General features: G+C 69.9%; 55 protein-coding genes and 1 pseudogene (2 of these 56 running past the window's edge). 29 read left to right on the top strand and 27 right to left on the bottom strand.

What is annotated here, in order from left to right:
- A protein-coding gene (locus EXW95_RS13950; RefSeq protein ID WP_174367954.1) for a catalase family protein crosses the window boundary here: on the bottom strand, window positions 1-871 show its 5' portion. 230 nt of this gene lie to the left of the window's left edge; only the first 871 of its 1,101 coding nucleotides appear in the window; it begins with the start codon at window positions 869-871; its stop codon lies beyond the left edge, outside the window.
- Window positions 872-1,119: 248 nt separating this feature from the next.
- Window positions 1,120-2,793, bottom strand: a complete 1,674-nt coding sequence (locus EXW95_RS13945; RefSeq protein ID WP_174367953.1) for an HRDC domain-containing protein — start codon at window positions 2,791-2,793, stop codon at window positions 1,120-1,122.
- Between the two features lie 127 nt (window positions 2,794-2,920).
- Between EXW95_RS13945 and EXW95_RS13940 the strand changes: the two genes are divergently transcribed.
- From EXW95_RS13940 to EXW95_RS13930, 3 genes are all read left to right on the top strand, one after another.
- The gene (locus tag EXW95_RS13940; protein ID WP_174367952.1) at window positions 2,921-3,880 is read left to right on the top strand and encodes a hypothetical protein; all 960 of its coding nucleotides are present in this window, start codon (window positions 2,921-2,923) and stop codon (window positions 3,878-3,880) included.
- Between the two features lie 126 nt (window positions 3,881-4,006).
- Window positions 4,007-5,212, top strand: a complete 1,206-nt coding sequence (locus tag EXW95_RS13935) for a VWA domain-containing protein (RefSeq protein WP_174367951.1) — start codon at window positions 4,007-4,009, stop codon at window positions 5,210-5,212.
- 223 nt (window positions 5,213-5,435) lie between these two features.
- Window positions 5,436-5,963: a DinB family protein gene (locus tag EXW95_RS13930; protein ID WP_174367950.1), complete on the top strand. Its 528-nt coding sequence runs from the start codon at window positions 5,436-5,438 to the stop codon at window positions 5,961-5,963.
- Window positions 5,964-5,984: 21 nt separating this feature from the next.
- On the opposite strand, the gene EXW95_RS13925 is transcribed toward EXW95_RS13930, so the two are convergent.
- The 7 genes from EXW95_RS13925 to EXW95_RS13895 all read right to left on the bottom strand — a co-directional run bounded on the left by EXW95_RS13925 (window position 5,985) and on the right by EXW95_RS13895 (window position 12,457).
- Window positions 5,985-6,872 (bottom strand): cobalamin-binding protein, encoded by an 888-nt coding sequence (locus tag EXW95_RS13925; RefSeq protein WP_174367949.1) that lies wholly within the window; start codon window positions 6,870-6,872, stop codon window positions 5,985-5,987.
- Between the two features lie 224 nt (window positions 6,873-7,096).
- Window positions 7,097-7,495 carry a hypothetical protein gene (locus tag EXW95_RS13920; protein WP_174367948.1) on the bottom strand — a complete coding sequence of 133 codons (399 nt, stop codon included), beginning with the start codon at window positions 7,493-7,495 and terminating at the stop codon, window positions 7,097-7,099.
- Window positions 7,496-7,798: 303 nt separating this feature from the next.
- The gene (locus tag EXW95_RS13915; protein ID WP_174367947.1) at window positions 7,799-8,575 is read right to left on the bottom strand and encodes a type III pantothenate kinase; all 777 of its coding nucleotides are present in this window, start codon (window positions 8,573-8,575) and stop codon (window positions 7,799-7,801) included.
- 262 nt (window positions 8,576-8,837) lie between these two features.
- On the bottom strand, window positions 8,838-9,533 hold the full coding sequence (locus tag EXW95_RS13910) for a hypothetical protein (RefSeq protein ID WP_174367946.1): 696 nt from the start codon (window positions 9,531-9,533) through the stop codon (window positions 8,838-8,840).
- Window positions 9,534-9,549: 16 nt separating this feature from the next.
- Window positions 9,550-11,343 carry a hypothetical protein gene (locus tag EXW95_RS13905; protein WP_174367945.1) on the bottom strand — a complete coding sequence of 598 codons (1,794 nt, stop codon included), beginning with the start codon at window positions 11,341-11,343 and terminating at the stop codon, window positions 9,550-9,552.
- Window positions 11,340-11,774 carry an ExbD/TolR family protein gene (locus EXW95_RS13900; protein ID WP_371810073.1) on the bottom strand — a complete coding sequence of 145 codons (435 nt, stop codon included), beginning with the start codon at window positions 11,772-11,774 and terminating at the stop codon, window positions 11,340-11,342. Before EXW95_RS13900 ends, EXW95_RS13905 begins: the two co-directional genes overlap by 4 nt.
- Window positions 11,771-12,457 carry a MotA/TolQ/ExbB proton channel family protein gene (locus EXW95_RS13895; protein WP_174367944.1) on the bottom strand — a complete coding sequence of 229 codons (687 nt, stop codon included), beginning with the start codon at window positions 12,455-12,457 and terminating at the stop codon, window positions 11,771-11,773. Before EXW95_RS13895 ends, EXW95_RS13900 begins: the two co-directional genes overlap by 4 nt.
- Window positions 12,458-12,820: 363 nt before the next feature.
- On the opposite strand from EXW95_RS13895, the gene sufC reads away from it, so the two are divergent.
- From sufC to sufD, 5 genes are all read left to right on the top strand, one after another.
- Window positions 12,821-13,576 (top strand): Fe-S cluster assembly ATPase SufC, encoded by a 756-nt coding sequence (gene sufC / locus EXW95_RS13890; protein WP_174367943.1) that lies wholly within the window; start codon window positions 12,821-12,823, stop codon window positions 13,574-13,576.
- 15 nt (window positions 13,577-13,591) lie between these two features.
- A complete protein-coding gene (locus EXW95_RS13885; RefSeq protein WP_174367942.1) occupies window positions 13,592-14,215 on the top strand; it encodes a hypothetical protein in 624 nt (207 codons plus the stop codon).
- Between the two features lie 33 nt (window positions 14,216-14,248).
- Complete coding sequence (gene sufB, locus EXW95_RS13880; RefSeq protein ID WP_174367941.1) at window positions 14,249-15,655, top strand: Fe-S cluster assembly protein SufB; 1,407 nt, start codon at window positions 14,249-14,251, stop codon at window positions 15,653-15,655.
- Window positions 15,656-15,830: 175 nt separating this feature from the next.
- Window positions 15,831-16,148, top strand: a complete 318-nt coding sequence (locus EXW95_RS13875) for a hypothetical protein (protein WP_174367940.1) — start codon at window positions 15,831-15,833, stop codon at window positions 16,146-16,148.
- On the top strand, window positions 16,145-17,497 hold the full coding sequence (gene sufD / locus EXW95_RS13870; RefSeq protein WP_174367939.1) for a Fe-S cluster assembly protein SufD: 1,353 nt from the start codon (window positions 16,145-16,147) through the stop codon (window positions 17,495-17,497). The genes EXW95_RS13875 and sufD overlap by 4 nt, the downstream gene beginning before the upstream one ends.
- 112 nt (window positions 17,498-17,609) lie before the next feature.
- Here the strand turns inward: sufD and EXW95_RS13865 are convergent, their stop codons facing one another.
- The gene (locus EXW95_RS13865) at window positions 17,610-21,095 is read right to left on the bottom strand and encodes a PxKF domain-containing protein (protein ID WP_174367938.1); all 3,486 of its coding nucleotides are present in this window, start codon (window positions 21,093-21,095) and stop codon (window positions 17,610-17,612) included.
- A 323-nt stretch (window positions 21,096-21,418) separates the two neighbouring features.
- On the opposite strand from EXW95_RS13865, the gene EXW95_RS13860 reads away from it, so the two are divergent.
- On the top strand, window positions 21,419-22,219 hold the full coding sequence (locus tag EXW95_RS13860) for an ATP-grasp domain-containing protein (RefSeq protein WP_217449199.1): 801 nt from the start codon (window positions 21,419-21,421) through the stop codon (window positions 22,217-22,219).
- On the opposite strand, the gene EXW95_RS13855 is transcribed toward EXW95_RS13860, so the two are convergent.
- The gene (locus EXW95_RS13855) at window positions 22,220-22,636 is read right to left on the bottom strand and encodes a pyridoxamine 5'-phosphate oxidase family protein (protein WP_058975224.1); all 417 of its coding nucleotides are present in this window, start codon (window positions 22,634-22,636) and stop codon (window positions 22,220-22,222) included.
- Window positions 22,637-22,766: 130 nt separating this feature from the next.
- Here EXW95_RS13855 and EXW95_RS13850 point away from each other — a divergent pair, with 130 nt between their 5' ends.
- The 3 genes from EXW95_RS13850 to EXW95_RS13840 all read left to right on the top strand — a co-directional run bounded on the left by EXW95_RS13850 (window position 22,767) and on the right by EXW95_RS13840 (window position 25,975).
- The gene (locus EXW95_RS13850) at window positions 22,767-23,690 is read left to right on the top strand and encodes an aldo/keto reductase family oxidoreductase (RefSeq protein WP_174367937.1); all 924 of its coding nucleotides are present in this window, start codon (window positions 22,767-22,769) and stop codon (window positions 23,688-23,690) included.
- 39 nt (window positions 23,691-23,729) lie between these two features.
- On the top strand, window positions 23,730-24,833 hold the full coding sequence (locus tag EXW95_RS13845; protein WP_174367936.1) for an aminopeptidase: 1,104 nt from the start codon (window positions 23,730-23,732) through the stop codon (window positions 24,831-24,833).
- A 305-nt stretch (window positions 24,834-25,138) separates the two neighbouring features.
- Complete coding sequence (locus EXW95_RS13840; protein ID WP_174367935.1) at window positions 25,139-25,975, top strand: hypothetical protein; 837 nt, start codon at window positions 25,139-25,141, stop codon at window positions 25,973-25,975.
- A 407-nt stretch (window positions 25,976-26,382) separates the two neighbouring features.
- Here the strand turns inward: EXW95_RS13840 and EXW95_RS13835 are convergent, their stop codons facing one another.
- Complete coding sequence (locus EXW95_RS13835) at window positions 26,383-27,093, bottom strand: 50S ribosomal protein L25/general stress protein Ctc (protein ID WP_174367934.1); 711 nt, start codon at window positions 27,091-27,093, stop codon at window positions 26,383-26,385.
- Window positions 27,094-27,316: 223 nt separating this feature from the next.
- On the opposite strand from EXW95_RS13835, the gene efp reads away from it, so the two are divergent.
- The 6 genes from efp to EXW95_RS13810 all read left to right on the top strand — a co-directional run bounded on the left by efp (window position 27,317) and on the right by EXW95_RS13810 (window position 31,278).
- Entirely contained in the window at window positions 27,317-27,874 is a 558-nt protein-coding gene (gene efp, locus EXW95_RS13830) for an elongation factor P (protein WP_119673192.1), read from the top strand.
- Between the two features lie 235 nt (window positions 27,875-28,109).
- Window positions 28,110-28,655: an acetyl-CoA carboxylase biotin carboxyl carrier protein gene (gene accB, locus EXW95_RS13825; RefSeq protein WP_174367933.1), complete on the top strand. Its 546-nt coding sequence runs from the start codon at window positions 28,110-28,112 to the stop codon at window positions 28,653-28,655.
- A 183-nt stretch (window positions 28,656-28,838) separates the two neighbouring features.
- Window positions 28,839-30,176, top strand: a complete 1,338-nt coding sequence (gene accC, locus EXW95_RS13820) for an acetyl-CoA carboxylase biotin carboxylase subunit (RefSeq protein ID WP_174367932.1) — start codon at window positions 28,839-28,841, stop codon at window positions 30,174-30,176.
- Between the two features lie 241 nt (window positions 30,177-30,417).
- Window positions 30,418-30,798 (top strand): class I SAM-dependent methyltransferase, encoded by a 381-nt coding sequence (locus EXW95_RS20710; RefSeq protein ID WP_371810071.1) that lies wholly within the window; start codon window positions 30,418-30,420, stop codon window positions 30,796-30,798.
- 14 nt (window positions 30,799-30,812) lie between these two features.
- A complete protein-coding gene (locus EXW95_RS21075) occupies window positions 30,813-30,938 on the top strand; it encodes a hypothetical protein (RefSeq protein ID WP_256435014.1) in 126 nt (41 codons plus the stop codon).
- Between the two features lie 70 nt (window positions 30,939-31,008).
- Entirely contained in the window at window positions 31,009-31,278 is a 270-nt protein-coding gene (locus EXW95_RS13810) for a hypothetical protein (protein WP_174367931.1), read from the top strand.
- A gap of 57 nt (window positions 31,279-31,335) precedes the next feature.
- Here EXW95_RS13810 and acs read toward each other — a convergent pair whose 3' ends face one another.
- The gene (gene acs / locus EXW95_RS13805; RefSeq protein WP_174367930.1) at window positions 31,336-33,309 is read right to left on the bottom strand and encodes an acetate--CoA ligase; all 1,974 of its coding nucleotides are present in this window, start codon (window positions 33,307-33,309) and stop codon (window positions 31,336-31,338) included.
- A 202-nt stretch (window positions 33,310-33,511) separates the two neighbouring features.
- Here acs and EXW95_RS13800 point away from each other — a divergent pair, with 202 nt between their 5' ends.
- The 3 genes from EXW95_RS13800 (at window position 33,512) to EXW95_RS13790 (ending at window position 36,531) form a co-directional block, all read left to right on the top strand.
- The gene (locus EXW95_RS13800; RefSeq protein WP_174367929.1) at window positions 33,512-34,126 is read left to right on the top strand and encodes an XRE family transcriptional regulator; all 615 of its coding nucleotides are present in this window, start codon (window positions 33,512-33,514) and stop codon (window positions 34,124-34,126) included.
- 4 nt (window positions 34,127-34,130) lie between these two features.
- Entirely contained in the window at window positions 34,131-34,649 is a 519-nt protein-coding gene (locus EXW95_RS13795) for an N-acetyltransferase (protein WP_174367928.1), read from the top strand.
- 70 nt (window positions 34,650-34,719) lie between these two features.
- The gene (locus EXW95_RS13790; protein WP_174367927.1) at window positions 34,720-36,531 is read left to right on the top strand and encodes a tetratricopeptide repeat protein; all 1,812 of its coding nucleotides are present in this window, start codon (window positions 34,720-34,722) and stop codon (window positions 36,529-36,531) included.
- Here the strand turns inward: EXW95_RS13790 and EXW95_RS13785 are convergent.
- From EXW95_RS13785 to EXW95_RS13775, 3 genes are all read right to left on the bottom strand, one after another.
- Window positions 36,528-37,721: an MFS transporter gene (locus EXW95_RS13785; RefSeq protein WP_371810070.1), complete on the bottom strand. Its 1,194-nt coding sequence runs from the start codon at window positions 37,719-37,721 to the stop codon at window positions 36,528-36,530. The genes EXW95_RS13790 and EXW95_RS13785 overlap by 4 nt on opposite strands.
- A gap of 247 nt (window positions 37,722-37,968) precedes the next feature.
- Window positions 37,969-39,561, bottom strand: coding sequence for a cation acetate symporter (locus tag EXW95_RS13780; protein ID WP_174367925.1), 1,593 nt, complete (start codon window positions 39,559-39,561; stop codon window positions 37,969-37,971).
- Window positions 39,558-39,848, bottom strand: coding sequence for a DUF485 domain-containing protein (locus EXW95_RS13775; RefSeq protein WP_174367924.1), 291 nt, complete (start codon window positions 39,846-39,848; stop codon window positions 39,558-39,560). The genes EXW95_RS13780 and EXW95_RS13775 overlap by 4 nt, the downstream gene beginning before the upstream one ends.
- A 349-nt stretch (window positions 39,849-40,197) precedes the next feature.
- On the opposite strand from EXW95_RS13775, the gene moaA reads away from it, so the two are divergent.
- The 5 genes and pseudogenes from moaA (at window position 40,198) to EXW95_RS13750 (ending at window position 43,387) form a co-directional block, all read left to right on the top strand.
- Window positions 40,198-41,202: a GTP 3',8-cyclase MoaA gene (moaA, locus tag EXW95_RS13770; protein ID WP_174367923.1), complete on the top strand. Its 1,005-nt coding sequence runs from the start codon at window positions 40,198-40,200 to the stop codon at window positions 41,200-41,202.
- A gap of 152 nt (window positions 41,203-41,354) precedes the next feature.
- Window positions 41,355-42,046: pseudogene (locus EXW95_RS13765) on the top strand (GntR family transcriptional regulator).
- A 542-nt stretch (window positions 42,047-42,588) separates the two neighbouring features.
- The gene (locus EXW95_RS13760; protein WP_174367922.1) at window positions 42,589-42,789 is read left to right on the top strand and encodes a hypothetical protein; all 201 of its coding nucleotides are present in this window, start codon (window positions 42,589-42,591) and stop codon (window positions 42,787-42,789) included.
- Window positions 42,786-43,187, top strand: a complete 402-nt coding sequence (locus EXW95_RS13755) for a hypothetical protein (protein WP_174367921.1) — start codon at window positions 42,786-42,788, stop codon at window positions 43,185-43,187. Before EXW95_RS13760 ends, EXW95_RS13755 begins: the two co-directional genes overlap by 4 nt.
- The gene (locus EXW95_RS13750) at window positions 43,184-43,387 is read left to right on the top strand and encodes a helix-turn-helix transcriptional regulator (RefSeq protein WP_174367920.1); all 204 of its coding nucleotides are present in this window, start codon (window positions 43,184-43,186) and stop codon (window positions 43,385-43,387) included. Before EXW95_RS13755 ends, EXW95_RS13750 begins: the two co-directional genes overlap by 4 nt.
- Before the next feature lie 59 nt (window positions 43,388-43,446).
- Here EXW95_RS13750 and rplT read toward each other — a convergent pair whose 3' ends face one another.
- The 4 genes from rplT to EXW95_RS13730 all read right to left on the bottom strand — a co-directional run bounded on the left by rplT (window position 43,447) and on the right by EXW95_RS13730 (window position 46,216).
- Window positions 43,447-43,800 (bottom strand): 50S ribosomal protein L20, encoded by a 354-nt coding sequence (gene rplT / locus EXW95_RS13745; RefSeq protein ID WP_174367919.1) that lies wholly within the window; start codon window positions 43,798-43,800, stop codon window positions 43,447-43,449.
- Between the two features lie 5 nt (window positions 43,801-43,805).
- Entirely contained in the window at window positions 43,806-44,006 is a 201-nt protein-coding gene (rpmI, locus tag EXW95_RS13740; protein ID WP_046843284.1) for a 50S ribosomal protein L35, read from the bottom strand.
- A 154-nt stretch (window positions 44,007-44,160) separates the two neighbouring features.
- Window positions 44,161-44,967 (bottom strand): GNAT family N-acetyltransferase, encoded by an 807-nt coding sequence (locus EXW95_RS21405; protein WP_174367918.1) that lies wholly within the window; start codon window positions 44,965-44,967, stop codon window positions 44,161-44,163.
- A 385-nt stretch (window positions 44,968-45,352) separates the two neighbouring features.
- Window positions 45,353-46,216, bottom strand: a complete 864-nt coding sequence (locus EXW95_RS13730; protein ID WP_174367917.1) for a sulfurtransferase — start codon at window positions 46,214-46,216, stop codon at window positions 45,353-45,355.
- 135 nt (window positions 46,217-46,351) lie between these two features.
- Here EXW95_RS13730 and EXW95_RS13725 point away from each other — a divergent pair, with 135 nt between their 5' ends.
- Window positions 46,352-46,798, top strand: a complete 447-nt coding sequence (locus EXW95_RS13725) for a SufE family protein (protein WP_174367916.1) — start codon at window positions 46,352-46,354, stop codon at window positions 46,796-46,798.
- Between the two features lie 236 nt (window positions 46,799-47,034).
- On the opposite strand, the gene EXW95_RS13720 is transcribed toward EXW95_RS13725, so the two are convergent.
- The 7 genes from EXW95_RS13720 to EXW95_RS13690 form a co-directional block, all read right to left on the bottom strand.
- Window positions 47,035-47,577 (bottom strand): hypothetical protein, encoded by a 543-nt coding sequence (locus tag EXW95_RS13720; RefSeq protein ID WP_174367915.1) that lies wholly within the window; start codon window positions 47,575-47,577, stop codon window positions 47,035-47,037.
- Between the two features lie 141 nt (window positions 47,578-47,718).
- Entirely contained in the window at window positions 47,719-48,318 is a 600-nt protein-coding gene (gene rdgB / locus EXW95_RS13715; RefSeq protein ID WP_174368988.1) for an RdgB/HAM1 family non-canonical purine NTP pyrophosphatase, read from the bottom strand.
- A gap of 110 nt (window positions 48,319-48,428) precedes the next feature.
- The gene (locus tag EXW95_RS13710; RefSeq protein WP_174367914.1) at window positions 48,429-49,814 is read right to left on the bottom strand and encodes a D-alanyl-D-alanine carboxypeptidase/D-alanyl-D-alanine-endopeptidase; all 1,386 of its coding nucleotides are present in this window, start codon (window positions 49,812-49,814) and stop codon (window positions 48,429-48,431) included.
- Between the two features lie 43 nt (window positions 49,815-49,857).
- Window positions 49,858-50,592 (bottom strand): metallophosphoesterase, encoded by a 735-nt coding sequence (locus tag EXW95_RS13705; protein WP_174367913.1) that lies wholly within the window; start codon window positions 50,590-50,592, stop codon window positions 49,858-49,860.
- 71 nt (window positions 50,593-50,663) lie between these two features.
- On the bottom strand, window positions 50,664-50,936 hold the full coding sequence (locus EXW95_RS13700) for a hypothetical protein (RefSeq protein ID WP_174367912.1): 273 nt from the start codon (window positions 50,934-50,936) through the stop codon (window positions 50,664-50,666).
- Between the two features lie 46 nt (window positions 50,937-50,982).
- Window positions 50,983-51,459 (bottom strand): flavin reductase family protein, encoded by a 477-nt coding sequence (locus EXW95_RS13695; RefSeq protein WP_174367911.1) that lies wholly within the window; start codon window positions 51,457-51,459, stop codon window positions 50,983-50,985.
- A gap of 58 nt (window positions 51,460-51,517) precedes the next feature.
- On the bottom strand, window positions 51,518-53,143 hold the full coding sequence (locus tag EXW95_RS13690) for a glycoside hydrolase family 10 protein (RefSeq protein ID WP_174367910.1): 1,626 nt from the start codon (window positions 53,141-53,143) through the stop codon (window positions 51,518-51,520).
- Window positions 53,144-53,259: 116 nt separating this feature from the next.
- Here EXW95_RS13690 and gnd point away from each other — a divergent pair, with 116 nt between their 5' ends.
- Window positions 53,260-54,726 (top strand): decarboxylating NADP(+)-dependent phosphogluconate dehydrogenase, encoded by a 1,467-nt coding sequence (gnd, locus tag EXW95_RS13685; protein ID WP_174367909.1) that lies wholly within the window; start codon window positions 53,260-53,262, stop codon window positions 54,724-54,726.
- 255 nt (window positions 54,727-54,981) lie between these two features.
- On the top strand, window positions 54,982-55,023 hold the beginning of the coding sequence (gene rpoZ / locus EXW95_RS13680; RefSeq protein WP_174367908.1) for a DNA-directed RNA polymerase subunit omega. The gene runs 258 nt beyond the window's last position; the window shows 42 of its 300 coding nt (coding positions 1-42); the start codon lies at window positions 54,982-54,984; its stop codon lies beyond the right edge, outside the window.

Here is a 55,023-nt window from a genome sequence, read left to right as displayed (position 1 = left end):
CGGTCACGAAGGGGCTGAGGGTCTCGTCCCAGCGGACCGAGCCGTCCTCGATGGGCATGCGGGCCTCGTCGGTGCACAGCTGCGCGCGCAGGTCCCAGGTGCCGCCCGACGCGCGGATGACCTGGGCGACGGCGGCGCGCAGGGCGTCGGCGCGGCCCGGCCCCAGGACACGCACCGCCTGCCCGGTCAGGGCGCGCAGGTGCTCGGCGGTGGGCACCAGCGCCACCTTCGCCACGTACTCGCCCCAGCGGAGGGGCAGCTGCGAGTAGTACGTCTCGCCCAGCGGGTGGGTGGAGGGGTGCCCGCCGAGCTGTTTCAGGGCGCCGGCCAGGGGGCTGCCCTCGGGCGCCACGCGCGCCGCGACCTGCGCGCCCAGCGCGGCGGCGACCTTGAGTTCCTCCGGGGCGTTCAGGGTCAGGCGGATGGGCAGCTGGTTGTTCAGGAACCCGCCGGCGTCCTTCGCGGCGAAGACAGGCCCGTTGTTCAGCAGGAAGTCCTGCGTGACCTCGCCCGCGTGCCCGTCCACCATTGCGGCGGGCGGGCCGATCACCTTCAGGGCCAGCGCACGCGGCGTGGACACGCTGTCCGGCAGGATGTCGCCGGGCGGGGTGGACAGCCGCACGACCGCCGGGTAGCGTCCGGGCGCGGCGAACAGTCCCTGCGCGAGGTGAGGTGGCAGGTCCGGGACCTCCAGTTCCCCGATCAGCAGGCCGTGACCCTTGCTGTGCACGGGGCGCACCGCGTGGTGGTAGCGGGTGTGGAACGCCTCGCTGTAGCCCTGCATGACGCGGGCCAGCTGCGCGAAGGTGCGCGCCTCGTCGGGCTGCGGGCGTTCCAGGTCGTCGCGGTACCGCACGAAGTCGGGGCTCATAAGCACTCCGACTGAATGGTTTGCCAAAACCGTTCAGTTCGAGCGGATGCGAGTTGGAGCGGAACGGATTCCGGGCGTGGAGCGGGCAACCCGGTGTCCTTCCGGGTTGAGGGCGAAACAGACGGAATCCGTATCATGGGGCGAGCGTACCTGCCGGGGCTGCCCGGGCGCCTTGAGCCAACATGAAGAGGGGGGCTGACCCGGCGGCCAGCCCTCCCCCTCTCTGCGCGTGCTGCCTGCGTGTGCGGTCAGCCGCGCACGACGTCCAGGATCCGGTCGCCGTACTTGCCCAGACGGGCCTGCCCCATGCCCTTGACCTCGCGCAGGTCGTCCAGGGTGTACGGGACGCGCCGGGCGATCTCGGCCAGGGTGGCGTTGCTGGCGATGATGAAGCGGCTGATCTCCTGGCGTTTCGCCTCGGCGTTGCGCCACTCGCGCAGGCGGGCGTACACGGCCATCTGCTCGTCGGTGAGGTTCGCCGCCGGGTCCTCCTTCCCGCCGGGCAGGTCGGGCGGCAGGATGACCGGGGCGGGTTCGGGGGTGGGTTCCGGTTCGGGCTGGGCGTCGGGGAGTTCCTCGGCTGCCTGTTCCCCGGCGGGCTGTTCCTCGACCGCCTGATGGCGCACGTCCGGCACCTGCGGGAGGTTCGGGGCGTCGGGGCCGCTGCTGACCGGGGTGGGCAGCGGCGCGGCCGTCTGCGCGGGCGAGTCGCTGAACACGATCTCGGGCTCCCAGGTCTCCTCCGGCTCGGCCTGAGGCGCAGGGGCCGCGACCGGGGCGGGCGTGCTCACGGGAGCAGCCGCGGCAGGGGCTTCAAAAGTGAAGCGTTCGGGCGCGTCCGGTTGGGACGGCGTGCTGGGCGCGTCGGGCTGCTCGCCGCGCGCGGCGGTGACGGGCGGGCGGAAGTCGCGGCGCTCGAAACGGTCACGGCCGCCCCGCTCGCGGCCGTCCCGACGATCATCACGCCGATCATCCCGGCGGCCCCCGCGTTCGCGCCGCTCGAAGCGGTCGCGGCTCTCGCGGCGCTCCCGGAACTCGCCCCGCTGATCCACGCGGGGCTCGGGACGCTGCTCGCGGCGGTCCTCCTCCGGCGCGGCAGCTTCCGGGACCACCGGCGTGGCGGCCTCCTCTGCGGGGGTCTCGCCACGCAGCAGGGCCAGCGCGACGCGGGCGTCCTCCAGGCCCGGCGTGATCAGCACACCACCCGGGACGCTGCGCGCGGCGGCCAGCACGCCACCCAGCGGGGCCTCGCTGTCCGCCGCCTCGTCCGGCGCCAGGAGCAGCGCGGTCGGCCCGGCAGGCTGCGCCGCGCCGCCCAGCCGCTCGGCCAGCTGCGAGGTCGTGCGCGCCACGCGCGCCAGCCGCAGCGGCAGCGTCGCCACGTCCCGCAGCGCCAGCGCCACGCTCAGGTCGCTGGGCGCGGCCGCCACCGGGGCGGGCGCGGACCCAGCGCCGAACAGGGCGCTCAGGGGCGCGTCGCCGTGCCCGGTCAGGGTCACGCTGTCGCGGTACACGACCAGCCGCGCGCCCTGCGCCAGCCAGTTCCCGCCGGGCGCCAGCGTCGCGTCCACGATCACGGGTACCCCGGCACGCCGGGCACGGTCCAGCTCGGCGGGGGTGGGTTCCAGCAGCCACACGGCGCGCGCGCCGCGCCAGTCGGCGTCAGCGCTCGCGGCGGCCAGCCCGGCGGCGGCCAGCGCCTCGCGGCTGACGCGCACGCGGGCGTCCACCCGCAGCGTGCCCGCCCCCAATGAGTCGGCCAGCTGGCGGGCCAGGGCGGTCTCGTCGCGCAGCAGCAGGCCCCACGCGGCGCCCTCCAGGTCAGCGAGCGCCCCGGCGAGGCGGGCGTGCGGATCGCCCCGCCCGGCGTGCAGGCGCACGAGCCGGGCGTCAGGACGAACGGAAGTCACGGGATCAGTCATGCCCATCATTCTGACGCACCGCGCACGCCGCGCGCCGCCACACGTCCGGGGGACCTCCCTTCACGTTCGCTGCCCGCCCGGTCACCTTCGGCAACCCGGGCGGTGCGGAGCGCGTAGGGTGCTGACGATGCGTCCTTTCCTCCTGACCGGCCTGCTGCTCTCCTCTTCCCTGTCCGCCCCGGCCGCCGCGCAGTCGGCCCTGGCAGCGCCCACGCTGCGCCTCACTGCGCCCGTAGGCGCATCCGTCGAGCAGCGCATGACCATGACCAGCGTCATGAAGTTCACGGATGTCAAGGTCACCGCCCGTCCCGGGGCGAGCGTCCCGCAGAGGCAGCTCGACAGCCTGCGCAGCGCCTTCCAGGGCATGGGGGGGCAGACGACGACCATCACCGGCAAGAGCTTCACGCGGGTCGCTGCGCGCGACGCGCTGGGCGGCGTGACGATGCAGTTGACCCTGATCCAGACCATTCCGGGACTGCCGAAGGCCCTGACGACGAAGGTCACGCAGACGCTCGACGCGAACGGGACGCTGAAGGACCTGAAGCTCAGCAGCGACAACGCGGACGTGAACCGCCTGTACCAGCAGATGAACCTGAATGAACTGATCCGCGTGTCGAACAGCAGCGGCGCGGGACCTCAACTGATCGGCCTGCCCCTGACCCCCGGCCAGAGCCGCGAGACCCGGCAGGAGGTGTCCCTCGACAGCATGACGGGCGCGCTGCTGGGTCCTATCCTGCAGGACCCGGACGCCGACGTGGACCCCGCCACGCTGACCAGCACGCCTCTGTCCTTCACCAGCCGCGTGACCTTCGCGGGGCCGGACGCGGCCGGTCGGCTGCGGTTCACGCAGACTGGTGAGTTCGGCGCGTGGCAGACCAGCGTGAAAAACCGCGCCGGGCAGTCCGTGTTCCAGATGAGCGTCAGCGGCGGCGCGGTGAGCGGTGACCTGCTGGTGCGGCCCGACGGGCTGCCGTACAGCAGCAGCGTCCGCACGACCATGCAGATGCAGGTGCTCATGACGATGGACGACGTGCAGGTCAGCGCCACCCTTACGCAGGACCAGACGATCACGCTGCGTCAGCCCTGAGGCGAACTCCGGTTGAAGGGTGCGCCACAACCGGTCAACTGGAGTCTCGAGGAAGCGAGCAAACGCCCAGAGCCTTACAAACCCCGCGCGCCAAACGCGCCATGCTGGGCCGCAACGGAGGTTCACATGGCGCGTGTCACGCGGTACAGCAAGTTCGAGGGGGAACTCGATCAGCTCGAGAGCAGCGAGCTGATGCAGATGATTCAGGAGGCGCTGCTGGGCCAGGGCATGAACGACCCGTACGACCCGGACCCGGACGCGCGCCCCAGCATGGACGACCTGTTCGACGCGATCCTGCAGGCGCTCGCCGAGCGGAACATGATCCCGGAAGAGCAGCTGATGGAGGCCATGCAGGCCGACGACATCCGCGAGACCGGGCTGGGCCAGCAGATCCAGCGCCTGATGGACCGCCTTCAACAGGACGGCTTCATCCGCAAGGAGTTCGAGGACGGTGCAGGCGGCGCGGGCGACCCCGGCGACGCGAAGTTCCAGCTGACCGACAAGAGCATCGATTTCCTGGGGTACAAGAGCCTGCGGGACCTGATGGGCGGCCTGGGGCGCAGCAGCGCCGGGTCGCACGACACGCGCGAGTACGCGTCAGGCGTCGAGATGACCGGTGAACTCAAGGGCTACGAGTTCGGGGACACCATGAACCTCGACACGACCGCCACGCTGGGGAACGTGATCAGCAAGGGCTTCGACAACCTTGAGGAGTCGGATCTGGTGATCCGGCAGGCGGAGTACAACTCGTCGGCGGCGACGGTGGTGCTGCTGGACTGCTCGCACTCCATGATCCTGTACGGCGAGGACCGCTTCACGCCCGCCAAGCAGGTGGCGCTGGCCCTGGCGCACCTGATCCGCACGCAGTACCCGGGGGACACCGTGAAGTTCGTGCTGTTCCACGACAGCGCCGAGGAGGTCCCGGTCGGGAAGCTCGCGCAGGCGCAGATCGGGCCGTACCACACGAACACCGCGGGCGGCCTGCGGCTGGCGCAGCAGCTGCTGAAGCGGGAGAACAAGGACATGAAGCAGATCGTGATGATCACCGACGGGAAACCCTCGGCGCTGACGCTGCCGGACGGGCGCATCTACAAGAACGCGTACGGCCTGGACCCGTACGTGCTGGGCGCCACGCTGCGCGAGGTGGCGAACTGCCGCCGCAGCGGCATTCAGGTGAACACGTTCATGCTGGCCCGCGACCCGGATCTGGTGGGCTTCGTGCGCCGCGTCAGCGAGATGACGCGCGGCAAGGCGTACTTCACGACGCCGCACAACATCGGGCAGTACGTGCTGATGGACTTCATGACGAACAAGACGAAGATGATCAACTGATCCGGACTCCGGTTGAAAGGTGTGCAACATCTTTCAACCCGAGCGGATGCGACTCGTAGAGCTGCGCCGCAGAGGAGGAGAAAATCGGGTTCCGGGCGTGGAGTGGGCAACCCGGTGTTCTTCCGGGTTGTCTACGAAACAGACGGAATCCGTAGACGCGGTGCGGCGTTCAGGGGGGCGGGCGGCGTGAGGCGGCCTGCCTCTTCCCTTTTATGCTGCGGGTATGAACGTGGATCTGGGGACGGTGCGGGCGCAGCTGGCGCGGACGCCGGGCGTGCTGGACGCGCTGCTGCGCGGGTTGCCGGGGGCATGGGCGGGGCTGGACGAGGGGCCGGGGACGTGGTCGCCGCGTGGGGTGGTGGCGCACCTGTCGCACGCGGACCGCACGAACTGGTTGCCGCGGGCGCGGGTGCTGCTCGCGGCGGGCGAGGCGGAGGTGTTCCCGCCGTTCGACCGGGCCGGGCATCAGGCGGCGGAGGCGGCGCGGTCCCTGGATGAACTGCTGGACGACTTCGCGGCAGTGCGCGCGGAGAGCCTGCGGGCGCTGGACGCCCTGAACCTGGGCCCGACGGAACTGGCGCGGCGGGGCACGCACCCGGAGTTCGGGCCGGTGACACTGGGGCAATTGCTGGCGACCTGGGCGGCGCATGACCTGGATCATGTCCTTCAGATCACGCGCACGCTGGGCGGCGGGTACCGGGAGGCGGTGGGGCCGTGGCGGGCGTACCTGCGGATCATGCGGCCCGCATAGGCCACCTCACGCAGGCCAGCTTCAGCGGATGCGTTCGCTGAGGCCCGTGGTGGGATGGCCGCGCAGCAGGTCGGCGAGGACCTGCGCGCCGCGCACGACGCCCAGCGCGGGGCGACTGAACAGCGCGTTGGCGTCCACCGCCCACACCTCTCCCAGCGGGAGGTCCGGCAGGTCGCGGGCGAATGTGACGTTGTCGCGCAGACCGTACCCGCAGCACAGGACGACGCTCACGTCCGGGCGCAGAGGCGCGATCTGCTCCCAGGTGGCGCGGCCCGAGTCGGTGCCGGGGATGCCCAGGACGTTCACGCCGCCCGCCCGCTCCACCTGCTCTGGCACCCAGTGCCCGCCGTAGAAGGGTGGCTCGGTCCATTCCAGCGTCAGGACGCGCGGCGCGTGCGGGGCGGGCTGGATGGCGTCCCAGTCGGCCTGCGCCTGCCGGGCGAGGGCCTCACCGGTCTCGGGGACACCGGCGGCGGCAGCCAGGGCGCGCAGGTCGCCCAGGATGCCCTGCACGCTCTTGCCTTCCAGGCTCAGGACGTTCGCGGCGGGCAGGCAGCCGGGCAGGTACCGCACGGCGTCCTGCAGCGTGCCGGGCGTGACGGCGCACACCTCGCAGACCCCCTGCGTGACGACCAGATCGGGGCTGAGCCGGTCGAGCAGCGGGCCGTCCACCTGGTACAGGGCGCGGCCCTCCCGCACGGCGGCGCTGACGGCCCGGTCGATCTCGGCCTGCGGGGCGCCGCTGTCCACGATGGAACGGGTCAGGACCGGCAGGTGCCGGGCACGCGGGTGATCGCAGGAGTGACTGACGCCCACCACGCGCTCCGCCAGGCCCAGGTCGGTCAGCAGGTCGAACAGCAGGTCAGTGGCGCTGGGCAGCAGGCTCACGATGCGCTGGGGGGCGGTCATACCGTCCAGCGTAGCCTGACAGCGGTTTCCAGTTCCGCTGACGGGCTAACAGCACGCCCGTCAACTCCACTTCCACCCGCTGGTGTTGACGGTTTCTCGCTCTGCTCGTTTCAGGCGTGGTGAGGTGTTCCCTCACCACACCTGAAAACCGCTATGAACGCACGCTGGACGCCCCCCGCCATCTGGCCGGGGGGCGCTGCTGTCCACGCTGCTGGGCGGTCAGGTCAGGGCTGGGCGGTCCCGCTGGCGGCGGCGTTCAGGTTCAGGGCGCCGCTCAGTCCGGTCAGGAGCGAGGCGCTGCCCTGGCCGTCCGTGCTGCTGGTGGTGGCGCCGAGCAGGGCGGCGAGGCCAGCGTCCGCGCCGAGGTTCAGGCTGCCGCTGGCGCTGCCCTCGTCGGTGGTCGTGGTGCCGCTGGCGGTCACGCCGGCGCTGAGGCTGCTGCTCACGGCGCCGAGCAGGCTGCCGCTGCTCTGGCTGTCACCGGTCTGGCTGGTGACGCCGAGGAGGGTGTTCACGCTGGCGCCGACGTTCACGCCGACGCTGCCGGTGCTGGTCGCGGCGGAGGCGACGCTGGCGCTGAGGGTGAGGGCGGTCAGGGCGGTCAGAATCTTGGTGTTGATCATGGTGGTTCCTCCTGCCGCTCATGCTGCGGGGTGCGTGTGGCACGACTCTGAGTGGTCGGGCGTTCACCTTGCGACTCCGGCATGAGGGCTCTCATGGGCGTCCGGGCGGGGTGCGGGGCGGTTTTCACGTCTGGCACGGGTTTCATGGAAGCTTCATGACGCGCCACCGCGTGAGAGGACGGTTGATTTCGTCCAGCACGGGAAAAACAGGTGATCCAACCGGGCGGAATCTGCATATGTGCGCGGGGAAAACAGAGGTGAGGGCCGCCGGACGTGATGCCCGGCGGCCCCCCTCTCGCAGCGTCAGCGGCTGGCCCAGAGTTCCACGAGGCCGCGCAGGGTCAGCGTCTCGTCGTAGTGGTCGATCTCGCGGCAGATGCCCTCAATGGTGCGCGAGAAACCCCCGGTGGCGATGGCCACAGCGGGGCCGGGCAGTTCGGCGCGGATGCGGCGCAGCAGGCCGTCCACCATCTCGGCATACCCGAACACCAGTCCGGACTGCAGGGCGTGCGTGGTGTTCTTCCCGATGGCGGTCGCGGGCGCCTGGAGCGTGATGCGCGGGAGTTTCGCGGCGCGGTTGAACAGCGCGTCCGCGCTGACCTGCGCGCCCGTGGCGAGCACGCCCCCCAGAAAGCGGCGCCCGCGGCCGATCACGTCGAAGTTCGTACTCGTCCCGAAATCCACCACGACGGCGTACTCGTGGTGCCCGAGGTACTTCTCCGCGCCGAACAGGTTGCACAGGCGGTCGGCGCCGACGGCGTCGGGTACGTCGAGTTCCACGCTGACGTCCGGGAGGTTCGTGGCACGCACCTCGAAGGCCTCCACGGCGAAGTGGCGGCGGAGCGCCAGCGCGTAGTTCTCCCCGAGGGGCGGCGCGACGCTGCTGAGGATCGCCGCGCGCGGCATGGGCGCCCCCGTCAGTTGCAGCAGCCCGTGCAGACGCATGGCGAGATCGTCCGGGAGGTGCTCCCGGTTCGTACGGATGCGCCAGGTGTTCGTGAGGTTCAGCTGCTCGTCGGCCAGGCCGATCACGGTGCTGGTGTTGCCGATGTCCACGGCCAGGAGGGGGAAAGCAGGCACGCCCCGCATTCTAGAGCAGGTCTCCGGATGCGGGTCCCGCGTGACGGTCCTCCTGACCCCCACATTCGACGTGCTGCTCGGCGAATCTCAGCTTCTCCGCCTGGGGTTGCTCCGGTCTGCCCGGTGGTCATACGGGTTCCGTTTGTTTCGTTAACAGATCGGAACACCACCGATCTGTCAACTCCACGTCCGGAACCCGTTTCTCTCCTACTCGCTCCGCTCGGGTTGAAAGATTTTGCAAACCTTTCAACCGGAGTCCGTATCAGTTGAACGCGGCGAGGTTCAGGGGAATCTGGTACGCGCAGTCGGTGTCCGCCTCGGTGCGCAGCAGCAGGGGCACGGTGTCGCTCGCGCCGATCCCAGCCTTGAGCGGCTCGAAGTAGTACACGAGCGTGCCGCTCCAGGTGCCGCCCGCCTGCTTGAAGTCGTTCACGTACGTGCTCCTGACGGGCGCGATCAGTTTCCCGTCCGGGCCCTTCAGGCGCACCAGGTACGCGCCGCGGGCCTTCTCACTGGGCAGGCCGCGCACGGCGATGTCCACCCGCAGCTGCCCGTCCGGCAGGCGGCGACTGGCGGACTCCTCGGCCAGCGCGGTTTTCACGCTGAGGTTCTGGAAGTTGTTGCGGGCGTCCTGCGCCTGGAAGTACAGCTGGTCCGCCTGTCCGCTCACGGTGAGCTGCGCGGGGCGGCTGCCCTTCGTGAAGTCGTCCGGGGCGGCCAGCCAGTCCGCGACGCAGGCGGCGCCGCCGTCGAAGGCGGTCACGGCGTCCTTCCCGGCCGCGAACGCGCCGCCCTTGACGGTCAGGTCCACGCTCAGGTAGGTGGGCACCGGGTCGCGGCGGCCGTACGCGCCGTCGATGACGTTCCTGGCGGTGGTGTCCTCCAGTTTCGGCACCCAGGCGTGCGCGGGCGCGGCGAGCAGCGTGCAGAGGGTCAGCAGGGTCAGGTGACGGTTCATGGGGCTCCTTTGAGGCTCAATCTTTGAGGTACACGACGCGGCACGCGCTGCCCGCCGAGCGGAACTGCGCGGCGGCGGCGTCCGAGAGGGTCACGTCGGTGTACACCCGCGAGTTCGGCGCGAAGCGGCTGGGCTGGATGCGCTCGGCCTTCACGCGGGTGACGTTCTGGAAGGCGGCCAGCTGCGATTCGGCGGTGACGTAGGTGTGGAGGTTTCCGGCCTGCACGAGTTCGCTGGACACGCCCCTGATCAGGGCGGCGTCGGGCCACAGCTGCTGCCCGCCGGCGTACACGATGCTGGTCATGTCCCGCTGGAACGCGCCCAGGCCGCGCACGTCGATCACGACCGTGCAGGCCAGTGGGCGCGTCTCGCTGCCTGCCCCGGTCGCCGCGCCGCCACCGCGCGCGACGGGCGCGGCGGGGGCACTCCCGGCCCCACTGCCTGCACCACCAGCGCCACCCCGGCCGGAGGCGGGCGCACCAGCGTCACCACCGGACCCGCTACCGGGCCGGGCCGAGGTGGGGGCCTCCGCGTCCCCGGCGGCGGGTGCCGTGCCCGTCCCGCGCGTGGGCGCCGCGCCGTCGGCGGGTGCGGGACTGCCCGCCGGGTCGCGGCTGGGCGTGCCGGACGCCGGGGCCGTTCCTGCGCCCGTGGTGGGTTCGGTGCGCGGGGTTGAGGGAGCGGTCGGCGTCCCCTCACTGGCCGGGGCCGGAGCGGTGCCGCGTGCCGCTGGCGCCGCCGCCGGGGCCGAGGGTGTCTCCCCTGTTGCCCCCGTGCCACCGGCCGGGCGCGCGGCGGGCGCGGGTGTCGCGGCCGGATCAGGCGTCCGGGCCGTCGCGGTGGCGGGCACCGCAGACGCAGGTTCGCCGGGGGCCGTGCGGCTGCCCGCCACCGCCGGACTGACCGGAGCGGTCGGGGCCGTCCGGTCGCGGGTGGTGGCAGTCACCGGACTGCTCTCAGCGGGCGTGTCGGCGCGGCTGGCGGGCCGGGCGGGAATGCCGCGCACGTCCACGGGGGACCCAGCCGGGCTGGCACTGCGGGCCGGGGTGGCCTGGGCGACCTCTCCAGTCGCATCTGGTCGCGTCAGGTCCTCGCGGCGTGGCAGGGCACTGATCGGCCCGGCGTCCGGCGCCGGGTCCGCCGCGGTCCGCGCCACCTCCGGGGCCGCCTGCTGGGGCTGCGCCGCGCGGGCAGGCGTCAGCTCGGGGGCGACCTCCACCTCACCGGTCGCGGCGGGTCGAGTCACGGCGTCCAGCGCGGGCAGTTCTGCCGGGGCTGGCGTGGCGGTCGCCTCGCGGGGCGCGGCTGGGGCCGCCTCAGCCGACGGCGACGCGACCTGCGGGGTCGATGGAGCGGGCGTTGCCTGGGCTGACGCAGCGCTGGTCGGGGCCTGTGGCGCGCGGGTCGGCGCGGCGGGTATCCGACCCGCAGAGGTCGGCGGCGTTGCCGGGGTGGTTGCCGGGGTGGTTGCCGGGGTGGTCGCCTGAGTGGTCGGCTGGGCTGCCGGGCGCGCCTCGGCGGACTGCCGCGCGGGCGGGGCGCGCGGCGGGGTGACAGGCGGAGTGATGGTCCGGGCGGGAGTCGCGGGGGTGGTCGCCGTCGCGGTGGGGGCGGGCGTCGCCGGGGCGAGCGTCACGACCTCCAGCGGCGCGCGGGACGGGTCCGGGGTGGCGGCTGGCGGCAGGGGCTGGGGGCGCAGCGCCAGCAGGCCCGCGAGCAGCGCCACGTGCACCGCGACGGTCGCGGCGATGGCGCGGCGGCCCTCGCGCGACTCGGGCCGGGGGGGTGCGGGGCGGGACAGGGTGGTCACGGCGCGGCCCCGCCGTCCTGAGCGGGCTGGGTGCCCAGGGCGAGGCGGGTGCCCCCGGCCTTCTTGATCTCGTCCATCACGCCGACGACGGTGCCGTAGCTGCCGCGCTCGTCGGCGCGCAGGCCCACCACGCCGCCCGACTGTTCCGCGAGGGGCCGCAGCTGCGCGCCCAGTGCACCCAGGGTGGTGGACTTGCCGTTCAGGAACACCTGCCCGGCGCGGTTCACGCTCACGACGGGCAGGTCCGGCGTTTCCTGCACGCTGCTGCTCGCGCGGGGCAGGTCCAGCGGCAGGGCGTTCTGCCGGGCGCCCAGCGTGCTGGTCAGGAAGAAGAAGATCAGCAGCAGCAGCACGATGTCCACCATCGGCGCGAAGTCGAACGTCACCGGGTCGTGATCCCCCCGGAAGCGGCGGCGCAGCGGGCGGGTCACTGCGCGCCGCCGAACGTCAGGGCGACCTCCGGGATGGGCGCGTCGGTGCGCATGGGAGCCGGGGCAGGCGCGGGGCGGGTCAGCCAGCCGGGCAGGTCCTCGCGCACCTGTTCGGCCTGCACCATGATCCGGTCGGCGCGGGCCCGCAGCGCGCCGCGCGCCACGTACGCGATCACGGCGACGATCAGACCGCCCGCCGTGTTGATCAGCGCCTCGCTGATCCCGGTCGCCAGTTGCGCGGGCGTGGGGGCCGTGGTCTGGCTGAACACCAGGAACGAGCGGACCATGCCGATCACGGTGCCCAGCAGGCCCAGCAGCGGCGCGACCTGCGCGGCGGTGCCCAGCGCGCCCAGTCCGGCGTACAGGCGGGCGTCCTCGTGCAGCAGCGCGGAGTGCATGGCGCTCTCGGCGGCGGGGACGCCCCGGTCGGCGCGGGCCAGTCCGGCGCGGAGGACCTGCGCGGCGGGGCTGGGGTGCGCGGCGCGGTCCACCTCGGCCAGCGCGGCGTGCGGGCCGCTCTCGGCGGTGACGGCGCGGGCGCGTTCCACCAGCGTGCGGGCGTCCGCGCCCAGCCGGGCCAGCGCCTGCGCGCGGGCGACGCTCAGGTAGACCACGTAGACCGACAGGGCCAGCAGCACCCACAACAGCGGGCCAGCCGCGCGAACCAGATCAAGGATGGTCATGACCTCCACGGGTAGCACGCGCGCACGTGGCAACCGTGAAAAAAGCGTGCAGGACACTCATGAGGATGGGCAGTGGGATGTGGGAAGTGGGGAGTGGGTCGGTTGCTTCGGCCCGTCACGCGGGCGGGTGTCGAGCTCCGGACTTCATCTCCCCTCACCGGCTGGGCGGAGGCCAGCCACCAGCCCACTGCCCACTGCCCACTCCCCACTTCCTCCCCCCATCACCGCCCCCGCCTCCCGCGCACCGTTCCCCACCCAGAATCCGCAGTGAATCACTCGACTTTAGGCTCCGGGACGGGTAAAATAGCCCAGTAAGTAGGAATCATTCCTAACAAAAACCCTGTGATTCCCGAAGGAGCCCGCATGACCCACCAGCTCGAAATCCGTAACCTGCACGCCACCGTCGGCGACCAGCCCATCCTCAAAGGCATCAACCTGACCGTGCCCCGCGGCGAACTGCACGCCATCATGGGCCCCAACGGCAACGGCAAGAGCACCCTGGCCAAGGTCATCGTCGGCGACCCCGAATACACCGTCACCGAAGGCGAAATCCTCGTCGACGGCCAGAACATCCTCGAGATGGAACCCGACGAACGCGCCCGCCTCGGCGTCTTCCTCGCCTTCCAGTACCCCGTCGAGATCCCCGGCGTCACCATCGCCAACTTCCTGCGCCTCGCCATGCAGGCCCGCAAGGCCGAAGGCGAAGAAGTCAGCTTCGTCGAGTTCTACGGCAAACTCCAGAACGCCCTGAAAACCCTGGAATGGGACGAGAGCATCGTCGAACGCTACCTGAACGCCGGCTTCAGTGGCGGCGAGAAGAAACGCAACGAGATCCTCCAGATGCTCATGCTGGAACCCAACTACATCATCATGGACGAAACCGACAGCGGCCTCGACGTCGACGCCCTGAAGATCGTCTCCAAAGGTGTCAACAGCATGCGCGGCGAGAACCTCGGCGGCCTGATCATCACCCACTACCAGCGCCTGCTCGACTACATCGTCCCCGACAAGGTCCACATCATCCTCGACGGCAAGGTCGTCCAGACCGGCGGCCCCGAACTCGCCAAGAAGATGGACACCGAAGGCTACGACTGGGTCAAGGAACTCGCCACCGCCTGAACCTGAACCGCGCCGGTGAACTTCTTCGTCAACATCATCTGGGGCCTGTTCATTCCCTTTCCGTTCGCGCTTCCACTCGCCATTCTCGTTCTCGTTGTCCTCGCTGCTCTGCGCCCTCCGCGTTCCCGCAGTCGGAAAGCCCTGTTCACGCTGGCGGCACTCACTCCCCTGGCCTTCGGTGTGGGTATTGATGCCACCATCAAGAACCAGTACCGCGCAGAAGCGCAGCGCAGCCTGGACAAAGTCTTCCCAGGCCAGCAGCCAGACATCCGGATCCTGAAAGTAGACCAGGGAATGACGGGACACACCTACCTGGCTGAAGTGCACTTCGATCAGGCAACCCCACCGAACTGGAAAGTCACGGAACAGAAGCAGACCTACGATCCAGCCGAGTTCACCAGTCTTCCGCCTGACCGCGACAACGTTGCCCTCGAACGCTTCGAGAACGACGCCATGAGTTACCTCAGGAACGCTGGATGCAACGAGTGGAAGCAGTCGAAAGTCAAACGGTTCACCGTGCAGGTCGAAGCCCCGGATTACGACGACCGCCAGGAAGGCAAGTTGCAGAGCCCCGCACGCCTCTCCGGTGACCAGAACTACCAGAACTACTGTCTGTATTTCGGTTTTAACGCCCTCTGATTCTTCGCACAAGGATCGTCATAAGGAGTCATCATGACCATCAATCCTGAAGTGAACGAGATCAATGCCACGTACGAGTACGGGTGGAGCAACCCGGAACGCTACGCGATCAAGGCCCCCAAGGGCCTGAGCCGCGACGTCGTGGAAATGATCAGCAAGGCCAAGGACGAACCCCAGTGGATGCTGGACTTCCGCCTGAAGGCCCTGGACATCTTCCTGAGCAAGCCCATGCCCGAGTGGGGCGCGGACCTGTCGGGTCTGAACCTCGACGAGATCTACTACTACATCAAGCCCGAGGGCTTCAACGCGCGCAACTGGGACGACGTGCCAGCCGACGTGAAGGAGACCTTCGAGCGTCTGGGCATCCCCGAGGCGGAACGTGCCGCGCTGGCCGGTGTGGGCGCGCAGTACGAAAGTGAAATGGTGTACCACAACCTCAAAGAGGAGTGGGAGAAGCTCGGCGTGGTGTTCCTGAGCATCGAGGACGGCCTGAAGGAGTACCCGGAGCTGTTCCGCGAGCACTTCGCGACGATCGTGCCGCCCGAGGACAACAAGTTCGCGGCCGTGAACAGCGCCGTGTGGAGCGGCGGGAGCTTCGTGTACGTGCCCAAGGGCGTGAAGGTGGACATTCCCCTGCAGACGTACTTCCGCATCAACGCGGAGAGCAGCGGGCAGTTCGAGCGCACCCTGATCATCATCGACGAGGGCGCGCAGGCGCACTACATCGAGGGCTGCACCGCCCCCGCGTACAGCAGTGACTCCTTCCACAGCGGCGTGATCGAGATCGTCGTGAAGGAAGGCGCGCGCTTCCGCTACAGCACCATCCAGAACTGGAGCCACAACGTCTACAACCTCGTGACGCAGCGCGCCGCCGTGTACGGCAACGGCGTCATGGAATGGGTGGACGGGAACCTGGGCAGCAAGGTCACCATGAAGTACCCCGCCTGCTACCTCCTCGAAGAAGGCGCGCGCGGCGAAGTCCTGAGCATCGCCATGGCCGGTCGCGGCCAGCACCAGGACGCCGGAGCGAAGATCGTGCACTTCGCGCCCCACACCAGCGGCACCATCGTCAGTAAGAGCATCAGCAAGGACTCGGGGCGCAGCTCCTACCGCGGCCTCGTCAAGATCTACGAAGGCGCCAAGGGCAGCAAGACCAACGTCGAATGCGACGCCCTCCTGCTGGACGAGGAAGCCCGCACCGACACCTACCCCTACATCGAGATCGAGGAAAAAGACGCCAGCGTCGGCCACGAAGCGACCGTCTCCAAGATCAACGACGACCAGATCCTGTACCTCCAGAGCCGCGGCCTCAGTGAAGACGAGGCGGCCGGGCTGATCGTGCGCGGCTTCATCGAACCCATCGCGAAGGAACTCCCGCTGGAGTACGCCGTGGAACTCAACCGCCTGATCGAACTGGAAATGGAAGGCTCGGTCGGCTGACGCCTTGCGGGCAGCAGCGCGAATGGCGACGGGTCTGCTTGTGGCAGCCGTCCTGGCAGCTGCTGCCCTCTACGGGTTCATCTGGGAGAGGGACGTGCGAGGCTGGCGCACCTGGGGTTTCCGGCTGGGGCATGAGATTGTCGCGACACCCGAGGTCCGGCGTGGAGGATTCCTGATGAGCCGGGACGTGTATTTCGTCCTCCGGGCCGGGGAGGACTCACACCGAGCGGTTCAGGCCTGCGCCGCCGCTTTTGCTCATGCCCAGACGCTGGAAACACCGATCACGCAGTGCCGGGCATTCGGCTCGGCCAGGGACGCCCGCATTCAACTGCAACGCCCTGACCTGAACTGCGAACGGGCTCGCAGCCGCCAGGAACCGTACATGGATGCCCGGCGCGCCCTCGTGACTATCAATACCGGGGAACGTTGCGCCCGGCGCACCAGCCTGAACAACGCTGGCACAGGGTTCCACACCACCAAGGAGTACACATGACCAAATTCAATGATCAACTGGCGCAGGTGCAGGGGCCCGAGTGGCTGACCGCGAAGCGCAGGGAAAGCCTGGAGCTGTTCACGACGCTGGAGGTGCCGCAGGAGTCGGTGGAGGCGTGGAAGTATACGCGCGTGGACGTGGATTTCGACGCACTGCGTCCGCACGGCAAGCGTGACGTGGTGTCGGACGTGTCGGCGCTGCCCGCGAGCGTGCAGGAGCGCCTGAGCGGCACGGACGTGGGCGCGTTCCTCGTGCTGGACGGCCCGGACGTGGTGTACCGCACGGAACTCCCGGCGGAACTGACGGCGAAGGGCGTGATCTTCACCGACCTGAAGTCGGCGGTGGAGCAGCATGCGGACAAAGTGCAGCAGTACCTGTACTCCGTGGTGCCGGCGGAGGTGCCGGACGACACGACGATCGCCGCGCCGGGCACGACGCCCAGCAAGAGCCCTGACCCCAGTGAGGGTAAGTTCTCGGCGCTGGCGGCGGCCCTGTGGACGAACGGTGCGTTCGTGTACGTGCCGCGCGGCGTGGAGGTCGAGCTGCCCCTGGGGAGCTTCCGCGTGATGAGCGAGGCCGGGACGTACACCGCGACCCGCACGCTGGTCGTCGCCGAGGAGAACGCGCAGGTCACGTTCATCGACGAGCAGGACAGCGAGGCGCTGCCCGGCACGTACGCGATCGGCGCGGTGGAACTCGTGGTGAAGGATGGCGCGCGCGTCCGGTACGTCAGCATCCAGAACTGGGGCGAGGGCGTCACGCACATCCAACGTCAGCGCGGGGACGTGGGCCGCGACGCGACCCTGAACTCGCTGGTCGTCACGATGGGGGGCACCCTGAGCCGCACCGAGATGCAGTCGTACCTGCGCGGGCAGGGCGCGGACAGCGAGATGCTGGCCCTGTACTTCGCGAACGCCGACCAGCACTTCGACCACTACACCCTGCAGCACCACGCGGCCGCGAACGCGCACAGCGACCTGCTGTACAAGGGCGTGAACAACGACCAGGCCGTCGGGGTGTTCAGCGGCATGATCAAGGTGGACCTGGGCGCGCAGAAGACCGACGCGTACCAGAAGCACCGCACCCTGATGCTGTCCAGCGAGGCCCGCAACTACAGCGTCCCGCAGCTGGAAATCAACGCGAACGACGTCCGCTGCAGCCACGGCAGCACCACCAGCCCCGTCGATCAGGAGGCGCTGTTCTTCCTGCGCTCGCGCGGCATCAGCAAGGAAACCGCCGAGAAGATGCTCGTGACCGCGTTCCTGGAGGACGTGCTGGGCCGCGTGCCCCTCTCAAGCGTCGTGAAGTACATCGAGGGCATCATCGCCAAGAAGGTCGGCGCGGCCTAACGCGCCCGTTGACCCTGGCGGCCGGTCCTGCGGGGCTGGCCGCCTTTTTCGGGCGACCGCACAGCCAGAGGGCCGCCCGATCCGATCAGGCGGCCCTCCGGTCAGTGGGGATTCAGCGGAACTTGAAGACCGCTTCCTTCTGGGTGCCGTCCACGAGTTGCACGACCAGTCGCTGGCAGGTACCCGCCCAGCTCGTGCTGGTCTTCCAGACGTACACGTACTGCCCGGCGGTCGCGTCGTACGTCAGGCTGCTGCCACCGGCGGTGACGGTCGTCTCGATCTCGTCGGGCATCAGGTTCGCTAGGGTGGAGCAGCTGATCGCGTACACCTTGGGGTACCCGGCTGCCATGACGTTCAGGCCCTGGTTGCCGCCCAGGCTGAACTTCACGGGAATGGCACTCCCGGCCTTCGCGGTGTTCAGGCCGTTCATGTCCACCGGCTGGAAGAACCCGCTGAAGTCGTACTTCACGGACACGGTGAAGAAGCCCGTGCTGGTATTGCCCGCGTTGTCTGTGGCAGCGCAGGTGACGGTGGTCGTCCCGACCGGGAAGACGGCGGGGCTGGTCACGGGGGTCGTGCCGACCCGGCAGGTCACGGGTTGCGGGGTGGTGAAGTTGTCACTGGCGCTGACGGTGAAGGGCACGCTGGCCTGACTGTTGCCGGTGGCGGTCGCGGTGATCGCGCCGGGCAGCGTCAGGGTGGGGGCGTCCCGGTCAAACTTCACGGGCAGGCTGGCCGTCGCCGTGTTCCCCGCCAGATCGGTGCACGTGGTCTGCACGGTCGTCCCAGGCGTGCTGGCGGTGATCGCGGGGATGGGCGTGCAGGTCACGGCGGTCAGGTTGTCGGTGCCGCTCGTGGCGAACGTGACGCTCTGGGTGGTGTACCAGCCGTTCAGACCGTTCGGCGTGGCGGGCGTGGGCGTGATGGTCGCGGTGGGCGCGGTCAGATCGACTTTCACGTTCAGGCCGGTGCTGGCGCTGTTCCCGGCCTGATCGCTGGCGCTGCCCGTGACGGTCTGTCCGCCGAGGGCCGTTTCACCCACGGTGACGGGGGCGGGGCAGGTGCTCACGCCGGACAGGGCGTCGGCGCAGGTGAACTTCACGATCACGGTCTGCTTGAACCAGCCATTCGCGTTGGCACTGATGGGGTTCCCGTTGACGTCGAAGGTGGCGGCGCTGATGGTCGGCGCGGTAGCGTCCACCTTGACGGTCAGGCTGGTCGTCTCGGTGTTCCCGGCCTTGTCGCTGGCCGTGCCGGTGACGGTCTGACCGTCCGCGTCGGTCTGCCCGACCGTGCTGGGCGCGGTGCAGGTCTTCACGCCGGACAGGTCATCCGTGCAGGCGAAGGACACCGTGACGGGCGCGGCGTACCACCCGGCGCTGTTCGCGGCGCGGTCCGGCACTGCGGTGATCGTCGGTTTGACCTTGTCGATCTTCACGCTCAGGGCCGCCAGGGACGCGGTGTTCCCTGCCTGATCGGCCACCGTCAGCGCCGCGACGTCCGCCGAGGCCGTCAGGGTCGAATCCGCCGGGCACGCGCCGTCCAGGCCGGACAGGGTGTCCGCGCAGGTGTAGTCCAGGGTCACGTCCGTGTTGTTCCAGCCGTCCGCGTTCGGGCCGGGCGTCACGACTCGCGTGAAGGTCGGCGCGGTCTTGTCCAGGTTCACGGCGACGCTGCTGACCTCGGCACTCGTGTTCCCCGCGTTGTCCGTGCAGGTGGCCTTCGCCTGATACCCGGCCTGCTCGGTACTCAGCGTGGCGGGCTGCGTGCAGCTGCTCACGCCGCTGCGCTCGTCATTCCCCGCCACGGTGAAGGTCACGTCCGTGCGGTACCAGCCGAAGGCGCTGGGCGTGCCGTCCGGGGTCACGGTCAGGGTCGGCGCGACCGTGTCGCGGTTCACGGGCACGCTCTGCGCGACCTCACTGACGTTCCCGGCGTGGTCCGTGCAGGTGCCCTGCGCCCGGTACCCGGTGGCGTCCGTCGTCAGGGTCGCAGGGGTCGTGCAGGACGCCACGCCACTGCCCCCGGCGTCGGTGCCGGTCACGGCGAACGCCACGTCCGTGCGGTACCAGCCGTTGACCGGTGCCGTCGTGGCCTGCACGCTGGCAACCGGGGCGGTCTTGTCGATCTGCACGTTCACCACGTTGCTCGTGGCCGAATTGCCCGCCCGGTCCGTCACGCTGGCACTCACCGGGGTCGTCCCCTCGGCACTCACCACGACCGGCGCGGGACAACCCCCGACCAGTCCGGACCCGTTCTCCGTGCACGTGAAGTTCACGGTCACGTTCCCGTTGAACCAACCGCTGTGATCCGCCGTTGCCGTGATCGTCGGCGCGGTCGTGTCCACCTTCACGGTCAGGCTCACCGGATCACTGGCGTTTCCCGCCACGTCCGAGATCGTCCGCGCGACTGTCTCCCCGGCACTGCCGGTTTCATTCACCGTCACGTCCGCCGGGCACGCCCCCGCCACGCCGGACTGATCCGCACCGTTCAGCTGCGGGTCCACGCACGTGAACTTCACCACCACCGGCTGCCGGAACCACCCATCCGCAGTCGCGGTGAGGGCATTCCCGTTCACGTCGAACGTCGCGGCGGTGATCGTGGGCTTGTGCGTGTCGATCAGCGCACTCACGCTGCGGGTCGTCGAGTTCCCCGCATTGTCCTTCACCGAGCCCGTCACGACAGTCGGCGCACCCACCACGGAATCCGCGCTGGCCGTCAGGGTGAATTTGCCATCCAGCACGCCCGGCTGGTCCGCGAGCAGTCCGGACGTCGCGTCACTGGCCGTGAATTCCTGCGACAGAGGGGTGTTGCGCCAGACGCCAGTCGTCACGTTGTCAGGGGTGACGGTCGGGGCAGTGGCGTCCTTTTTGATGGTGACGGTTTTGGAGGCGGGCCCGCCTGCGCTCGTGGCCGTACAGGTGACGGTCGTGCTGCCATCGTCAGAGACCGTGGTCGAGGCGCATTCGGTCGTGCTGATGGCGCTTTCCGAGTCGCTGACGTTCCACTGCACCGTGACAGGGCTGACGTACCATCCGCCGAGGCCAGGCGTGCCACTGATCTGTTCAGTGATACTGGGTGGCGTGTTGTCACTCGGCGCAGGCGCGATGACTTTCACTTTGAACGTCGCCGCCGTGTTGGTCCCCTGCGGCGTGGCAGCATTGATTGTTAATTCAACTATGGTGCCTGGTACGGCGTTTGCTGCAACGGTGTAAGGGATGACAACGGATGCCGAAGGGCCGCATCCAACGGTCTGATACGTTCCAGTCGGGTTCGGAATGGTCGATGGCTTGTCGGACGTCAACGTGAAGGTGGCCTTGTTCGCCTGACCGTTGGCATTGCAGCCGGGATTGGGATCGCCGCCTCCAGTCTTCGCAACGAGGTACACGCTGGGCTGCCCGGTCTGACCGGGCACTTTGGTGATGAAGTCTCCAGCGGCGATCACGTCGTTCGTGCCCTGCGTGACGGTGACGGTGTCCTGCGCTTTGAGCGTCGGGCTCTTGGTGGCGGCGGGGGTGGCGCCGGGTGTGGGGGCCTGACTGCATCCGGCCAGGGCGAGTAGGGCGATCAGGTTGACCAGGGAGTGTCGGACGTTCATGCGTGTCCTCCTCTGGGTCGGTCTCACCGCTCGCTCGCTTTGCCCGAGGTGACCGGATTACAGGGCAGAGGTCATGGCGTTCCCATGCAACGCGGGGGGTGGCGTCGTGGGTGATGTCGTGTTGTCGTGTTGCTTGATGAAGCATAGTTCAAGAGTGAGCGATCTGTGAGCTTTTTCGTGGTGTCGAACGGCTGCCCCCGTTCAGGGGTGGGGGGTCGGGGGTATGTGGTGTCCTGCGCGGCCGTGGACTGACCTGGGGTGCATGGTGGGGGGCGTCCGGATGCGGCATCTGGGGGCTGCAGTGGGGGTCTACACTGCCGGGCATGGCGATGCGAGTGGTGTTCCCGGCGGATTACTTTCAGGTACGGCAGCCGGACGGGGCGTTCGCGGATCAGGCGGCGGCGTTCGCGGCGCATGGGTGGGGCGTGTCCACCTTTGCGTTCGAGGGGGATCGGGTGTTTCGCCCGGCGCTGATGCCGGGTGAGACGGTGCTGTACCGGGGCTGGATGCTGGACGGGGTGGGGTACCGGGCGTTCGTGGGCGCGGTGGAGGGGGCGGGCGCGCGGGTACTGACGTCGCCGGAGGCGTATCTGGCGGCGCATCACCTGCCGCGCTGGGCGCCGCTGCTGGCGGACGTGACCCCGGAGACGGTGTGCTTCACGGAGCTGGACGACCTGCCGGAGGCGCTGGCGGCGCTGGGCTGGGACGGGTTTTTCGTGAAGGACTTCGTGAAGTCCCTGAAGACCGGCGCGGGCAGCCGCATCACGCGGCCTGATCAGATCGCGGAGCTGCTGGAGCGCATGGCGCACTTCCGGGGGCAGATCGAGGGCGGGGTGTGCGTGCGCCGCGTGGAGGAGTTGGACCCGGCGTCGGAGGTGCGGTTTTTCGTGCGCGCGGGGCGGGCGTTCAGCGCGGACGGTTCCGACGTGCCGGATCTGGTGCGGGACGTGGCCGGGCGGATCGCGTCGCCGTTCTTCTCGGTGGACGTCGCCCGGCGTGCCGATGGCGCGCTGCGCGTGGTGGAGGTCGGGGACGGGCAGGTGTCGGATCTGGTGGGCTGGACGCCCGCGCAGTTCATGACGGTGTGGGCGGACGCGGAGGGGTGGGCGGACGGGGCGGGCTGATCAGCCGAGCTCCAGTTCGCCTTCTTCCTCGCCCCACCAGTTCACGCGGCGGGCCTTGACGGTGATCATGGTCAGGCCGGGGGTGTCCAGGCCGTCTTTGAACCACTGGGTCAGCTGGTCCTGCCAGTGGGGGGCCATGGTGGGGCGGTGGGTGGTGAGGGTCGCGTCGCCCTGCACGGCGATGAACAGGAAGGGCTTGCCGGACTGGAAGCCCAGCTGGACGTTCTTGTTCTTCGCAATGTCCTGCGCGGCGCGGCTGTCCGCCCAGGTGAAGAAGTGGCTGGTGCCGTCGTAGTCGACCTCGCCGTTGTTGCTCATGGGGCGCGAGCCGAGGTGGCCGTACGCGGTGGTGGTGGTCAGGAGGCAGAGGTCGAGGCCGCGCATGAGTCGCGCGAGGTCTTTCAGGGTGCCGGGCATACTCCGAGCGTACGGGCGACGCCGGGCGCGGGGGATGACGTGGGGTTCATGGGAGGCTGGGGGTGTGCTGAGCGGAGCTTCAGGGTCGCGTCCTCCGCGGCGTCTGAATCCTTTCAGTTAGCATGGGGGCATGCGAACTCAGAAGCTGGGCGGAAGTGACCTGATGGTGCCGGTGGTCGCGGTGGGCTGCATGCGCATCGACGGTATGGAGCGGGGGGCGGCGTCGCACCTGATCGGGACGGCGCTGGAGCACGGCGCGAACTTCTTCGATCACGCCGACATCTACGGCGCGGGGCGCAGCGAGGAGGTCTTCGCGGACGCGGTCGGCATGAGCTCCAGCGTCCGTGAGGGCCTGATCCTGCAGTCCAAGTGCGGCATCCGCCCGGACATCCAGACCTTCGATTTCTCCCGCGAGCACATCCTGGCGTCGGTGGACGGCATCCTGAAGCGGCTGCGGACCGAGTACCTGGACGTGCTGCTGCTGCACCGCCCGGACGCGCTGGTGGAACCCGAGGAGGTTGCCGCCGCGTTCGACCAGCTGGAGCAGGAGGGCAAGGTGCGGCACTTCGGCGTGTCGAACCAGCACCCCCGTCAGATCGAGCTGCTGCGCAAATTCGTGCGGCAGCCGCTGGTGGCGAACCAGCTGCAGCTGAGCATCACGAACGCCACGATGATCACCAGTGGCCTGAACGTGAACATGGAAAACGCGTCGGCGGTGGACCGTGACGGGGGCGTGCTGGATTACTGCCGCCTGCATGACATCACGGTGCAGCCGTGGTCGCCGTTCCAGTTCGGGTTCTTCGAGGGGGTGTTCATCGGGCACGCGAAGTTCCCCGCGCTGAACGCGAAACTGGACGAACTGGCCGCGAAGTACGGCGTGAGCAGCACGACGATCGCCATGGCGTGGCTGCTGCGTCACCCGGCGCGGATGCAGCCCGTGACGGGCACGACCACCCCGGAGCGGCTGGTGGACTGCCTGCGCGCGGCGGACGTCACCCTGACCCGCGAGGAATGGTACGGGCTGCTGATCGCGGCCGGGAACACGCTGCCCTGATCCTGCCCGGGTTCCGCCGCCCCGGCTAGACTGCCCGTCATGAGACGCAGGATGTGGGTGGCGGCGGCGCTGTTGGCGGGCGGGGCGCTGCTGAGCGGGTGCGCGGACGTGCGGTACCTGACACAGGCGGCGGGCGGGCAGCTGGACCTGCTGCGCCGCGCGCGGCCCCTGGCGGACGTGCTGGCCGATCCGGGCACCCCGGCGGGCGTGCGGCGTCGCCTGCAACTGGCGTCGGACGTGCGGGCCTTCGCGGTCGCGCCCGAGGCGACGGGTGGGCTGGGCCTGCCGGACCACGGGTCTTTCCTGAAGTACGTGGACGTGGGGCGGCCGTTCGTGGTGTGGAACGTGTTTTCCGCGCCGGAGTTCAGCGTGACGCTGGACACGTCGTGCTTCCCGGTGGCGGGCTGCGTGGGGTACCGGGGGTACTTCAGCGAGGCAGCGGCACAGGCGGACGCGCAGGCGCGGCGCGCGGAGGGCCGGGACGTGAACGTGGGCGGCGTCAGCGCGTACTCCACACTGGGGTACCTGCGTGACCCCCTGCTGTCCACCATGCTGACCTACCCGGACGCGACGCTGATCCGCACGATCATCCACGAACTGTCCCACCCGAGCCTGTACGTGGCGGGCGACACGGTGTTCAACGAGTCGTACGCCACGGCGGTGGAAGAAGAGGGCATGCGCCGCTGGCTGGACGCGCACGGCACGCCCGAACTGCGCGAACAGGACCGGCTGGCCCAGGAGCGGCAGTCGGGGTTCGAGGCGCTGCTGCTGGACACCCGCGCGCGGCTGGAGGCGCTGTACGCCACGTCCGGCCTGACGGAAGCTGACCGCCGCGAGCGCAAGGGCGCGATCCTGGCGGACATGAACGCCCGGTACGCGACGCTGAAGGCGTCCTGGGGCGGGTACGCGGGCTACGACGCCTTCTTCGCGCGCGGCGTGAACAACGCGACGCTGGGCGCCGTGGCGGCCTACGCGACTATGGTCCCGGACTTCCAGGCCCTCCTGGCGCGGGTGGGCGGACACCTGCCCACCTTCATCGAGGAGGCCCGCGCGTGCAGCCGCCGCCCGCAGGCCGAGCGGGCCATCTGCCTGCGCGGTTCCGGACCGGCAGCCCTCACGGTGGGTCCGCAGATGCCGTCCTGAACGCCGCGCTGCGTGAGAGGGCAGTCTCATGCCCGGCTGGGCGCGGGTCTGCTACCGGCGGGTCACTGCTCCCCCACCGTGGGGGACCGGGCTGACCCGCGGGGTGAGGGGGCGGTGACTTGCCCCTGAATCGCATGAACGCCGCGTGCGACGCGCCTGAGTGGAGGACTGGCGCGCCTTTGAGCGTGTCCCCAGGGAACGCGCAGCTTCGCCCCGCAAGGTGGGGATCAGGAACAGCCCAGAGCGGTCGTTCACTTCTCCCCGCCCGGCCCACAGAGGCCGCGCGACCCTGAAAGAGGTGCTCCATGCGTCAAGAGAATGCCCCCCGTCCCTCCCTGCGCCGCCCCCTGCTGGGTCTGCTCACGCTGAGCCTGCTGGCTGCTCCTGCGGCGCTGGCCCAGACCGCCGATCCGGTCATGCCGTCCGCTCCGGCGCCCGTCACCACTGAGACCGCGCCTGCGGCCCCCGCGCCGACCACGCCGCCTGAAACGGCTCCCACCGACGCGGCCCCCGCCGAGACGGCCCCGACGGACGCCACGCCCGCCCCCGCAGCGCCGACCGAGACGGCTCCGGCCGACGCCCCGGCTGGTGACGTCCTACCCAGCAGCCTGCCGGCCGCGGGCAGCGTCACCGTGCCCAAACTGGACGGCGAGGAGGTGCTGAAGACCGTCCCGACCGTGCTGGGCGAGGCGCTGATCTACCGTGGCGACGCCGAGGACGCCCTGGCCCGCACCGCGCAGGCCCTGGTCGCCGAGGGCTACCAGGCCGCCGGGGGTGCGGCCCCTACGGCCGACGCGGCGGGCGTCACCACATTGACCCTGACGAAGGATGACCAGCAGTTCCAGTTGACGCAGAGGAGCAGCATGGGCCTGACGGTCGTCGCGCTGGCCCGCCTGCCTGAGAGCGAAAGCGCCCTGGCCACCCCCTCCGCTGAGACGCCCGCACCCGATACTGCGCCTGCCACCGACGCAGCACCGGCAGACACGGCGCCCAGCGAGGCCCCAGCGGAGGCGGCCCCGGCTGAACCTGCTCCGGCAGACGCCGCACCGACTGAGCCCGCGCCAACCGAACCAGCTCCCGGTGAGCCTGCCCCGACCGAGCCCGTAACCCCGGCGCCGGTCACTCCGCCCAGCCAACCCTGAGCGCAGCGCCCCTCCAGGTACGAAGCCGCCCCTCACCGGGGCGGTTTTTTCGGGTGCACATACAGCCGCAGGGCGATACCGGTGCCATGCTCTGAGCAACACCACAGGAGCCCGAGAGTGACTTCCTCAAGGTCCCTGGAACACTCCGGACAGACGTGAAAGAGGCAGCGCCCCCGGGGCAGCAGCGCTCCTGCGGTCCGTGTTGTCGTTGTCCTGGAGGTCCCACTCGACCTCTGAATCAGGCGGGACAAGGGACGCGCAGAAGCCTGGGACACAGGACATCGTCAGCGGCGCAGGTTATTCCCGGGGCCATCTTCCTACACGCGGACCGGGGCGGTTCCCGCGGCAGGGGTCAACGAGGAGCGCCGCCTCTCCGGTGGGAGGGACGGCGCTGCGGGTGCAGAGGATTACTCTTCGGTCTTCTCTTCGGTGGCTTCGCCTTCGGTCTCGCCGGCGGCTTCGGCCTTGACTTCCTCGACGGTGGCGTCGCCTTCCAGGATGGCGGCGGCGGCTTCCTCGCTGATCTCGCCAGCGGCGACCAGACCGGCCACCTGGGCGGCCTGCTGCTCGGCGGCGGCTTCGCCTTCGCTGAGGCGGGGCGGCAGGACGCTGATGACGACCTGCTCGGCGTCACCGGCGAGCTTCACGCCTTCGGGCAGCTTGACCTGACCGGCGGTGACGTGGTCACCGATGTTCAGCTTGGCGACGTCCACGACGAGTTCCTGGGGGATGCGGCGGGGGCCGGGGGCGATGACGCTCAGGTTGTGAACGACGATGTCCAGCAGGCCGCCCATGACTTCGCCCTGGCTCTTGCCCTTGGTGTGCACGGGGACGTTCACTTCGACGGGTTCACCGTAGGTGACCATGTAGAAGTCCACGTGGATGGGGGTGCGCTTGCGCTTGTCCATCTGCACGGTCTTGACGAGCGCGGGGAAGGTCTCGCCGCCTTCGATGGTGATGTCGAACAGACCGGTGGTGCTGGTCTGGCGGAAGGCGCGGTCGAAGGCCTTCTTGTCGATGCTGAAGGAGACGTTCTTCTCCTTGTTGTAGGCGACGGCGGGGATCAGGCCTTCAGCGAGCTTTTCCTGGCTCTTGCGGGGTTTGGCGTTCAGTTCCATGTGCTCTTTCTCCTTCGGGGACGTTCTTCGCCGCCTCACTCTCGCCGCGCGGTTCCGCTCGGGGCGGGGCGGGGGGCGGGCGTGCAACCGTGACAGCATAGCAAACGCGCATAGGCGGGTGGAAGGGTCACGGGGGCCTCTGCTAGACTCTGTGGCGTTGCCGCGCGGCCGCCCCACCCAGCGGGTGTGGAGATGGCCCCGGACGGAAGATAAGGAGAAGAACATGATCAGTGTGACTGAACTGCGCAACGGCACGAAAGTGGAGATGGACGGCGGCCTTTGGGAGTGCCTGGAGTACTCGCACCTGAAGATGGGCCGCGGCGGCGCGAAGGTCGTCACGAAGTTCCGCAACATGGAAAGCGGCTCGATCGTGGACCGCACCTTCAACAGCGGCGAGAAACTGCAGGACATCTACGTGGAAGGCAAGAAGATGCAGTACCTCTACCCCGACGGTGAGGACTACGTGTTCATGGACCTGGACACCTTCGACCAGATCACGCTGGGCAAGACCCTGGTCAGCGACGCGGCGAAGTTCATGAAGGAGAACACCGAGGTGGAAGTCGCCATGTACGGCGAGAAGCCCCTGAGCATCACGCTGCCCAACCAGGTCATCCTGAAGATCGTGCAGACCGACCCCGGCGTGCGTGGCGACACGGTGTCCGGCGGCACGAAGCCCGCCACGCTGGAGACCGGCGCCGTGGTGCAGGTGCCCCTGTTCGTCGAGCAGGACACCAACGTGAAGGTGGACACCCGCACGGGTCAGTACCTCAGCCGCGCGTAAATGACGTGACGTGTCTGCGCCGCCCCCGGTTTCCCCGGTGGGCGGCGCACACGTTTTCCCTTGGACTGAGTTCAGTCCGCGCCCGGCGCCTGGGACCGTTCCCGCGTCACGATTGCCGCTAGACTGCGCATCAGCCAAACGAGCGTTAGGCTGCGGGGTGCATGCCCCTCTCACCCGGCACAGGGCATGATTGGAAGCAGCACCCGCAGAACACCAGCAACTTCAAGGAGGGGCCATGAACCCGAACGACCTGAAACAGATTCTCGATGCCCTCACGTACGCCGACGTGCGCGAATTCAGCCTGCGCACCGGCAGCTTCGACCTGAGCCTCAAGCGCGGCCCGCAGGCCTTCGCCGCGCCCGCTCCCATGCCCGCACCCGGCCCCGCCCCGGTCGCGGCCCCCATGCCCGCCCCCGCGTTCGCGCCCATGCCCGCGCCCGCCATGCCCGCCCCGCAGGTGCAGGCCAGCGCCCCCGCCGCGCCCGCGCAGGCTGCGGCTCCGGCCCCCACGCCCGCCGATGCCCCCGCCGAGAAACCCGCCAGCAAGGGCACGCCCGTCAAGGCGCCCATCGTCGGCACCTTCTACGCGTCCAGCAGCCCCGACGCCGCCCCCTACGTGAAGGTCGGCGACACCGTCGCGGCCGGGCAGGTGCTGTGCATCATCGAGGCGATGAAACTCATGAACGAGATCGAAGCCGAGCAGGGCGGCACCATTCGCGAGATCCTCGTGAAGAACGCCGAACCCGTCGAGTACGGCCAGACGCTGTTCATCATTGAGTAATTGCGGTGAGCCGGAGGTGAACCCGAGCGGACCTGCAAGGCTGCACCGCAGCGCGAGCAGCAACAGGTTCTGAGTCGCGCAGATGAAGGGGTGGGCCGGGCGACGTTCCCGGCACTCACCGCAAGTCGGAGCGGGTCAGAACTCAGCCGACCGAGGGTCGTCTCCCAGCCGCTGGAGGCATGCATGTTCAAGAAGATCCTGATCGCCAACCGTGGCGAGATTGCCCTGCGCGTCATCCGGACGGCGCGGGAGATGGGCGTGAAGACGGTCGTGGTGTACTCCACGGCGGACGAGAAGAGCCTGCCGGTGCTGCTGGCGGACGAGTCGGTGTGCGTGGGTCCGCCCGCCAGTAATCAGTCGTACCTGAACATTCCGAACATCCTCTCGGCGGCGCTCATGACGGGCGCGGAGGGGATTCACCCGGGGTACGGGTTCATGGCGGAGAACCCGGATTTCGCGGAGATGTGCCGTGAGCATGGCATCACGTTCATCGGGCCGACGCCCGAGAGCATGCGCGCCCTCGGATCCAAGGCCGGGGGCCGCGAGATCGCCGCGATGAGCAACGTGCCGGTCGTGCCGGGCACCGGCGTGCTGGATACCGTGGACGACGCGCTGCTGGCCGCCAAGCAGATCGGATACCCGGTGCTGCTGAAGGCCAGCGCGGGTGGCGGCGGGCGCGGGCAGAAGGTCATCCGCACGCAGGAGGAACTCGCCAAGGGCTTCGCGCAGGCGCAGGAGGAAGCGCGGCTGTACTTCGGTGATCCGGCGATCATCATGGAGAAGTTCCTGGAGGAATTCCGGCACGTCGAGGTGCAGGTCATGGGCGACGGGCAGGGCCACGTCATCCACATCGGCGAGCGTGACTGCTCCATCCAGCGGCGCAACCAGAAACTGATCGAGGAGGCGCCCAGCACCCTGCCGGACACGCTGCGCCAGGAGATCCTCGCGGCCGGCGTGCGCCTCGCGAAGCACGTGAACTACGCCGGGGCGGGCACGCTGGAATTCATCGTGGACCGCGACGGGAACTACTACTTCATGGAGATGAACACCCGTATCCAGGTGGAACACTGCGTCTCCGAGGAGATCTCCGGGCTGGACTTCGTGAAACTGCAGCTGGAGATCGCCGCCGGGTACGGCCTGAAGCTGCAGCAGGAGGACGTGGTGCTGCGCGGGCACGCCATCGAGTGCCGCCTGAACGCCGAGGATCCCGACAAGGACTTCCGCCCGGCCGCCGGGAAGATCGACGACGTGCACTTCGCGGGCGGTCCCGGCGTGCGCGTGGACAGCCACTGCTACACCGGTTACGTGATCCCCCCGCACTACGACAGCCTGATCGGCAAGCTGATCGTCCACCACGACACGCGCGAGCAGGCCATTGCCCGCATGAAGCGCGCGCTGGAAGAAACCGTCATCCAGGGCCCCAAGACCACCATTCCGCTGTACGTGAAGATCATGAACAACCCGTTCTACAAGCGCGGGGCGGTCATGACGAACTTCCTCAAAACTCGGATGGAAATGTAAGTACGTGCCGGATGATGCGCGCATCATCCCGAGCGGAGCGAGTGGGCCTGAACAGGCGACCGGCGAAGGTGCAGTGATGGCGGGTGACGTTCCCGCCGTCACTGCACCGGAGCCGGTTGCCGCGCCCATGGCGGATGAGCCGAGGCAGATGGCTGGGGAGTCCCCGGCGTCTGCCTCTGACCGTCTGTGGGCGCGTGACGCTCTGCTCTCGCGCCTGTCCGGGAAATCCTGGCCGGAGGGTGTGCTGCTGGACGCACTGAACCTCTCCCCTGCCCTGGACGTGCTGGATGTCGGGGCGGGGGACGGTCGGCTGGTGCGTGAACTGGCGCGGCGGGGGCACGCGGGCCGGGTGGTGGGGGTCGATCCCACGCCGGGACCGGGCGTGCAGCCCGTGTCGGCGGAGGCGTTGTCGTTCCCGGACGCGAGCTTCGACGTGGTGCTGTTCGCGCGGGTCTGGCGCACCTGCCCCATCCGGCGCGGGCGCTGGCGGAGGCGCGGCGTGTCCTGCGGCCCGGCGGGGTGGTGTGGGGGGCGGCGCATGGTCCGGCGCACCTGCGCGCCACCTGGGCGGCGCTGGGCCATCCCCTCGCACCGGGGGACGCGCCCCCGGAATCCGCGGTGATCCTCACCTGCCCGGTGACGGTGACCGCTGACGACGCCCGGTTCCTGCTGGGCACGTACGGGAGAGAGGCGGAGGTTTCCCCCCACCTCTTCCCCGTTCAGGACGCCACGCAGCTGCTGGTGTGGTCCCCGAACCCGTGATGTCAGGTGGCCAGTCGGTTGCGCCACGCGGCCAGTTCCGCCCCGGAGCGGCGGGGCGCATGCTGCGGGCATGCTTCCTGCCGACCTGCATCAGGCGCTGCGGCCCCTGCTTCCGGAACTTCAGACCCAGCTGCTCGGGGAGTGCCACCCGGACCCGTTGCGGCAGCTGGACATTCAGGTGTCCGCGAAACCCAGCGGGATCGTCACGTTGACGGTGCGGGCCGCGCATGACGGGGTGCGCTGGGGCCGCACGGCCAGCGTGGACCTGCACCCGCTGTGGTGCGGGGATCACCTGGAATTGCGGGCGGACGCGCCGGAGTACGCGATCAGCGCCTCGTGACTTCAACAGCGGGCCGCGACACCCCAGCCCTGGCGGTGTCGCGGCACCTGGCCTGCTTTACACGGGCTCTGTGGCGGCGATGCGGTCGAGCACGCCGGGATCTTCGAGGGTGCTGGTGTCGCCCTGGATGTCTTTTCCGGCGGCGATCTGCCTGAGGAAGCGGCGCATGATCTTGCCGCTGCGGGTCTTGGGCAGGGCGTCGGCGACGTAGATGGCGTCGGGCCGGGCGAGTGCGCCGATCTCGCGGCTGACGTGGGCGCGCAGTTCTTTCGGGTCGACCGCGTAGCCGCTCTGGGGGAGCACGAACGCGACGACGCATTCGCCTTTCACGTCGTCGGGTCTGCCGACCACGGCGGCTTCGGCGACGCTGGGGTGGGCGACGAGGGCGGATTCGATCTCCATGGTGCCCAGGCGGTGGCCGCTGACGTTCAGGACGTCGTCCACGCGGCCGATGACGGTGACGTACCCGTCGGCGTCGCGGCGGGCGCCGTCCCCGGCGAAGTACACGCCGTCGATCTCGCCCCAGTAGGTTTTGCGGTAGCGCTCGTCGTCGCCGTACACGGTGCGGAGCATGCTGGGCCAGGGGCGTTTGAGGACCAGCAGGCCGCCGTCGTCGGGGCCGAGTTCCTCGCCGCTGCGGGTCATGATGGCGGGCTCCACGCCGAACATGGGGAGGCCCGCGCTGCCGGGTTTGCTGGCGTGCGCGCCGGGCAGGGTGGTGAGCATGATCGAGCCGGTCTCGGTCTGCCACCAGGTGTCCACGACGGGGCAGCGTTCGCCGCCGATGGTGCGCCAGTACCACATCCACGCTTCGGGGTTGATGGGTTCCCCGACCGAGCCGAGCAGGCGCAGGCTGCCCAGGTCGTACGCGGCGGGGATGGCGTCGCCCTGACGCATGAAGGAGCGGATGGCGGTGGGCGCGGTGTACAGGATCGTGACGCGGTGCTTCTGGATCAGGTGCCAGAAGCGGCCCCAGTCGGGGTGGTTGGGCGCGCCCTCGTACATGAGGATGGTCGCGCCGTTCAGCAGGGGACCATACACGCTGTAGGAGTGGCCGGTGATCCAGCCGACGTCGGCGGTGCACCAGTAGATGTCGTCGTCCCGCAGGTCGAACACAGTCTGGGTGGTGAGGTACGTGCCGATCATGTACCCGCCGGTGGTGTGCTGCACGCCCTTGGGTTTGCCGGTGCTGCCGGAGGTGTACAGCACAAACAGCGGGTGTTCGCTGTCCACGGCCAGCGCGTCGTGGTCGTCACTGGCGGCGTTCAGGGCGTCGTGCCACCAGACGTCGCGGCCCTCCTGCATGGGCGCGTCGCAGTCGGCGCGGCATACGACGAGGATCTTCTCCAGGCTGGGGGTGAGTTTCGCGGCCTCGTCGGCGTTCGCCTTGAGGTTCACCAGGGAGCCGCGCCGCTGCCCGGCGTCGGCGGTGATCAGCACCCTGCTTCGGGCGTCGTTGATGCGGTCGGCCAGCGCGCTGACGGAGAACCCGCCGAACACGACGGAGTGCGCGGCCCCGATGCGGGCGCAGGCGAGCATGGCGATGGCGGCCTCGGGCGTCAGGGGCAGGTACAGGGTCACGCGGTCGCCGGACTGCACGCCCAGGGCAGTCAGGGCATTGGCGGCCTTCTTCACCTCGCGCAGGAGTTCGGCGTAGCTGTAGGTGCGGACCTCGCCGTCCTCGCCCTCCCAGATGATCGCGGTCTTGCTGCCCAGGCCGCGGGCGACGTTGCGGTCCAGGGCGTTGAACGCGATGTTCGTCTGCCCGCCCACGAACCACTGCGCGTGCGGCGGCTGCCAGTCGAGCACCTGCGTCCAGGGTTTGAACCAGTGGAGTTCCCCGGCGACCTCCGACCAGAAGGTGTCGGGGTCGTCGAGGCTCTGGCGGTAGCGGCGCTCGTAGTCCTCGCGGGTCACGCGGGCGCGGGCGCGGAAGTCGGCGCCCGGTTCGATCACGCGGGTCTCGTGCAGCATCGCGTCGATGTGATCGCTGGCGGGGTGGTCGCTGGCAGGGGTGGGGGTCTGGGTCATGGGACACCTCCGGGTGGGTGGGGTGGGAGCCGCCGTCGGGGCGACGGGCGCGGGGCTGGGCTGTGTGTTGTGCCCACTGTACTCGCGTGAAGGTGGGATTCCGGGTGGGTTGCCCGCGCGGGTACCGCGGCGGTACTGGACCCGGTGCAAGCGGTCAGCTTCGGTCTTGACACGGGAACACCGTGTTGCGGAAAATCAACTTATGTCTACGATCAGCAACAGCGGTGGAGACGCGACTGAGCAGGCCGCGCAGCGACTGGCGCAGCAGATCACAGCCGAGCGGGAGGCGCGCGGCTGGACGCAGGCGACCCTGGCGGGCCGGGCCGGGGTGTCGAAGGCCGCCGTGAGCCGCATCGAGCGCGGCGAGATGAGCCCCACCGCCGTCACGCTGCTGCGCCTCGCCGGGGCGTTCGACCTGACCCTGGCGGGCCTGCTCCTGCGCGCCGAGGGTGGTGGTGGTGGGGGGCGCGAGCACGAGCGCCTGTCACGCGCCGCGCAGCAGCCCGAGTGGCGTGACCCCGCGACCGGGTACACCCGCCGCCAGCTGTTCGCCACACCCGCGCACCCGCTGGAGGCCGTGCAGGTCACCCTCCCGGCCGGGGCGAGCGTCACGCTGCCCGCCAGTTCGTACGCGCACATCCAGCAGGTGGTGTGGGTGCAGTCGGGTGAACTGCGCCTGACCGAGCACCGCGCGCCCGACCTGACCTGGATGTTGGCGGCGGGCGACAGCCTGGGCTTCGGGACGCCCTGCGACGTGACCTTCGAGAATCCTGGCACTCAGCCCTGCACGTACGCCGTCTTTCTCGCCCGGAGGTAACCCCATGACCGACACCGTCCGTATCGAGCCGCTGAGCGCCACTCCCGAAACCCTGGACGCCCTGAGCGACCTGCTGATCGCCACCGTCGCCGCCGGGGGCTCCGTGAGCTTCATGCACCCCCTGGCCCCCGCGCAGGCCCGCGCGTTCTGGGAGGGTTCGCTGACGGCCGCCGCGCGTGGCGAACGCGTCGTGCTGGGCGCGTGGCAGGGCGCGAGGCTCCTGTCCACCGTCACGCTGATCCTCGACTGCCCGCCCAACCAGCCGCACCGCGCCGAGATCGCCAAGATGATGACCGCCCCGGACGCGCGCGGGCGCGGACTGGCCCTGACGCTGCTGCGCGAGGCCGAGGCCCTGGCCCGCGCGCACGGCCGCACGCTGCTCGTGCTGGACACCGCCAGCGAGGGCGGCGCGTCGGGCCTGTACGAACGCGCCGGGTACGTGTTCGCCGGGGAAATCCCCGATTACGCCCTGAAACCCCACGGGGGCCTGACCGGCACGCGCCTGTACTACCGGCGGCTCTGATCCGCTCCCCCCTCCCCCCCCGGTGCGCGCGGGGGCTGCCCCCTTCCCGCGCGGCCTGAAGGCACGTACTGTGGGTCATGTCCCGCACCCGCCGCGCCTGGACGTCCTGATGGACCTCCCCGCCCACCTGCACCCCTTCGAGGCGCTGCTTCCCCAGGAGCACAGCCCCGCGCGGGTCGACGCGCTGCTGGAACTGTCCGCGCACCCTCACCCGCTGCTGGAACAGGTGGCGCTGGCCGAGCAGGCCCGCGCGCTGGCCGCCAGCCTGAACGACCCCGCCCGCACCGCGCGGGCTGAACTGCGACTGGGTCACCTGCTGAGCGGTCCGGAGGGACTGGCGCAGGTCCGGTCCGCCGCGCGACGCTTCGAGCAGCTGCGGGACGTGGATCAGGAACTCGCGTGCGCGCTGCGCGAGGCGGCGCTGCTGGACGACCCGCACGCGCAGCTTGGGGCGCTGCTGCGCGCCGCCGAACTGGCCGAAGAGGCCGGGCAGGCCCTGACCGAACTGGACGTGCAGGTGCGGCTGGGTGAACACCTGCGGGCGCTGGGGCGTGCCGGGCGGGCCGCCGGGGCGTTCACGCGCGCCGCCGAACTAGCCGAAGCGCACGACGCGCGGGTACAGGCGACCGGGGCGCTGCTGGGCCTGGGGGAACTGCACCTGGACGACGGGCATCCGCAGGCGGCGCTGGAGCCGCTGCGCGCGGCGGGGCACCTGACGCGCGGCGAGGGCACCGCCGGGCAGGCCCGCGCGCTGGGCGGCCTGGGCCGCGCGCACGCCGCGCAGGGTGACCCGGAGCGGGCGGCGCGTTTCCTGGACGCGGCGCTGCCCCTGGCCGAACGCCTCGGCGAGCCCGCGCTGCACGCGACGCTGCTGGACGCCCGCGCCGGGGTGCACGGCGCGCAGGGCCAGCCGCAGGAGGCGCACGCGCTGCTGCGCCGCAGCCTCGCCCTGACCGAGCAGTCGCGGCCGGACGAGCACGGGCGGACGCTGCTGGCCCTGGCCGCGCACCTCGCTGGACAGGGCGACACTGGACAGGATCAAACCGCGCAGGCGCGGGACACGCTGGGCTGGGCGCTGCGGTACGGCCTGGAACACGACCGGCCCGGCCTGATCGCCGGGGCGCACCTGGCGCTGGCCGATCTGGCCGAGACGCAGCAGGACATGGCCGAGGCGGCGGCGCAGTTGCGCGCCTGGGCAGCCAGCCTGGACGGACAGCGCCGCCGGGACGCCGACCGCGAGGCGCAGGTGCAGGCGGCCGCGCACGCGGCACGCGAGGCCCTGGCGTGCCGCGCGGCGCGGCGCGAGACGCTGCACCTGATCGAGGGCAGCGTGCAGGACGCCAGCACCCGGCTGGCCGCCATGCAGGTCATGCTGGAACGCTGGCGCAGCACGTCCATGCTGGACACGGAAAGCGGCGCGCACTCGCGACCCTTCGGGCTGGAGGTCCTGGCGCTGCATTTCAACCGCTGCGTGCGCCTGCGCGCCCCGCTGACCCTGGCGATCGTGGGCGTGGAGGTGCAGGCGCCGCCCACCGACGGCCCGGCGGACCTGTTCACCAGCAACGTCCTGAGTGCCGTGGCCCGCGTGCTGGAGGGACAGGTGCGGACCATGGACACCGTGGCGCGCTTCGACCGGTTCAAGTTCATGGTGATCTTCCCCGAGACGCTGCCCGACGCGGCCACGCACCCGCTGGAACGCGTGATTGACGCCGTTCAGGGCTACGACTGGGGCGTGCCGGGCATGCAGGACGCGGTCAGCGTGGCGGTGGGCGTGGTGGGGCGCGGGTTCGTGCAGGGCGTGAACCTGCTCGTGGACGCGGCGGACGCCGAGCAGTACCGCGCGCGGCGGCAGGGGCCGAACACCCTGAGTGTCGCCCGTTAGCCCGCCGGGTCGTTCCGCGCCAGCCGCGCCCTGACGCGCCCTTCGAGGGCCAGCAGCAGCAGCGCGGCCAGGAGCGCCAGTGCGGCGATCACGATCCACATGCGCCCCGCGCCGAGCGTCTGCAGGAGCGCGCCGCCCAGCAGCGGGGCCAGCAGGGTCGCCAGGCCTGCCATGCTGCCCACCAGTCCGATGTACGTGCCGCGCTGAGCGGGCGGGCCCAGTTCGCTGATGATGGTCTTGCTGATGCCGTACGCGATGATCTCCCCCACCGTCCACACCGCCACGGCCAGCATGTGCGCCCACAGCGTGTGCGCCAGGGCGTGCCCCAGGAAGCCCGCACCCAGCAGCGCGGCGCCCAGCGCCTGCCAGCGCGGGTGACCGCTGCGGGCGATCAGGTGCCCCAGCGGCAGGCCCAGCAGCACGACCAGGCCGCCGTTCACGGCGAGCACCTGCCCGTACTGGGCGGCGCTGTAGCCCTGCTGCGCGAACACGACGGCCAGCAGTTTGTAACTCTGGTACGTCAGGCCGAACAGCAGGGACGCGAGGCAGAACTGCCACAGCAGTGCGTCGCGGGGCAGCAGGCGGCGGGTGCGGGCGTCGCCCTTCGGCGCGGCGCGGGGAGCGCGCGGGTACAGCAGCGTCAGCAGCAGCGCGAACGCGGCCATGGTCGCGGCGTCCAGCCAGAACAGCAGTCGCAGGGATCGCCCGGCCAGCCAGCCGCCCAGCAGGGGCGCGGTGGCCGCGCCGACGTTGATCGCCCAGTACAGCAGGTTGTACGCGCGGGTCCGCTGCGGGCCCTGCGTGAGTTCCGCGACGGCGGTGCTCGCGGCGGGCTTGAACAGCGCGGACAGCAGCGAGAAGCCCAGCACGCCCGCCGCCGTCCACCAGAAGCCCTGCGCGAACGACAGCGCCAGGATCATGACCGCCCCGCCGGTCAGCGCGAGGATCATCGTGAAGGCCGGGCCGCGCCGGTCGGTCAGCGGCCCGCTGAGGCCCTCGGACACGAACCGGCCCAGGCCCAGCATCGCCAGGATCACGCTGACCTGCGTCACGCCCAGGTGCGCGTGCGCGGTCAGGTAGAAGCCCAGCAGCGGCACCACGAACTCACCCAGGCGGTTGATCAGGGTGCCCCACCACAGCACCCAGAACCCGCTCGGGTAAGCGGAAGCGGCGCGGGCCAGGGCAGTCACGCGCGCCATGGTAGGGCCTGTCCCGCGCGGGCGCATCTGCACAACAGCGCATCCATGCCAGCAGAGGGGGCCCGCACGTCACGCAGCGTGCGGGCCCCCTCCCATGCTGGGTTCATACGGATTCCGTTTGTTTCGTTGACAGATCGGAACACCGCCGATCCGTCCACTCCACGTCCGGAACCCGTTCCTCTCCTTCTCGCTCCACTCGGATTGAACGGCTGTGTCAGCCATTCAATCGGAGTCCATATCAGTCGTGTGCGGCGACGGTGCCGTCCACCCCGGCGCCGGTGTAGGCGCGGAACTGCATGTCCTCGAAGACGCGGTCGTCTTCGGGGGTGTGGCGGCGGGCGCCGATCAGGGTGCCCAGGTACGCGAACAGGAAGCCCATGGGGATGCTGATCAGGCCGGGGTTCTCCAGCGGGAAGATCGCGTTCGCCTGGATCAGGTGGCGGCCGGTGGTCAGGGTGTCCGGGTCGATCTTCATGATGTTGGGGCTGATGGCGATGAGCAGCAGCGTGAACAGGATGCCGCCCACGATGCCCCACATGGCGCCGGTGGCGTTGAACTTGCGCCAGAACAGCGTGAACAGGATGACCGGTAGGTTGGCACTGGCGGCCAGCGCGAAGGCCAGCGCGACCAGGAACGCGACGTTCTGGGTTTTGGCGGCCAGGCCCAGCAGGATCGCGGCGACGCCCACGGCGACGGTGGCGAGGCGGGCGACGCGGAACTGGTCCTTCTCGCTGGCCTGTCCGCCTTTCAGGACGCCGTTGTAGATGTCGTGCGTGAAGCTCGTGGACGCGCTGATGGTCAGGCCCGCGACGACCGCGAGGATGGTGGCGAAGGCGACGGCGGTCACGAACGCCAGGCCGAACTCGCCGCCCAGGGTGCCCGCCCCACCGAAGAGGTTCTCGGCGAGCAGCGGCGCGGCCATGTTCCCGGCCTTGTTCGCGGCCTCGATGGCGCCTTTGCCGAGCAGGGCGTTGGCGGCGTTGCCCATGAAGGCGGTCATGACGTAGAACGCGCCGATCAGGACCATGGCCCACACGACGCTCTTGCGGGCGTCCTGCGCGGTGGGGACGGTGAAGAAGCGCACGAGGATGTGGGGCAGGCCGGCGGTGCCGAGCACCAGCGCGAGGCACAGGCTGATCAGGTCGATGGGGTTCTTGTATTTCACGCCCGCACCGAGGAATTCCGCGCCGTTCTTGGCTTCCACCTGTCCCAGCAGGCTCGAGAAACTCCAGCCGAAGCGGCTGAGGATCAGGACGGTCATGACGATGGTGGCGAACATCAGCAGCATGGCCTTGATGATCTGCACCCAGGTGGTGGCCAGCATGCCGCCCACGACGACGTAGATGATCATCAGTACGCCGACGAGCGGAATGGCGAGGTCGGCGCTGATCGCGCCCCGGGAGAGCAGGCTGATCAGGCTTCCGGCGCCGACGACCTGCGCGATCATGTAGAAGGTGCTGATCACGATGGTGCTGACGGCGGCGTAGGTGCGCACGCGGGGGTCTTTCAGGCGGTAGACCAGCATGTCGGCCAGGGTGTACTTGCCGAGGTTGCGCAGCGGTTCGGCGACGATGAACAGCACGGTCAGGTACGCGATGAACCACCCGACGGAGTACATGAAGCCGTCGTAGCCGTTCAGGGCGATCAGGCCGGTGATGCCCAGGAAGCTGGCGGCGCTCATGTAGTCCCCGGCGATGGCGATGCCGTTCTGGGTGGCGCTGATGCGGCCCCCGGCGACGTAGAAGTCCCCGGCACTGGTGTTGCGTTTGCTGGCCCAGAAGGTGACGCCCAGCGTGACGGCGACGATGATCGCGGCGAGCAGGAAGGTCACGCGCGGGCCTCCTGGGCCAGCCGGTCGAAGGTGCGGGCCTTGACGACGTAGATGTACGCCATGACCCAGCCCATGATGAATTCCGCGAAGGCCAGGACGTACCCGAAGGTGACGTTCCCGAGGACCTTCTGCGCCATCAGGGGCTTGTTGTACCCGGCCAGGACGGGCAGCAGGAAGTACAGCACCAGGAACGTGACGGTCATGGTGAGGGTGAAGGCGTTGCGCTGCGCGACCAGTTGCTGGTACGCGGCGTTGCGTGGGGCGGGCGTGGCGCTGGTTACCGTCATGACGACCTCCGGGGGACGTGTGAAGCGGTGGGCAGACGAGCGACGTTCGAGCTGGTTGTGGCTGGTACGGTCAGCGTACGCCCCCGCTGGGGGCCCTGCAAGCGGATTCATATGGACTCCGGTTGAAAGGTTTGCAAAAACTTTCAACCCGAGCGGAGCGAGCAGGAGCGAAACGGGTTCCGGGCGTGGAGTTGGCAACCCGGTGGTGTCCCGGGTTGTCAACGAAACAGACGGAATCCGTATCAGGCAGGGGCCGTGACCGGGTGCGGAACAACCTTTTTCCAACCGGCACGCGGATTGCGAGTCGACCCGCCAAGTTCCCACCCGGCGCCCGCTATCCTGCGGGGTAATGCTCGACCTGCTGGGAAGGCCCCTGCGCGACCTGCGCATCAGCGTCACGGACCGCTGCAACCTGCGCTGCACGTACTGCATGCCCGCCGAGGTGTTCGGCCCGGAGTACGCCTTCCTGCCGCGCGCGGAACTGCTGAGTTTCGAGGAGATCGAGCGGCTGGCCCGCGCGTTCGTGTCGCTGGGGGTGCGGAAGCTGCGGATCACGGGCGGCGAGCCGACCCTGCGGCGGGACCTGCCCACCCTGATCGCGGCGCTGGCGGCCATTCCGGACGTGGAGGACGTGGCGATGACCACGAACGGGCTGCTGCTGCCGCGCGTGGCGGCGGACCTGCGGGCGGCGGGATTGAAGCGGGTGACGGTCAGCATCGACAGCCTGGACCCGGAGGTCTTCGGGCGCATGAACGGCCTGGGGACTCATCCGCAGAAGGTCATGGACGGGATCGAGGCGGCGCTGAGTGCCGGGCTGGGCGTGAAGGTGAACACGGTGGTGCAGCGTGGCGTGAACGACGCGGGCCTGCGCGAGCTGTGGCTGGCGCTGCGTGAGCTGGCCCCGGTGCGGTTCATCGAGTTCATGGACGTGGGGAATCACAACGGCTGGAATCTGGACAGTGTGGTGCCCAGCCGGGAGGTGCTGGCCCGGCTGGGGGGCGAGGACGGGGCCGGTCACTTCCGGCCGGTGCGCGCGGACTACCGGGGTGAGGTGGCGTCGCGGTACGCGGACCCGGTGGGGCGTGAGGTGGGGCTGATCAGTTCGGTGACGGCGCCGTTCTGCGGGGACTGCTCGCGGGCGCGGATCTCGGCGGTGGGGGTGCTGTACACCTGTCTGTTCGCGTCGGGCGGCACGGATCTGCGTGCGGCGCTGCGGGGGGGCGCGTCGGACGGGGCGCTGCGGGAGCTGATCGCGGGCGTGTGGGCGGGCCGGGGGGACCGGTACAGTGAGGAGCGGGGCGAGGCGACGGCGGCCCTGCGCCCGAAGGTGGAGATGTCGCATATCGGGGGCTGATGACCTGTCGTTTGACAGGTCGCGGGGGCGTCTGGTTTGCCTAACGCTCGTTGTCTCGGGGGGCGTGACAGCTAGACAAGCTTGTGTACCCTGTACACTAAACTTAAGATGAAAGCAGGCACCGCCCGCCAGCGGACTGCCCGGAGGGATGCATGGCGAAGTACCCGCTCATCAAGACGACCCTGAAAGACCGCCTGCTCGGCGGCCACTACGCCGAGGGGCTCCCCTGCCCAGCGAACCGCAGCTCGCCCGTGAATTCGAAGTCTCCCGCATGACCGCCCGCCGCGCCATCGACGAACTGGAACGCGAAGGCTACGTCTACCGCGTCCAGGGCGCCGGCACCTTCCCCACCGGCAAACGCTTCCGGCAGGGCATGTTCCGCGTCCGGCCCTTCAAGGAATGGGCCCGCCACCCCGACCACCGCACCACGGTCCTGCGCGCCATGCAGATCGAGGCCACTCCCGAGATCGCCATCGTGCTGCAGATCCAGCCCGGCGACCCCGTCATCTTCGTGCACCGCCTGCGCACTGCCGGGGACGAAGCCCTGGTCATCGAGAAGCGCTACATCAACGGCAGCCTCGTCCCGAACCTGCTGGACCACAACCTGGGCGCCGAGAGCATCCACGAGATCATGATCAGCCTGGGCGTGCCCCTGCAGCGCGTCGAGCAGAACCTCGAAGCCGTCAACCTCCGCCAGGAGGAAGCCGACCTGCTGCGCGTGCCGCTGGGCACCGCCGCGTTCCTGCTGCGCCGCACCACCTACAGCGGCCAGAAACGCGCCAGTTACGTGAACTACTGGGTGCGTGGCGACCGCTACGCCTTCCAGGACACCTTCGAACCGTAAAACGCAGGCAGGGACGTCGCGGCGGGCCGCGGGGAATTTACCCCCGGCCCGCCGCCGTTATGGCAGTGCCGGAGACTCCTTACAGCGGTTTTCAGAGGCGTTGAGGGATTTCCTCAACGCCTCTGAAACGAGCGGAGCGAGCAGCCGTGAACGACAGCGGTTGGAAGTGGAGCCCAGGGGCGTGCCGTTGGCCCTGCAATGGAACTGGAAACCGCTGTTACACGGACTCCGATTGAATGGGCCGTCAAGCCCGCTGGGTCCGAGCGGATGCCAAACGGGTTCCGGACGTGAAGCTGGCAATCCGGTGAAGTTCCGAATTGTCGGCGAAACAAAGGGAGTCCGTATGACTTCGTGAACGGTCTTGGCCTGCCGTGCCAGCAGATGCGAGAGCGAATTTCGGTCGTAGCGTTGGCAGTCGGGTGTCCTTCCGGGTTGTCACCGAAACCAACAGAACAGCGATAAGACAAGCCTGCTTGACATCGGGTCAGGCATCCTTTACTCTTATGTCAAGCAAGCTTGACCCAAAGACAAGGAGAGATGACATGAAGAACCTGACCCCTGCAACCCGCCAGCTCCTGACCCTCGTCGCCGTCTCATGCGCGCCCCTGTTCCTGATGGGCCAGGCCAGCAGTCACCCTAATGCCGGAACCGTCACTCACCTCGCCTACTGGCTGACCGTCACCACCGCCACCGTTCTGCTCGTCATCGCCGCCCGCAACGTCGCCCGAGACCTGCGCCAGTGACCCGCGCCCGCCGCCACGCTCGGCACCAGACCCTGCTGGCCACCCTGACCGGCGCGTGCGCCCTGGGCATCCTGGCAGCCCTCATGCTGGGCCCACGCGGACAGGTCAATCTGACCGCCACCGCCCTGCTGGCCGCTATTCCACTCCTGGACGCCGCACGCCTCACCTTCCACTACCGCGACAGCGACGAGTACGGCCGACATGTCCTGCTGATCGCTGCCGCCGTGGCCCTGGGTGTCACGCTGACCGCCCTGACCCTGACCGCCCTGATCAGCGCCTCCAGCCCCCACGAAACCGTCCCAGCCATCGCTCTCCTCAGCCTCTCATACCTGGGCTGGCTGACCCTGGCTGGCACGCACGCCCTCCTGACACGCCGAGACACGCAGGAACCGGAATGAACAACCGGCTGAAAGTCCTGCGGGCCGAACGCAACATGACCCAGGGCGCCCTGGCCGAGGCGCTGGACGTGTCCCGCCAGACCATCAACGCCCTGGAAACCGGTAAGTACGACCCCAGCCTGCCCCTGGCCTTCAAACTCGCCCGGCTGTTCGGCGTCCCCATCGAGGACATCTTTCAGGATGAACAGGGACAACCCTGAAGCAGACGAACGCCGCCGCCCCCGTTTCCGGAAGGGCGGCGGCGTTCTTGTCAGCCGTTTTACTTGCTGTTCTTGGCGGCGTCCACGAGGGCCTTGAAGGCCTCGGGTTCGCGGGCGGCGATGTCGGCCAGGACCTTGCGGTTCAGGTCGATGTTCGCCTTCTTCAGGCCACCGATGAAGGTGCTGTAGTTCATGCCGTGCAGGCGGGCGCCGGCGTTGATACGCTGGATCCACAGGCGGCGGAAGTCACGCTTCTTGTTGCGGCGGTCGCGGTACTCGTAGGTCGCGGCGTTCAGCAGGGTCTGGAACGCGTTGCGGTACTGCTTGCTGCGGGAGCCCCAGAAGCCCTTGGCGCGCTTCAGGACCTTCTTGTGACGGCGGCGACGGATGATACCGGTTTTGGCGCGAGGCATCTACTTCACTTCCCCTTCGGCAGCATGAGTTTCATGCGGGCCCATTCACTCTTGGCGAGGACGAAGCCCTTGCCTTTGCCGCGGATTTCGTTGCCGCTCTTGCCGGTGTTCTGGTGGCGCTTGCCACTCTTGAACGCCATGACCTTGCCGGTCCCGGTGATCTTCACCCGGCGGCTGGCCGCTTTCAGTGTCTTCATCTTGGGCATGTGAGTGCCTCCTTCGTAGTCCGGTCGCTCGTCTGGGACGGCTTCCGTCTGGGGTTCGGGCCGCCTGGGCGGGCGCGTACGCGCCGCTGATGGCTGTTGGTCGCCCTGCCCCGCTTGACCAAGAGAGAATTCTACGCGAGTCCGTATGGGGTGGTCAAGGCGCAGGGACGGCAGGGGCGCGGAAGTCCAGCTGCGTGGACACCAGCCGCGCCCCGTGCCGCTCGAACAGGCGGCGCATGGGGTGATTGTCTGCCTCCGTGCCGCCCACGTGCGTCCCGAAGGTCTGCGCGGCCAGATGCAGCAGGTGCGCGTGCAGCCGAGCCCCGAAGCCCTGGCCGCGCCGCTGGGGCAGGACACCGATCAGGTCGATCCCGGCCGTGTCGGGCCGACCGCTGGCCCCCAGGGCCGCCAGGGCCACCACCTCGCCCGCGTGGGTCAGGGCGTACAGCGTCCAGTCCTCGCCCGGCGTCCAGGCCTCGCGGCCCAGCGCCGTCATGGCCTCTGCCACGCCGGGATCATGCACGGTCACGGGCTGAACGTGCGGGTCGGCCGGGTACGACCGGGCGCGGAGGTCGGCCCTCTCATACACGACGTTCGCCTCCTGAAAGGCCCACCCGGCGGTCTCGGCCTCCTCGCGGCGCAGCGGCGCCTGGGTGGACACGAGGATCAGGCGCGGGCCCGCCGCGCGCAGTTCACGCAGGAAGGCGGTCAGCGCCTCGGCGGGGACGTCCTCGCGCAGCCGCGGGAGCAGCGGAATCTGTGGGCTGGCGGGACGCAGGCAGACGCCCTCCACCCCGCGGGGCGAACGCAGAATGAGGAACTGCTCGGGGCGCAGCGCTCCGGCCTCGACCCGCGAGAGGGTGAAGGTCAGGCGCCGCTCCGCCTCGGCGGAATCGGGAATCAGGGCGACGACATCGGCCAGCGTGTCGTGCGTGGCCGCTTCAAGGGTGTAGGTGTTCACGTGGGGAACCTCGGCTTGGGCCGGGGCGTCCGCCGGAAGTGGTCAGGCGTGGGCCCCGGTGGGAACGATCGGCGCAGCAGTTAGGATTCGGCTCATGGGACCTCCGGGGTACAACTGGAATACGGCACGCTAGCACCCCCACGCCAGCCGGGATGCCGCAGATGCGCCGGACCGGAACGTGAAGCGCAGGAAGCGTGCCGCCCAGGGGAAGGTCCCCACGGGCGGCACGCTTCGAATCTCCGGTGTGCTCACAACGGTGTTCAGTTCCGTTGAGGGGCCAAGGGCACGCCCCTCAACTCCACCTCTAACCGTTGTGTTTACGGCTTCTCGCTCTGCTCGGTTCAGGTGCGCCGAGCAGTTCACTCGACGCACCTGAACGCCTCGGTCAGGCTTCGCTGTAGCTCTTCTCGATGGGCATGCCCACGGCGTTGCCCCACTCGGTCCAGCTGCCGTCGTAGTTGCGGACCTTGGGGTAGCCGAGCAGTTCGCGCAGCACGAACCACGTGTGGCTGCTGCGTTCGGCGATGCGGCAGTACGCGATGACGTCCTTGTCGGCGGTGACGCCTTCACCCTCGTACAGGGCTTTGAGTTCGTCGGCGCTCTTGAAGGTGCCGTCCTCGTTGGTGGCCTTCGCCCAGGGGATGCTGCGCGCGCCGGGGATGTGACCGCCGCGCAGCACGCCTTCCTGCGGGTAGTTGGGCATGTGCGTGACCTTGCCGCTGAATTCGTCGGGGCTGCGGACGTCCACCAGCGCGCCGGTGCCGTTCCGGACGCCGTCCAGGTGGGCCTTGACCTCGTCGCGGTAGGCGCGGAGGCTGTCGTCGCGGGTCAGGGCGGGGTAGCTGGTCGCCTCGACGCTGGGGGCGTCGGTGGTGGTGGGGCGGCCCTCCGCGACCCACTTCTGGCGGCCGCCGTTCATGAGCTTCAGGGTGTTCTTGACGCCGCTGTAGGACAGGAACCAGTAGGCGTAGCTGGCCCACCAGTTGCTCTTGTCGCCGTACAGGACGATGGTGTCGCCTTCCTTGATCCCCAGGCGGCCCAGCAGTTCGCTGACCTTGTCGGGGGTGATGAAGTCGCGTTCGACGGGGTGCCACAGGTCGACCTGCCAGTCGAGTTTCACGGCGCCGGGGGCGTGCCCGGTGTCGTAGAGGAGGATGTCCTCGTCCACCTCGATCAGGCGGATGCCGTCTTTGTTGAGGTTCTGTTCGACCCAGTCGGTGCTGACAAGTACGTCTTTCGCGTAGTCCATGGTGTGGTGCCTCCTGTGAGTGGTGGAACTGCCGATTGCCCCAGGATTGTACCCTGACTCCCGACTTATTGACAAAAGAGGTCAACTGGACAGGCCCACCCAATCCCGCCCCAGGCGCGGCGGTACACTCCGCGCATGACCGACGCCGCGCCCGCCCTGCCGGAAAAACTCCAGAGCATCGTCAGCATGTTCCGCAGCGCCCCCAAACCCCTGCGCCTCCAGGCCCTGCTGGAATACAGCAAGAAACTCCCCGGCCTGCCCGAGAAGTACCTCGAACACCCCGAATTCCTCCAGCCCGTCCCCGAATGCACCAGCCCCTTCTTCCTCGTCACCGAGCAGGACGAGCAGGGCGGCATGCACCTGTACTTCAAGGTCCCCGAGGAAGCCCCCACCGTGCGCGGCTACGCCGGCATCCTCCACGAGGCCCTGAACGGCGCGCAGCCCGAGGAGATCCTGAGCATCCCCGACCAGTTCTACATGGACATGGGCCTGACCGAACTCATCACCCCCATGCGCCTGCGCGGCATGGGCGCCATCCTGATGCGACTGAAGAACGACGTCCGCGAGCACGCCAAAGCGTAAGGACCGTCAGCGCAACGGGCCGCTCTCCCCTGCCTGGGAAGCGGCCCGCTTCCGTTGTTCCCGCTTCATACGGGATTAAATTGACTTGCTTCCAACGTGATTGCCTTCCGTTGTCCCCTCTCCCCCTGTGGGACTCGGAGAGCTGCGCAGCAGAGAGGGATGGAGGAGCGAAGCGACGGAAGGGTGAGGGGGCCACCGGGCGACTCCGGATGATCTGGAATCACTTGAATCCCGTATCAGTCCTCGGGCAGCAGGGCGTCAATGAGCAGCGCGGTCACACCCAGCGCCAGTCCGTACGTGAGGTGCGCGCCCAGGCGGTTGGCGTGACCCTTCACGGGCGTGCCAGCCGGGCCGTCCTGCAGGCCCAGCAGCGGCACGAGGCCCTCGTCCACCAGTGCCCAGAGGCCCACGCCGAACGCCGCGCCCTTGACGGGGTTGCCCCGCCCGGCCAGCGCGCCGTACAGGGCGCCGCTGCCGATGCCCATGCCCCAGTGGACCGCCTCGCTGAGCGCCGCGCGGGTCTGTTTGCCGGGCGCGTGCCCCTCGGTCTTCTCGTACGCGACGCGGCCGATGGCGGCGGTGCTGCTCTCGCCGGGCTGGTGCTGCTGCCCGATCACCGAGATGGAATGCTCGTCCTTCTTCGGTTCCTTCTGCTGATCCCCGCCGTCCTCGCTCCGGCCTTCCACGAGTGGCGCCACGCGCGTCCAGTACTGCCCCATCGCCAGCGTTCCCACGGCCCCGCCGATCAAGCCTGCCAGCACGTTCCGGTATGCACTCATGGAGCCCACCGTACCCAGCCGCCCAGGGCGGCAACTGGAACGCGGCGCCCCGGGTGAAGGAAGCCTGCACGGCCCGTCAGCGGAACATGAACGCGCGAGGCCACCCCCGGATCAGAGGTGGCCCCACGTACGCGCCCGACTTCAGACGATCGGGGTGATGTCCCGCTCGGGCAGGCCGCTGCGGTGCGCGTCACGCAGGGCCGCCAGCGCCCGCCCACGGTGGCTGATGGCGCGCTTCTCGGCGACGGTCAGTTCGGCCAGGGTGCGGGTGTCGCCGTCCGGGACGAACAGCGGGTCGTACCCGAAGCCGTTCGCGCCGCGCGGACCTTCGAGCAGCGTGCCGTGCAGTTCACCGCGGTACGTCTCCAGGTGCCCGTCCGGGTATGCCAGGATCACGACGGACACGAACTTCGCGCGGCGGTTCTTCTCACCGCGCAGTTTCTCCAGCAGGTACACGTTGCGTTCCACGTCGCTGTCGCGGTTGCCGTAGCGGGCGGAGTACACGCCGGGCTCGCCCTGCAGGGCCTCGACCTCGATGCCGCTGTCGTCGGCCAGCGCGGGCCGCCCGGTGATCAGCGCGGCGGCGCAGGCTTTCAGCGCGGCGTTCTCCTCGTAGGTCGCGCCGGTCTCCTCCGGCAGGGGAACGCTGCCCAGCGGGCTGAGGGTCCAGCCGGTGCCCTGCAGGGCTTCCTCGATCTCCCGGATCTTCCCGGCGTTGCTGGTCGCCACCACCACGTTCATGCCCGCTTCAGTCGTCACGCCCCGCAGTTTATTGGATCGGGTTCACGAACTGCATGAAGCGGCGCACCTTTGCGCCACCCCCTCCGCCGGGTGGGTGGCGATCCCCCCGGTCAGTGGGCGGCCGCGACCGCGCGCACCACGTCGTCCTGCACGGCCCGCAGGGTCAGGATCGGGGCTGAGTCGGGGCCGTTCATGATCACCGCGAACGCCAGGACGTGCCCGCTGCGGCCCGTGACGTACCCGGCCAGGGCACTCACGCCGGGCAGCGTGCCGGTCTTGGCGCGCACATCCAGCCCCGCGCCGCGCAGCCGCAGCGCCATCGTCCCGCCGCGCCCGTCGTGCTCGGGGACGTCCTCGCCCGTCCCGGCCTGCGGGAGGGCCTCCGCGAAGGCGTTCCCACGCGCGCTGTACAGCGCCTCCGGCAACCCCGCCCTCCCGGGCAGCGGCGCGGGCAGGTCGAACTGGGCGCGCAGCACGTCCACCAGCACGCGAGGGCTCAGGCGGTTCTCGCGGCTCAGGCCACTGCCGTCATGCAGTTCCACGCCACTGAGGTCCGTCCCAATGCGCCGCAGGTACGCCCGTTCACGCGCCAGCGCCCCGTGCAGCGTGCCGCCCGAGCCGTGCGCCAGCGTCCCCAGCAGTTCCTCGGCGCGCAGGTTGTCACTGGGCCGCAACGTGGCCGCCAGCACCCGGAACGGCGACGCACTGCGGACACTGGCGATCCCCTGCTCCGGGCGGGCAGAGGCGGGCGTGACCGGGTCCGGCGGCAGCGCGCGGCCCTGCCCGTCCGTCCGGGCAGGCGGCACCCACGCCTGCCACGGCGCCGCGCGGCCCACGCCCTCGCGCGTGACGCGCACGCCCGCCGCACGCAACTGCGCGATCAGCGCCCCGCCCAGCCTCTCCCGCGCCGCCTGCGCTGACGCGGGCGGGTCGTCCCGCCACTCGGCGAGCCGCAGCGCCGTCATGGGCGACCCCAGCGGCAGCGTCCAGGCGGCCGCGTCGAAGCCCCGGTCGTCCACGCGCACCTCGCCCACCTCGCGCAGCCCCCGCGCGTACGCCTGCCGCGCCAGCGCCCGCAGGCTGTACCCGCCCGACGCCACGCTCAGGGTCGGGTCACCACTGCCGCGCAACGTCACCGCCTTCACCGACGCCCGGCCCACCTGCACCGCCGGAACCGTCAACTCGGCACTCCACCAGCCCCCGGCCCCGCCCCGCTCGTCCAGCACGCTGGCAGCCGTCACGACCTTCGTGGTGCTCGCCGGGATCAGCGCCCGGTCGGGCGACTGCGCCTCCAGCACCTCGCGCGTGCGCAGGTCCTGCACCAGCAGCGCCACCTCCACACCCTCCGGCACGCCCCGCAGCGCCGCCGCCACCCCCTCACCCAGACCCGGCTCGCGCGACAGGTGCAGCGTCACCGGCGCGCCCGCAGCGGGCGCGGCCACCTGCGCCGCCCCCGTCAGACCCAGCAGGACGGCAATCAGGAAGGCGCAGCGCATGCGGCCCAGGATAAAGGCAGAACGTGAGGGCGCCCAGCGGACGTTACTCGCCGGTGCGGGCGCGGCGTTTCTGGTAGGCGCCGGTCAGGAGTTCCGCGACGTACTCGCGGGTGAACGGCATGCCGCTGGCCTCGGCGGCGCTGATCTCCTCGTCGCGGTCGTACGTCAGGCGGACGTACGTGGCGCTGTGGGACGGGCCGTGCGGGTCGAATTCCAGCACCAGGTAGCACGGCAGGGTGGAGTCCAGCGGGTTGCCGACGCTGCCGCAGTTGATCAGGGGGCGGCCCTCGACGTCCAGCATCAGCGCCTCGTGCATGTCGGCGTACACGAGGGCGTCCGCGTGGGCGGTCAGGCCGAACTGCGGGTTCGGCGCGAACGCTTCGAGTTGATCGTGCAGGCTGCTGTGCGGGTACAGGCGGTGAAACAGGCCGCGGCTGCTGGCGTGCACGAAGCGCCACCAGGCGCCGCTGAACTGTTCCTCGATGCCGTACGGGAGGGCGCCGAGGTACGCGAGCCCTTCGGGGCTGAGTTTGCTGCGCGGCCAGAGGTCCTGTGGGCGGTGCGTGGCTCCGGCGACGCGGGCGTCCCAGTTACCCTGGATGACGCGCGTGGCGTGCGCCTGCGTCCAGTCCAGCACTTCGCGCGGGCGTGGTCCCTTGCCGACCAGGTCGCCCAGCACCCAGATGTCCGTCAGGCCGCGCCGCTGAATGTCTGCGTGGACCGCGAGGGTAGCCGCCAGGTTGGCGTGCAGGTCCGCGAGAATGGCGAGGCGAATCATGCCCCGGAGTCTAGCCCAGCCCCGGCGCGGGCCCCGCGCAAATCCGGCAGGCGTCTCAGACGGATTCCGGGTCAGGCCGGGCGGGGCGTGAGGGCCGCGACCATCGCCAGGGTGATCAGGCCCGCCGTGACGAGGCCCGCGACCACGAACCATGCCGGGGCGCGTCCGCCGCCCGAGGCGTTCGCGCCGGTCCAGGCGAGGCGCAGGTTCACGAGGGCCAGCATCATCAGCACGGCGTCCAGGGCGTCCACCACGCCGCTCCCCACGGTCAGCGGGTACGCGACGAGGCGGGTGACGCCGACGAGCACGAGCGCGATCAGCAGTTGCAGCGCGTAGGGGGGCACGGGACCATTATGGGCGGTGGGGTGTGGCCGCTGACCCCGGTTCGTGTTACCCCAGTTCGTGGTACTGGCCGCGGAAGTACACGAGCGGGTCGTCGTCGGTGTAGCGGCTGTACTCGACGAAGCCCAGGAACAGCGTGTGGTCCCCGGCCTCGATGACGCGGTCCTTGCGGCACACGAGCTGCGCGACGCTGCCGCCGATCAGCGGCAGGCCCTCGTGCTCGAACCACGGCACCTGATCCTCGGGGCCGGGGCGTCCGGCGAAGTGGTCGCTGAGGTGGCGCTGCGTGGCGGACAGGACGTTCACGCCGAAGTGCGTCACGTCGTCCTGGAGCAGCAGGGCGTGCATGTGGGCGCGCGTGTCCACGCTGACGAGGATCAGGGGCGGCTGGAGGCTGACGGACACGAAGGCGCTGGCGGTCATGCCGCGCCGCTCGTCCCCCTTGGCGGTGATGATGGTCACGCCGCTCGCGAAGCGGCCCAGCGTCTGACGGAATTCCTGCGGGGAGAGGCCGGTGTCGGTCATGCCGGGAGTGTACCCGGCGGGCTGCCTGGGCGGGTCGGCTGCGCGGGACGTCGGGGGGTCAGGGTCTGGCGGGGGGCAGGCTGGGGATGAGCTGAACGGCCCGCACGAGCAGGTCCGGGAGGCGCACCACGCCGCGTTCGGGCACGCGGTCGAGCCAGCGCTGTCCGCTGACGCGGATCTCGACCGGGCCGGGGGTCAGGGTGGCGAAGCCGTAGTAGCCGAGTGCGTCGGTCTGCGTCTGCGCGATGGGCTGGCCGCCCCGCAGGACCTGCACGGTCTGCCCACCGGGCGTGCCTGCGCCCGTGATGCGGCCCAGCAGGCCGCGCGTGGTGGGGGGCGCCTCGGTCCAGGGGCGGGGGGCGTGCAGGGCGGCGCCGGGGGCGGTCAGGGCGGCCTGCACGGCGCCCAGTCCGGCGGGGGTGGTCTGCCGCTGACCGTACACGTCGGCGGTGGGCGTGCGGTACGAGTACCCGACCCAGCCGAGGCCCGCCCTGACGCTGCGGGCAGCCTGCGCGGCGGTGACCTGCGGGGCGTTGAGGTACATGGCGGTGCCTGACGCGAGGGCGACGCGCTGCCCGTCGGGGCGGGTCTGCACCTGCTGCGCGAACGCGTTCCAGCGGTCGAACCACGCGCCCTGGGGTGGGGCGGCGTCGCGTTTATAGTTCATCAGGACGTTCAGGTCGATCAGGCCGGTCTGCATCCAGGTGGGCCAGTCCTGCAGGACGTCGGTGTACGTGCGGGTCTGGCGGAACGCGGCGGGGTCGGCGGGCGCGTCGCTGTACGTGATGGTGGCGGCGCTGACCCAGGCGTCGGGGCGCACAGCCTTGACCTCCAGGGTGATGCGCCGCACGAGGTTGGTGATCTGCTCGCGTTTCCACGCCTGCCACGCGGCGTCGGTGGGGGCGGGCGTGCCGCTTTTCCCGGTCTCGGCGCGGTAGCGGGCGAGCGTCTTGGGGTCGTAACCCCACGCGCCGCCGTCCGGGTAGCGGATGCGGTCAAGCTGGATGCCGTCCACGGGGTAGTGCCGCACGAGGCTCACGGCGGCCTGGGTGACGTACTCGGCGGCGTCGGGAATGGCGGCGTCCAGCCACGCGTCCTTGCCTTCGAGCCAGCTGCCGTCGGGGCGGCGCGCCAGCCACGACGCGCGGCCCGAGTCGGGGCCGTGGGCGCGCATCAGGTGGTCGGGGCTGGTGTTGGGAACGGTGGTGTTGGCGATGCCGGTCACGCTGATCCACGCGATGACCCGCATGCCGCGCGCGTGCGCCTGCGCGGTGATGGCGTCCAGCGGGTCGAAGCCGGGGGTCAGGTCGGCGTCGCTGATGGCGGGCACGCTGGCCTTGCGGCACAGGCAGTCGGCGCGGCGGATGGCCTGCACGAACAGGGTGTTCACGCCCAGGCGCGCGGCGTCCTGCACGGTCTGCCTGACCTGCGCGGGGGTTTTCAGGCCGGGGCCGAACGCGTCGATCCACAGGCCGCGCAGGCTCGCGCCGGGCAGATTCGGGCCGGGCTGGCCCGCTGCGGGCTGAGTTGCCGCCGGCTGAGCTGCTGCGGGTTGCGCCGTTCCGGGCGGAGTCGCCGCGCTGCCCGTGGGCGTGGCGGGGGCCGGAGTCGCCGTCTGGGCGGTGGAAGCGGAAACGCCCAGCAGGAGGGGCAGGAGCAGGGCGCGCAGCGGGGGGCGGGGCATGGGTGCCGGGAGGCTAGCGCACCCCACTCCCGGAAGGGTGAGGGGCGACACGCTGGGCGGGCGCTGTGCGGACATGCGTTCACGCCTCCCATTTGTGTGCCCCGTACACTTGCGGCATGACTTCTGACCTGCAGGGAACGGCGGACATCGGCGTGATCGGACTGGCCGTGATGGGCGAGAACCTCATCCTGAACATGGAAAGCCGGGGCTTCACGGTCGCGGCGTTCAACCGCACGGTCAGCAAGGTGACGGCCTTCACGCAGGGCCGCGCGAAAGGCAAACGCATCCTGGGCGCCGACAGCCTGGAGGGCTTCGTGGCGCTCCTGAAGCCGCCGCGCCGCGTGATGCTGATGGTCAAGGCGGGCGCCGCCGTGGACGAGTTCATCGGACACCTGACGCCCCTGCTGTCGGGGGGCGACATCATCATCGACGGCGGGAACAGCCACCCGGCGGACTCCACGCGCCGCACCCGCGAACTGGCGGAGAAAGGCCTGCTGTTCATCGGCACCGGCGTCTCCGGCGGGGAGGAGGGCGCGCTGACCGGCCCGAGCATCATGCCCGGCGGCAATCCGCAGGCGTGGGAGGCCGTGAAGCCCATCTTCCAGGGCATCGCGGCGCGCGTGGCGGACGGCACGCCCTGCTGCGACTGGGTCGGGCCGGACGGGGCGGGGCACTTCGTGAAGATGGTGCACAACGGCATCGAGTACGCCGACATGCAGATGATCGCCGAGAGCTACCAGCTGCTGCGCGCCGCTGGCCTGACCGCCCCCGAGGCCGGGGAGGTCTTCGCCCGCTGGAACGAGGGTGAACTGGACAGTTACCTGATCGAGATCACGGCCGACATCCTGCGCAAGACCGACGACGAGACCGGGCAGCCGCTGGTGGACGTGATCCTGGACGCCGCCGGGCAGAAGGGCACCGGGAAGTGGACGTCGGTCGCGGCGTTGGACGCCGGGAGTCCCGCCGCGACGATCACCGAGGCGGTGTACGCCCGCGCCATGAGTGCCCTGAAGGCCGAGCGCGTGGCGGCCAGCGCGGTCCTGAGCGGCCCGACCTTCGCCGCGCCCGCCGACCGTGACGCGTTCGTGGAGGGCGTGCGGCAGGCGCTGTACGCCAGCAAGATCGCCGCGTACGCGCAGGGCTTCCAGCTGCTGCACCTGAGCGCGCAGGACGCCGGGTGGACGCTGGACTACGGGCGGATCGCGCAGATGTGGCGCGGCGGGTGCATCATCCGCGCGGCTTTCCTGGACCGCATCAAGGACGCGTACGACGCGCAGCCGGACCTCGCGAACCTGCTCGTCGCGCCGTACTTCCGGGACGCGGTGCAGGGCGCGCAGGGCGCGTGGCGCGACACCCTGGCAGCCGCCGTGCGCGGGGGCGTGCCCGTTCCGGCGTTCAGCAGCGCCCTGGCGTACTTCGACGGGTACCGCTCGGCAGTGCTGCCCGCGAACCTCATCCAGGCGCAGCGCGACTACTTCGGCGCGCACACCTACGAGCGCACGGACCGCGCGCGCGGCGAGTTCTTCCACACGAACTGGACCGGGCGCGGCGGGGACACGGCCAGCACGACGTACAACGCCTGAGGCGGACTCCGGCTGAATGGTTTGAGCAAGCCATTCAACCCGAGCGGAGCGAGTAGGAGCAACACGGGTTCCGGGAGTGCAGGCGACAATGTGGAAGGACGCCGGATTGTCGCCGGAACAGACGGAATCCGCCTGACCTGTCACCCGGAGGACCAAAACTGTGGGGTCGGGGGTTGGCCGGGGGGCGGCGAGTGGGCTAGAGTGGGGGGCTGATACCGGTGCAGGGTCCGGTGGCTTCCAGGGAGGTTGTGCATCATGGCAGAACGAGATATTGACAAGCTGCTGTCAATGACCGAC

It is taken from the genome of Deinococcus sp. JMULE3, from assembly GCF_013337115.1.
GTDB lineage: Bacteria > Deinococcota > Deinococci > Deinococcales > Deinococcaceae > Deinococcus.
Note: the sequence above shows the minus strand (reverse complement) of the source record. Positions and strands in the feature narration are given on the sequence as shown.

What these genes read in the sequence shown, in the direction of transcription:
- EXW95_RS13945 (WP_174367953.1), bottom strand. Translation starts at nt 2,793, where the DNA reads ATGACTGATCCCGTGACTTCCGTTCGTCCTGACGCCCGGCTCGTGCGC.
- EXW95_RS13940 (WP_174367952.1), top strand. Translation starts at nt 2,921, where the DNA reads ATGCGTCCTTTCCTCCTGACCGGCCTGCTGCTCTCCTCTTCCCTGTCC.
- EXW95_RS13935 (WP_174367951.1), top strand. Translation starts at nt 4,007, where the DNA reads ATGGCGCGTGTCACGCGGTACAGCAAGTTCGAGGGGGAACTCGATCAG.
- EXW95_RS13930 (WP_174367950.1), top strand. Translation starts at nt 5,436, where the DNA reads ATGAACGTGGATCTGGGGACGGTGCGGGCGCAGCTGGCGCGGACGCCG.
- EXW95_RS13925 (WP_174367949.1), bottom strand. Translation starts at nt 6,872, where the DNA reads ATGACCGCCCCCCAGCGCATCGTGAGCCTGCTGCCCAGCGCCACTGAC.
- EXW95_RS13920 (WP_174367948.1), bottom strand. Translation starts at nt 7,495, where the DNA reads ATGATCAACACCAAGATTCTGACCGCCCTGACCGCCCTCACCCTCAGC.
- EXW95_RS13910 (WP_174367946.1), bottom strand. Translation starts at nt 9,533, where the DNA reads ATGAACCGTCACCTGACCCTGCTGACCCTCTGCACGCTGCTCGCCGCG.
- EXW95_RS13895 (WP_174367944.1), bottom strand. Translation starts at nt 12,457, where the DNA reads ATGACCATCCTTGATCTGGTTCGCGCGGCTGGCCCGCTGTTGTGGGTG.
- sufC (WP_174367943.1), top strand. Translation starts at nt 12,821, where the DNA reads ATGACCCACCAGCTCGAAATCCGTAACCTGCACGCCACCGTCGGCGAC.
- sufB (WP_174367941.1), top strand. Translation starts at nt 14,249, where the DNA reads ATGACCATCAATCCTGAAGTGAACGAGATCAATGCCACGTACGAGTAC.
- EXW95_RS13875 (WP_174367940.1), top strand. Translation starts at nt 15,831, where the DNA reads ATGAGCCGGGACGTGTATTTCGTCCTCCGGGCCGGGGAGGACTCACAC.
- sufD (WP_174367939.1), top strand. Translation starts at nt 16,145, where the DNA reads ATGACCAAATTCAATGATCAACTGGCGCAGGTGCAGGGGCCCGAGTGG.
- EXW95_RS13865 (WP_174367938.1), bottom strand. Translation starts at nt 21,095, where the DNA reads ATGAACGTCCGACACTCCCTGGTCAACCTGATCGCCCTACTCGCCCTG.
- EXW95_RS13860 (WP_217449199.1), top strand. Translation starts at nt 21,419, where the DNA reads ATGGCGATGCGAGTGGTGTTCCCGGCGGATTACTTTCAGGTACGGCAG.
- EXW95_RS13855 (WP_058975224.1), bottom strand. Translation starts at nt 22,636, where the DNA reads ATGCCCGGCACCCTGAAAGACCTCGCGCGACTCATGCGCGGCCTCGAC.
- EXW95_RS13850 (WP_174367937.1), top strand. Translation starts at nt 22,767, where the DNA reads ATGCGAACTCAGAAGCTGGGCGGAAGTGACCTGATGGTGCCGGTGGTC.
- EXW95_RS13845 (WP_174367936.1), top strand. Translation starts at nt 23,730, where the DNA reads ATGAGACGCAGGATGTGGGTGGCGGCGGCGCTGTTGGCGGGCGGGGCG.
- EXW95_RS13840 (WP_174367935.1), top strand. Translation starts at nt 25,139, where the DNA reads ATGCGTCAAGAGAATGCCCCCCGTCCCTCCCTGCGCCGCCCCCTGCTG.
- EXW95_RS13835 (WP_174367934.1), bottom strand. Translation starts at nt 27,093, where the DNA reads ATGGAACTGAACGCCAAACCCCGCAAGAGCCAGGAAAAGCTCGCTGAA.
- efp (WP_119673192.1), top strand. Translation starts at nt 27,317, where the DNA reads ATGATCAGTGTGACTGAACTGCGCAACGGCACGAAAGTGGAGATGGAC.
- accB (WP_174367933.1), top strand. Translation starts at nt 28,110, where the DNA reads ATGAACCCGAACGACCTGAAACAGATTCTCGATGCCCTCACGTACGCC.
- accC (WP_174367932.1), top strand. Translation starts at nt 28,839, where the DNA reads ATGTTCAAGAAGATCCTGATCGCCAACCGTGGCGAGATTGCCCTGCGC.
- EXW95_RS13810 (WP_174367931.1), top strand. Translation starts at nt 31,009, where the DNA reads ATGCTTCCTGCCGACCTGCATCAGGCGCTGCGGCCCCTGCTTCCGGAA.
- acs (WP_174367930.1), bottom strand. Translation starts at nt 33,309, where the DNA reads ATGACCCAGACCCCCACCCCTGCCAGCGACCACCCCGCCAGCGATCAC.
- EXW95_RS13800 (WP_174367929.1), top strand. Translation starts at nt 33,512, where the DNA reads ATGTCTACGATCAGCAACAGCGGTGGAGACGCGACTGAGCAGGCCGCG.
- EXW95_RS13795 (WP_174367928.1), top strand. Translation starts at nt 34,131, where the DNA reads ATGACCGACACCGTCCGTATCGAGCCGCTGAGCGCCACTCCCGAAACC.
- EXW95_RS13775 (WP_174367924.1), bottom strand. Translation starts at nt 39,848, where the DNA reads ATGACGGTAACCAGCGCCACGCCCGCCCCACGCAACGCCGCGTACCAG.
- moaA (WP_174367923.1), top strand. Translation starts at nt 40,198, where the DNA reads ATGCTCGACCTGCTGGGAAGGCCCCTGCGCGACCTGCGCATCAGCGTC.
- EXW95_RS13760 (WP_174367922.1), top strand. Translation starts at nt 42,589, where the DNA reads ATGAAGAACCTGACCCCTGCAACCCGCCAGCTCCTGACCCTCGTCGCC.
- EXW95_RS13750 (WP_174367920.1), top strand. Translation starts at nt 43,184, where the DNA reads ATGAACAACCGGCTGAAAGTCCTGCGGGCCGAACGCAACATGACCCAG.
- rplT (WP_174367919.1), bottom strand. Translation starts at nt 43,800, where the DNA reads ATGCCTCGCGCCAAAACCGGTATCATCCGTCGCCGCCGTCACAAGAAG.
- rpmI (WP_046843284.1), bottom strand. Translation starts at nt 44,006, where the DNA reads ATGCCCAAGATGAAGACACTGAAAGCGGCCAGCCGCCGGGTGAAGATC.
- EXW95_RS13730 (WP_174367917.1), bottom strand. Translation starts at nt 46,216, where the DNA reads ATGGACTACGCGAAAGACGTACTTGTCAGCACCGACTGGGTCGAACAG.
- EXW95_RS13725 (WP_174367916.1), top strand. Translation starts at nt 46,352, where the DNA reads ATGACCGACGCCGCGCCCGCCCTGCCGGAAAAACTCCAGAGCATCGTC.
- EXW95_RS13720 (WP_174367915.1), bottom strand. Translation starts at nt 47,577, where the DNA reads ATGAGTGCATACCGGAACGTGCTGGCAGGCTTGATCGGCGGGGCCGTG.
- rdgB (WP_174368988.1), bottom strand. Translation starts at nt 48,318, where the DNA reads ATGAACGTGGTGGTGGCGACCAGCAACGCCGGGAAGATCCGGGAGATC.
- EXW95_RS13710 (WP_174367914.1), bottom strand. Translation starts at nt 49,814, where the DNA reads ATGCGCTGCGCCTTCCTGATTGCCGTCCTGCTGGGTCTGACGGGGGCG.
- EXW95_RS13705 (WP_174367913.1), bottom strand. Translation starts at nt 50,592, where the DNA reads ATGATTCGCCTCGCCATTCTCGCGGACCTGCACGCCAACCTGGCGGCT.
- EXW95_RS13695 (WP_174367911.1), bottom strand. Translation starts at nt 51,459, where the DNA reads ATGACCGACACCGGCCTCTCCCCGCAGGAATTCCGTCAGACGCTGGGC.
- EXW95_RS13690 (WP_174367910.1), bottom strand. Translation starts at nt 53,143, where the DNA reads ATGCCCCGCCCCCCGCTGCGCGCCCTGCTCCTGCCCCTCCTGCTGGGC.
- gnd (WP_174367909.1), top strand. Translation starts at nt 53,260, where the DNA reads ATGACTTCTGACCTGCAGGGAACGGCGGACATCGGCGTGATCGGACTG.